Raw genomic sequence first — 57,671 nt, forward strand, 5'->3', positions numbered from 1 at the left:
AATGAAGTAAGGCAAGATAGCGCATACGTTTACGTGCGCTTTTCTCTGATTTAACTAGGGCTAGGATATTGGGCTTGTTCATACTTTGTAAGGTTAGAAAGTGACGACTTATTAGATCATATAATTAAAGTAATTGGTATTACGTCATACCGCTGGCTGGTCTTCGCCATCAAAAAAGCCCTGAAGCAATGTACTTCAGGGCTTTTGATATTTTCTATCTGCATATGCAGACGATAGTGTTAAGCGCGCACTTGGCCAGTTCCTGAGACTAAATACTTTTCAGCGGTTAGGGACTCGAGCCCCATTGGGCCGTAGGCATGTAACTTAGTGGTGGCGATACCAATTTCGGCGCCAAGGCCGAGTTCGCTGCCGTCAGAGAAGCGCGATGAGGCATTCACCATGACGACAGACGCATCAACACTACGCTGAAAGCGGGCGGCCGTGACTTCGTTTTCGGTGCAAATCACTTCAGTATGCTGACTACCAAAACGGGCAATGTGCTGTATCGCATGGTCAAAGCTATCGACTTGGCGAATCGCAATTTCGAGATCTAAATACTCTTGGCCGAAGTCGTTTTCTTCCATATGAGTACAGTGTTCAAAGTAGCCACCAGCCTGAGTACAAGCGTTGATTTTAACCTTATACTCTGCCAGCGCTTTGGCGACTTTAGGCAAAAATTGCGCCGCGATATCTTGATGTACTAATAGGGCTTCGAGGGCATTACATACGCCTGTGCGCTGCGTTTTACCGTTGAGCAATAAGGCTAGTGCGTTATCTAAATCGGCATCCTTATCAACGTATAAATGGCACACACCTTTAAAATGCTGGATCACAGGGATTCTACTGTTATCAGTGACAAAGTTAATTAAGCCTTCGCCGCCACGGGGGATGATCACATCGATATAGTCACGCTGCTGCATCAACTCTAGTAATAGCGCGCGATCAGGATCAGGCACCACAGTGATTAACGCGGTTGGTAAAGCGTATTGTGTTAATACGTTTTGCAAAATAGTGGCGATAACTTTGCTGCTAGTCAGTGCTTCTTTCCCACCGCGCAGGATCACCGCATTACCAGATTTAAAGCACAGGGCGCCCGCATCGGCGGTAACATTGGGGCGCGCTTCATAAATCATGCAAACCACACCTAAAGGCACACGCATTTTACTGATGGATAAACCGTTAGGTCGCTTGCCAATATAGCGCTCGTTGCCAATGGGATCGGGCAGGGCGGCAATGGTTTCAATGCCTACCGCCATGGCTTCAATGCGTTCAGGTGTTAGCGTTAAGCGGTCTAGCATCGCTGGGGCAACGTTATCGGCTGTTGCTCTGTTCAAGTCGATTAGATTAGCGCTTTGGATTTCATAGGCTTTTTCGCGTATTGAGCGCGCCATATCGAGGAGTACGGTATTTTTAAGGTGTTCGTCGAGTTGGGCGAGTATCAGTGCTGCCTTGGCAGCATCTTCAGATAAATTTTTAATTAAGCTCATATTTACTCCGCTCATTTTGATTCAAGAATAGCGATATTTTTCTCAGAAATGATCGGGCCAGTTTTTTGTTGAAATTCACTGGCAAACTCGCGATCGTCTTGGTCCGTGATAAAGCTAAGCAAGCAACTGCTGTAATTAGATTTGGCTTTTGCCAATTTAGTCCCATCGCCTTTGCGTACTAAAATAGTGTCACCCACCGAAAAATCGCCATTAATGGCGACCACATCGTCACTGGTCAATTGCTCGCTATGGGTATCAAGGTCAATATTAAAATCATTTTCGACAATGACTTCGCCCTGAGCCTGCGAGGTATGGGTCATCCAATGCAAATGTTCCTGCATGGGTTTTTCATTGGAGGTGAACAGTGTACCGGGATTTTGGCCCTTCAATAATTGGTTGAAGGAGTCAGCATCAAAGCCATTGATAATAAAGGTTTCAATCCCGTGGGATATTGCCTTTTTGGCGGCTTGGATCTTAGTCCGCATACCACCGGTACCGACGGCACTACTAGCACCGCCTGCCATAGCGTAAATCTCGGCAGTAATTTCGGTGACTTGTTTTATCAACTTTGCATCGGGATTTTCATGGGGGTTTTGCGTGTAAAGCCCATTCACATCCGAACAGATAATCAATGTATCGGCATCGGCCGCCGCGGCGACCATGGCCGAGAGATTATCATTATCGCCGACTTTGAGCTTGTCGGCAGTCACGGCATCGTTCTCGTTGATAATAGGCAGTAGCCCGTGTTCGAGTAGGCTAAAAATCGTATCTTTAATGCTGATGTAACGATCACGATTACGTAAATCGCCGTGGGTCAGCAATAACTGTGCGGTTGGGAAATCAAATAACTTGTTCCATGTGGCCATCATATCGGCCTGACCCGCTGCTGCCATGGCTTTTTTCACTGTGACGCTGGGTTTATCAACCTCGCCAAAGTGATGCCATCCCGCGGCGACTGAGCCCGAAGAGACCAAGACAACTTGGATCCCTTGGGCACGACAATAAGTAATAAATTGGGCAATGCCGAGTAAGTAGTGGCTGCTGCAACCTTGTTTTTGGGGAGCAATCAGGGCACTACCTACCTTAACGACAATGCGTTTCCAGGGTAAGTCAGTCATACCTTAATGCCTTATCTGTCTTCGGCTAAAACACGGCCAGCCTTGTGGAATAATTTAGTGGTTTTGGCACAAGGGTCGGCATCGAGTAACGACACTACCCAAATCACCATACTGCTCACGGCAAAGCCGGGGATCATTTCATACACCACTGTGGTTAAGGCTTGCCCGTCTGCCAATACCGGTGCATAAATCCAAAACAGGACAGTGAATGCGCCTGACACTATGCCGGCTATCGCGGCTTTGTGGGTTAGGTTAGCTTTATATAAGCTAAACAAAACTAACGGACCAAAAGCGGCACCAAATCCTGCCCAGGCATTACTCACTAGTGATAACACACTGCTAGAGCGGTCGAGCGCCAGTAGACTCGCAACAATGGCCACGCCTGCTACGCCAAAGCGCCCCATTTTCACCATGTCTTTTTCAGTCGATTTTTTCTTCGAGATCACTTGGTAGATATCTTCCGTTAGCGAGCTTGACGACACTAATAGTTGCGATGAAATGGTGCTCATAATCGCCGCTAGAATCGCGGCCAGTAAGAAGCCACTAATGATCGGATGGAATAACAACTCTGAGAACACGATAAAGATGGTTTCAGGATCGGTCAGCTTCATACCAAATTTATTGGCGTAAGCGATACCAACCAGCCCCGTTGCCAGCGCACCAATAATGGTTACTGTCATCCAGCCCATACCTATGCGTCTTGCTATTTTAATGTCGGCTACTGAACGAATCGCCATAAAGCGCACGATAATATGCGGTTGACCAAAATAACCCAGTCCCCAAGATAAACTCGAGATAAGCCCTAACATAGTGACGTTTTGCATGGCATCAGAGAAATGTGGAATCGATTGATACGCAAAGTTCATCATCTTATCGGCACTGTTAAACTCTTGATAAGCCACTACAGGCACTAAGACTAAGGCGACAAACATAATACAACCTTGGACGAAGTCTGTGAGACTTACGGCTAAAAAGCCACCTAACAAGGTGTAAGAAACCACGACGCTAAGCGTGACGATTAAGCCAATGTTATAGTTCAAACCAAATGCCGACTCAAACAGCTTACCGCCTGCCACTAAACCCGCAGAGGTATACAAGGTAAAAAAGATAACAATAATTACTGCCGCGATAATGCGGATGCTGTTGTTGGCATTACCAAAGCGTTTAGCAAAAAACTCTGGAATGGTTAGTGAGTTGTCGGCCACTTCGGTATACACACGCAGTTTAGGAGCGACAATCAAATAATTGATTAGAGCACCAATCAATAAGCCAAGCGCAATGTAAATAGTTTCAAATCCAACCAAAAACATGGCGCCAGGTAGGCCCATCAGCATCCAACCACTCATGTCTGATGCACCCGCTGAGAGTGCCGTGACCTGTGGGCTGACTTTACGCCCGCCAAGAATATAGCCAGACACATCGCTGGTGGAATTTTTATAGGCAAATAAGCCAATGGCAAGCATAGCGATAAAATAGATCGCTAAAGAAACGTAAGCGAGATAGTTCATGGGTTATTTATCTCCTAACGCTTTGTTATTTTGAATAATACTCGGTTTCAAAATGACAAAGAGATAGGTGCTTAATACGGCGAGCAAACACATAAACTGCATTGATTCTTTGGCGTGTACTAGGGTAAAACGTGTTGCCTGTGAGATGAGATTTTCCTCTGATGGGTTCCCCGATGACATAGTCTCTCCTTGGTTGATAATTGAATTAATATCACCAATATAGTTAGTGATCTAATTATATTAAGCCATTTTATTGGCTAAACTTCAAGCTTTCATTGGATTTTAATAGGGTTGGTGACTGTAACGTGGTGGGATTTTTAGAGGGAAAATAGTTTGATGTATGATTATTTTTCAGTGGCTTCTTTCTGCTCAGCGATGGTGTGGGCGGTGCGTTCAAAGGTTAAATTGATGCGTTCAAACATCCCTTCGATCATCGTAAGTTCTTCTGGTGGGAGTGGCGATTTGGAGAGTTCTTGCAGTAACGTCTCGCAGCTAAGTGCAAACTCTTTGGCGACTTTGCCTTGAGCGCAAGTAATAAAAGCTTTACCTAAACTGAGTTGCCAAAGGTGTAATGCGGACTCTAAATGGACTGCAGGTATTCCCTGCAAAATACGCCTTAGGCGAATAGACACATTGCCGAGATTGAACGCCGTAAACGCTAAATCGGTAAAGACTCGAGAGCTATGACCCGAGCCTTTTTCGTAAGTCGCAATCCGTAGTAATCGATCGCCCATACGAGCATTAAACCAAGAGGTAGGATCGGGGCGTTGAGCCAGATTAACCAGATCTTTTTGGATGGATTGCAGCAATCGATATTGCATTAAGCGTTCGCTGGGTTGAGTTATTAGCTTGAATAACCAATACAGTACAGTAACGCCTACAAAAATAGCCAGTGCGTTGCTGATGGTGTTTTCTATCGCGAATGAAATATTATTGCTGGGCTGCACGAGTACCGCAAACGGTACGCAAATGCCTAAACCATAGGGTAAGGTGGGTCGATTTGCTAAGGCTAATAAGCCGATAAAAAACGGACCGGCAAGCACTAGGATGAGGATCTCAAAATCGCCGCTACTTTGTGCCAATAGAGGCAAGGCATAAAATATGGTAACTGGCACTATGATAATAATGCCGACAAGAATATGGCGTAACCCCGTTGTTAACATCGGCAGTGGTTGGCGTGCCATCATGATAGAAAAGACCACAGGTAAAAGGATCATCATCAGCACCGCATTAGAACCTGTACCTATCCACAGCGAAGCCCCAATCACAAATACCGCCATACTGCGCAGGCCTGTCGTTAGACCAATAAGCGGATCACGGTGAAATTCCATTGGCGGCGCATTGAGGTTAGCAACGCTATTACTCGTCAGCACGTTATAGCTTTTGAGCACCATAATCAGATCGGCACTTAATTCCATCGTGGCCTTAATTAAGCGGGTTTCTAAGGGTGTTTTGCTCTGATATTGCATCAGATTTTGCTGCAATTGATGGCGAAGGCTGCGCGCCATTTTATAGCATTCTTGGTAATCACTTGATTGCGCCATTAGGGTAAAACGACTGCGCATATTCTCTAATATTTTCGCTAGCGGCTCGCTAACCAGTTGAGGATGATTACGTTGTAGACGGCCGAATATTTGGATCACAGCCAGTAATGAAAGGGTTTTATTACAGAGAAAATTTACTGCATGGTTTTGTCCACGCCCTTCTGGTCCTTCATAAATCACCGCGCTGGCGTCATCACTGAGGGTAGATATGGACTCTAGAATAGTATCAATATGCTCATGGCGACTGGCGTGTGATCCTGTGGGATCGAGTTCTAATGCAAGATAACTCAGTGTTTGATTAATGGTATTTTTAGCCCGTAGCTGCAAGCTATGTTTGACCTTTACTGGCCACAGCAGTTGGCTGACTAATACGGCACAAATGGCTCCAACAATAATTTCGCTGATCCTCGCCTGTGCCACTTCAAATATTTTTGCACTGTCGGCCGTGTTCGGGCTTGCCATGACAATTAATACCACCAAACAGGCGGTCATACCGGCCATGGCGAAGGCGTATACAAAGTTTTGTTGGCGCATCATGGCCGATAGCCCTGAATTGAGCCCTATCCAGCAGGCGAGTAGCCCTAAGGCGAGTGTAGGATATGGAGCAAATCCGTTGAGTATCATGATCCCAACCAGTGCGCCAACTAAATTGCCGCCGATCTGGCATAAGCCCTTTTCGATAACTAAGCCACTTTCTGGGCGAACTTGCAGAAAAATGGCTGATACCAGTGCCCAATAGGGTCGCTCTAAATTCAAGAACATCGCCACATATAAGGCGAGCGTCATCGATATTACGCCTTTAACCGCGAATATAATGGTGCGTCTATCTGGGAAAAATAAGCTCTGTAATAACAGCATCTTAATTTTATTTATCAGTATGTAACTGGATAGATGCTGTCATGCCCACGCTTAATTCAACGTCAGGTGGAATAGCCTCTAGCTGAATATCGACAGGAATACGCTGCGCGAGTCTTACCCAGTTAAAGGTCTGATTTATCTGTGGTAACAGCTGTCCGTTGGTGGTGACATTAGTGTTAGCAATGGCTTTACCAATGCTGATGACTTTGCCATGCAATACATGGCCACCGTTCATTAGATTGATATCGGCACCTTGACCTAAGTGAATTAAGGGGATTTTAGTCTCTTCAAAATAGCCGGTAACATAGAGGGAGTTTTTTTGGACAAGTGAAAATACCGCATTACCTTTGCTGACGTAGTTGCCATACCTAAGGTTTAAATTGATCAGAGTGCCGTCTTCAGGGGCGAGAATTTGAGTTCGTTCTAAGTCAATTTTGGCAGTATTTAATTGTGCCAGCGCGAGTTCATAACTGGTCCTTGCCAGTTCAGTATCAATATGAGCTTCGTCGATAGTTTCTTTGCTGACCAAGTTGCCATTGGTCAACGCGATACGACGTTTGTACTTATGCTTGGCAAGCTCCCAGGTTAATTTTTGGCTTTCTGTTTTAGCATTTAATTCGGCTATCGTGGCCTTGTAGCGGGTATCGTCCACAGTGAATAGCACATCTCCCTTATTGACGACTTGATTGTCTTTTACATTCAGTTGGTTCACCCAGCCTGATACATCGGGCGTGATGGTAATGATATCGCCGCGTACTCTACCGTCACGGGTCCAAGGAGAATAAAGATAATGTGACCATACCCAGTGCCCTGCGATACCAGCAACCGCGACCACTATCAAAGTCAGCATGATACGTAAGATTTTACCCATGAAAAATCAACTCCCAAGCAAGTAAATAACGAAAGCCAGATAGCAGATAAATAGCCCAACCTCAAACCAAGCCGAGCGCCAAAGCTGGTGATAGAGCCCTGTTTGATACAGTACCAAACGAGTAATACAGGAAAGCAGAAAGGCCAAGGGAATAAAGATAATTAATGGGCTGAATAACAAACCATCGAACGCGAGCTCTTTAAGCATAACTCTCTTATCCCGATTACAGCGGTGCCACAATAACAGCGCAGTAAAGTTTAAATGCACAGTACTCTGTTGAGATTATAGGAAAGCCGCGTAAGAGTTAATGCTTTTATCATACTGCAGATCAATTAGGGCCAGCATAAGCTGACCCTAATTATCATAAAATCAAAGCGTAAGTTGCTTTTACCTCATAGTAACAAACTCTTCAGCGCCCGTTGGGTGAATAGCAACCACGGCATCGAAATCAGCTTTAGTCGCGCCCATTTTCATTGCCACGCCAAAACCTTGAAGGATTTCGTCCATACCAAAACCAATACCATGAATACCGACGACTTTTTCGTCTTTACCCGCGCAGACTAATTTCATTTTACAGGCTTGGCGATGGGCCGTGACGGCGGTGTACATTGAGGTAAAAGTTGACGTATACACTTTGACGTTATCATCGCCATATTGGGTACGTGCTTCTGGCTCTGTTAGACCCATAGTGCCAATCGGCGGATGGCTGAACACGACGGTTGGGATCAGGTTGTAATCCATTTTGGCATCTGTCATGCCGTTAAATAAACGCTCGGATAACAAACGACCTGCCTTAACTGCAACTGGGGTTAACTCTACGCCGCCCGCCATAATGTCGCCGACACAGTAAATCCCTTTGTGAGTGGTATTTTGCTGTTCGTCAGTGATGACATAGCCTTTGTTATCTAATTCGACTTTAGTGTTTTCTAAGCCAATATTGCCGGTTGCGGGTGAGCGGCCAATCGCCCAAATTAGGCAATCAACCGTTACGCTTTCACCGTTTTCTAAGCTTAAGGTTAGGCTGTTATCGGCATTTTTAATGACCGCTTTTGGCACGCTATGCGTATGCAATGTTGGGCCTTCACTCGCCATGGCATCGACGAGGGCATCGACTAAAATGGGATCAAAATTACGCAGCGGTGCATGTTTACGCACTAATAAATGTGTTTCACTGCCAAGTGCATGTAAAACGCCAGCGACTTCAACGGCGATATAACCCGCGCCAACAACCGCAACGCGTTTAGGTTGCTCACGTAGCGCAAAGAAACCATCAGAGTCGATACCGTACTCAGCGCCAGGAATATTCGGAATAGTCGGCGCGCCGCCAGTGGCGATAAGAATATGATCGGCGGTGTAATGCTCGCCGTTTACTTCAATAGTGTTGCCATCAACAAAGCGGCCATAACCATTTAACAGAGTGACTTTGTTACTGGCAAAACCGCGGCCATAGGCATCATGAATGCGGCCAATATAGGCTTCGCGATTTTCAACTAAGGTGTTCCAATCGAATTTATTAACCGTGATGTCAAAACCATAATCTTTAGCGTAAAGGTTCATCGCTTCGGCAACATGGGCGCCATACCACATGACTTTTTTCGGTACGCAACCTACGTTTACACAGGTGCCACCCACATGCTTAGCTTCGATGAGCAGCACTTTTGCGCCACGCATTGCCGCTCGGTTTGCTGAGGCGATACCGCCGCTGCCAGCGCCTAGGCAGATATAGTCAAAATGTTGAGCCATGAGTTTCTCCGTCTTACTTCAAGGATGAGATGCTTTACAGCAGAAGGTCATTGTAGGGATGTTTGTGATAACAGACCAGCCTATTAGTTTAGTTATGCACCCGATCGGGGTGTAGATATAAAAGTCTCACTATTAATATGAGCGATCACTTTGTATTGGTTTCGCGGCGATATTGGCAATTGGAATGATCATTTTGGTCAGGCCCTTCGGCACCACATTTAAGGCATTGCCATTCTTTGTTGCGGATGTTGATTTCATCACTGACGTGCTGCAAGTGATTATTTTGTATGCCGTTGATTTGTGCTTCAAGTTGACCAATACGTTTATCGAGCCAGCGACAGTTGGGATCGTTCGCTACGTGGTTACGACTGGCAAGCTGCTGCTTACGGTTAAGTTTTTTTACTTTAGTGGTTTTAGCTGGCTGATTGGATTTGGTTTTGGATGTATTGAGCGGTTTTATCTCGGCAGATGAATACTCTAATGCGCTCTGTGTTTGGTGGGGAATGTTAATCGGCTGACCATGACTGTCGAGCAAGGTATCTAAAGGTAAAGGTTCGTTTTTTTTGGGTTTAGATAAAGAGGTTACACTGGGTTCAGGCTCGGATGTCAGTTGTGCACTCGCTGGGATTATGGCCTGCATTAATAGCGAGATTACTGCTACAAACATGATACGAATGGGATAACATTGATGCGCTAACATTCCCTGTTCCTCAGCATAATTTGGTATAAACGGTAAAGTCGCTCCGTCGACATATTGAGTTTAGTGAGTGGAATGTATTCTTGCCAAATTTAGCGTCTAAATTAACTAAAGCGTCATTGTAAAGTGGATGCCTGCATAAGTTTGATCCTGCGAGCTCGTATCGCCATTGGCCGCGGCTTCTTGTTCAATATCCCCTTGGGCAATGCTATGGCTAATATGGCCGCTGACACTCATGTTGGGTGATAATTGATAATTGCTCTCGAGGCCAAACTGCAGGTTGTTCTTACCATTGTGCTCAGCTGTTCGGTATTTAAAATCAAACCCTTGGGTGATGTAGGGCGTGAGGCTAAAGTGGTCAGTAATATTCCAAAAACTGTGTAGACTCATTTCCACAAAATAGCCGTTAGCTTCAGTCGAATAAACGTAATTTATTGATGGTATTAACCAAGGTGTGGCGGTGTAGGCGAGTTCAGCGAATAGCTCATTATCTTGGCAGCGACTACTGCCGTAGCCTTCAATACGTTGATATCCCAGATTAGCATCAAAGTTTTCGACCAAGTTAAATCCATATTCAAGACCAAGATTCCACTCGGTATAGGCTTGGCTATCGCCGCGACCAACTAAGGCGTAGGTGGTCCAGTTGCCATATTGAACTGAAGTATTCAGCCAATAAATACCGCCATCTTGTAAGTTATTGCGCCCCTGTGAAATATATTTACTGTCCCAACCTAAATCGAGTGTTACCGCCAAAGATTCAATCTTCTCGCTAGGTAACAGGCTATGTGAGCTACTATCGATGTGTTCTAGGCTTTCATTGGCGAATGCGCCGTAGCTAAGGCCATTGATGCCTAAAAGACAGAGGATGCTCGCCATCATTTTTGCTGAATGTATTGCCATATTTTTACTTATTTAGGAAGAGTGTGTTTATTAAGTAGAGAATACCTCGCCCAGCACTAAACGTTAATGCGAATCAGTTTTATTTGCGATCTGGTTGGCAACAATGATCAAGCAAATAAAACGTAAATGTAAAATGCGAACAGGTTCGCATTTTTTCAGGTAAAAACTCGCTAAGGAGGGATAATCGAAGTGGGCAATCGGTTTTCTTGCCTTGATAAATAGGACATTAGCCCTTATTTATACCCTATACAGATTGTTGAGGAATCATTATGAGTAACCCTTTGCTTAGCGGCGCAAAATTACCGCTTTTTTCACAGATTAAACCGGAACATATTCAAGTCGCTGTTGAGCATGCTATTGCTCAATCTCGCGCTAAGATTGATGAGGTATTGCAACATCAAGGGCCTTTTACTTGGGACAACTTAGTTGCGCCACTCGAACAGGTTGACGATGAACTGAGCCAAATTTGGTCGCCGGTTTCTCACATGAATTCAGTCACTAGCACTGATGAATGGCGTGCAGCCCATGATGCTTGCTTGCCATTACTATCAGAGTACGGTACTTACGTTGGTCAACATCAAGGTTTGTATGAGGCCTATAAGGCTCTGCGCGCATCGGATGAATTTGCACAATTGAACCAAGCACAACAGAAGGTCATTGAACACAGCCTGCGTGATTTTAAACTCTCAGGTATTGGTTTAGATGACGGGCAAAAAGTGCGTTATGGCGAAATTGTAAAGCGTTTGTCTGAGCTCACCAGTGGCTTTTCAAATCAATTATTGGATGCGACGCAAGCTTGGACTAAGTTAGTTACTGATGAAACCGAACTAGCGGGTCTGCCCGATTCAGCTAAAGCGGCTGCTAAGGCAATGGCGCAGGCACGTGAGTTAGAAGGTTGGTTATTTACCTTAGATTTCCCCTCTTATTTACCGGTTATGACCTACAGCGAAAACCGCAGCCTTCGAGAAGAGTGCTACCGCGCTTTTGTCACCCGTGCCTCCGATCAAGGCCCGAATGCTGGTAAGTTCGATAACAGCCCGCTAATGGACGAAATCCTTGCGTTGCGCCATGAGCTCGCACAGTTACTGGGTTTTGATAGTTTTGCTGACAAATCTCTGGCAACTAAAATGGCCGAAACGCCGGCGCAGGTGATGGCATTTTTAAATGAGTTAGCGCTGCGCTCAAAGGATCAAGCTAAGGCTGAACTGGCTGAGTTAAGAGCTTTTGCCGAGGCAGAATATGGTGTGACTGAGATGGCATCTTGGGACTTAAGTTTCTACGCCGAGAAGTTACAGCAGCATAAGTATGAGATTTCACAGGAAATCCTGCGCCCCTATTTCCCAGAAGATAAAGTGTTGTCTGGTCTTTTCTATACAGTATCGCGTTTGTTTGGCCTTAAAATAGTTGAGCAAAAGGATATTGACCGTTGGCACAAAGACGTTCGTTTCTTCGATATTTTTGATGAAACGGGTGAGCACAGAGGCAGTTTCTACCTCGACTTATATGCTCGCACCGGTAAACGTGGCGGCGCTTGGATGGATGATTGCCGTGTGCGCCGTCAAACTGCCCATGGTTTACAAAAGCCAGTGGCTTATTTGACCTGTAACTTTAATGGTCCGATCGATGGTAAACCTGCGTTGTTTACCCACGATGAAGTGACGACCCTGTTCCACGAATTTGGCCACGGTATCCACCATATGCTGACTAAAATCGATGTTGCTGGCGTGTCGGGTATCAACGGCGTGCCTTGGGATGCGGTCGAGTTACCGAGTCAATTTATGGAAAACTGGTGTTGGCAGGAAGAAGCGTTAGCTGAAATATCTGGCCACTTCGAAACGGGTGAGCCATTACCTAAGGCCTTGTTAGATAAAATGCTGGCGGCGAAAAACTTCCAATCAGGCATGACAATGCTGCGCCAACTCGAGTTCTCGTTGTTTGATTTTAGAATGCATCACGAATATGACCCAGCCCAAGGTGCGCGCATTCAAGAAACCTTAGACGAAGTGCGCCGTCAGGTGGCCGTATTAACGCCACCAGACTTTAACCGTTTCCAACATGGTTTTGCCCATATTTTTGCGGGTGGTTATGCCGCGGGATATTACAGCTATAAATGGGCCGAAGTGCTGTCGGCGGATGCGTTTTCGCGCTTTGAGGCCGAAGGTATTTTTAACCCTGAAACCGGTCGTCGTTTCTTGCACAATATCCTCGAAATGGGTGGTTCAGCCGAGCCTATGGACTTATTCAAGCAGTTTATGGGGCGTGAGCCAAATATCGATGCCTTGTTAAGGCATTCAGGCATTGCTGCATAAGCAGGCTAGATAAGTCATTGTTAGTCAACATATCAACATATTTAATCCGTTAATTATGTTGATGTGATGAGCTCAAAATAATCTGAGTTACACAGTAAGAAGGCGCCTGAGAGCGCCTTTTTTGTGACCTAGATCTCGCTTGCCCTGTGGTATGACCTCTGTTAGCCTGTGGCTCTTATTTCAAGGGCGACTGATTATGAATCTGTATTTTCGTTTGTTTTGGTTATTATTTTGGCGTACGCGTCACTGCCGTGAGATCGATTTTCTCGGTACCAGTCGCATCACTTACCGTGCTTTGCCGAGCGATTGTGATATCAATTTTCATCTGACTAACTCCCGTTATCCCGCCTTTATGGATCTCGCGCGGACTTATATGTTGGCTGAGATGGGTTTGCTAAAACGCTTTATAAAGTTGAAGTGGATGCCAATCGTTAATGCCGCCGAATTTACCTATATTCGTGATATTAAGCCTTTTCAACAGTTTGAGATTGAAACCAAGGTTGTCGGTTGGGATGAGAAATATTTCTATATTGAACAACGCTTCGTAAGTGAGCGTGGCCTGCATTGTATCGTGCATGTGCGCGGGGTGTTTGTGTGTAAGCGTAAACAAATACCGCTGGATGTACTTGTGAAAGAGGCGGGCTATAACGACCCTGCGCCTGAATTGCCACCCGAAGTGATTAAGTGGAAAGCATTTTTACAGCTCAAGAAAGAACGAAATATCTGATTTTACTGAGGCATGCTCGCTAAGGTATGCCTCTTTTTCCTATATTATCTTCCATTTCAGCCAGTAATATTTCCTCCTGTACTAGCATCCAAGCCCCGCGTAGTTGTGCTTGTTGCCAATAGCGCCACACTTGGTCAAAATCCAATAAATTCAAATGCCTAAAGCTATAATTTAAGCATGGGATTAAAGCACAGTCAGCGAGTGTAAAGCTGTCGCCACAGATCCAATGATGCTGCGCGAGTTGTGTATCTAAATGTTGAAATTGTAATAGCAATTGCTTCTCTAGCTTCTTGATTTCAAACTCGCTACTTTTGTCAGAATCGTGCAGTTTTTCTAATTGAAATAATGAGTTGCTAATATCATTGTCGATAAGGCGATCAAAGAGTCTGACCTGTAAATTATGCATCGGCTCTGTAGGCAGCAGTTGGGTGCTGCTATTAAAATGCCTGTCTAAGTATTCAATGATAATACTGGACTCGGGGATCAGCTGTTCATCTTGGGTTTTAAGCAAAGGCAGTCTTGCGTGCGGATACAGTTGATGGAATTTTTGCCGTGAGAAAGGATCGCGTAAATCAACAATTCGGGGATAAAAGTTGGCCTGCTTTTCATAAAGAGCGATCAGCACCTTTTGTGAATAGCGTGACAAGGGGTGATAAAAAAGCTCCATAGATATAGGCTCCAAACCCAGTTTTATTGATTTTACGTCTTAACTTTAGTCGTAATTGAGATGCTTGTTGTAAGAGTTCATTTAAAAATGCTTAGGCTAAATATCATTTGTGGTGGCAAGGCAAAATGATCCATCGGGGATAAAAATCGGTATTATTAAAGCAACATCGAAAACGTCAGAATTTAATCAGTTTAAAGGTAGTAATATGAATAAGTTAGAGCGTTTCTCATCCATTTATGCCAGAGCCAGTGAGCGCAAAGGTGGTTCCGCTGGGCTCGAAGCTCTGCTGTCAGGTTGTTTAACCGATGATGAGATCCGCCAGTATCGCGATGCTGAGTTATTGTCTGCCATGAGTCGGCAGGTATTTCAAAGTGGCTTTGTGTGGCGTGTGGTTGTGAATAAATGGCCTGAGTATGAGAAGTCTTTTTTTGGGTTTGAACCACGCAAGGTATTGATGTTATCTCCTGAACAAATTCAAGCACGGGCGAGTGATACAACCTTAATTCGTCATCTAAAAAAGACTCAAGCTATTTATGATAACGCGTTAATGATCCACGATATTGCCCGTGAGCATGGCAGTTTAGCGCAGTTGATTGCCGATTGGCCAACGCAAGATATTATCGGTTTATGGGCATTATTAAAAAAACGCGGAACTCGATTAGGTGGTAATACGGGGCCATATTTTTTGCGCGGCATTGGTAAAGACACTTTCTTGTTAACCGATGATGTACAAGGTTATTTTAAAGCGCATAAGCTCGTCGATGCGGGATTTACATCGCAGACGGCGCTTAAACAAGTACAAGCGGTGTTTAATCAGTGGCAACAGCAATCGGGTCGTTGCTTGGCTGATATCAGCCGCATATTGGCTTGCAGCGTGGGTGATAATCGGATTTAGTGTAATAGGTTTAACGTTAATAGAAAAAGACCAGCCGATGGCTGGTCAAAGCTTTGTGTATCAAGCGATTGGACTATTGCGGAGAAGCTGCCCCATGTGCGGATCAATAGCCTATCTTTAAAAGCTTTTGCTTATGCCAACCACAAAGCGGTCATCGAAGATTTCAGTTTGAGTACCATAGACTTTATGGTCGCTATCAACTGTGCTGCCGTGATAACGGACATCAAAATTTAGCCCGTAGAACACTTTGCTAAGACCTAGGTTCCAGTGTCCCCAGCCCTCGGCACCTTCACCACTTAAGTCTTGATAACCGACAGAGCCTGATACTTTTATACCATTAGCGAAGTGATAACTTGGGTGTAGCGCGTAGTTTACGCCTTGCCAACCATCGACACCAAACCAGTCATCAACGGTGGGTGTAACTTCTAATTGCAAATTGGCGCTGCCAAACTGTCTGCCCACTTTGAGCCAGAGTTCGGTGTAGTTTGAATAAGATGCACCTGGGTAAAGGTATGAAAACAACATGACATCATAGGTGAAACCAGAGTCGCCAAACTCACCCGTTTTACCGACAAAGGGAGCGGTGACGATTTCTAAATTGGGATCGGCAAATTTAATGTTGGAACTAAATACCCCTGCATACCAACCTTCAGTGTGGTTCCAGCTCAAGGTGCCTTGCACTACGGGAATGTCACCATCTAAGGTTTCAGATTCACCGCGAAACACATAGTCGGAGGCAAAATTGAGGTTACCATTAATCGTGCCACCCAAGAGTTGATTTTCATCAGATGCTTGAGCGTTTATGGCAAGGATAAGTAATGCTCCGCTGAGCAGGAGTGTTGTGCGAGTTGTCATGGTCATCATCTCAACGTTATGTTTAATCATAGGGAGTTGTTAGCGCCCGTTTATCATAGAAATAAGTTGTGAATAGCGGTGTTACTGAGGATGAACCAATCACGAAAAAATATGAACAAATATGAAAATCAGTTTTAGCCTTAGAGTTAATAGGTTTGTAAACAATTGCCGGCATTATAGAAGCCTTATTTGTGGGAGTCTTAGTTTCATTTTATGGGGCACTAATTTGGCTTTGGCATTTGCTCCGCTTTGGATGAATCACTAAGATAGCCCGCTCAGTAATATTTGTACTGATTCGATTGTTGCAGGTCGATGATGCAAAGTTGTCATTAAACTCAGGAAAGTACTTGATATGATGCACAGCACTCGTTCGCGGTCTATTTATAATTAAGCTATAAACGGTATGAGCTTTTTCTGCTAATATCTTATGTAAATCTGTTGTTTTTAACGGTTTGGCCTATTAGAAATAGATTATAAAGATAATTTATAGGGCTGTTTTGTCGTCTAAATAAATGATTACGAGAAATGTGCTCAAATTATGTCGAAGAGAGTCCGCTTGATTCACTGTGAAGTCGGTCGTCACAGCTTTACAGTGTATGTATGAGCTGTAAATTCAGCATGTAGAGTCGGTCGATTGAGTTTTTTACAGCGTATCCCGCTAAAAAGGTGACTCATCCTTAATAGATTTTTTAATCGAATAATAATTCGTTGATATGAGTCATGCCAGAATAGTAAAAGTTTTTATTAGTTTATAATTTGGTTTCGTTATCCTCCTTGTTGGTCCCTATAGGCCATGAGATAAATAACGGATTTAGTTTTAGTTACCATTACCGCTCGTGTCAGCGCAATAAGTGTACTGGTATGTGGGCAGTGAATATTTGAAGGAGTTCTCATGCGGCAGACAATTAAACTTGCCTCAGTTATAAGCGTGGCGTTATTGATGGCAGCTTGCAGCCCTCTGGAAGAGAAAGCTCCAGCGAGTGCGGGTCCACAGAGTACGGAAGTTGGAATCCTTAATGTTGTTGCCCAGACTCAAGCGATTCAGGTGGAATTACCTGGCCGTAGTAAGGCTTTTCTTGAGGCGGAAGTTCGCCCACAGGTTAGCGGTATTATCACTAAGCGTAGCTTTATCGAAGGTAGCAATGTGAAACAAGGTGAGTCGCTTTATCAAATTGACTCAGCAACCTATAAAGCGGCTCTTGTGAGCGCAAATGCGGATTTAGCCAGAGCAAACGCGAGTTTAGCCTCAGCAAAAGCAAAAGCGTCGCGTTATAAGCAGTTAGTCAAAACAAATGCCATCAGTCAGCAAGATTTTGACGACGCAGAAGCGGCGTATAAAGAAGCCTTAGCGGGTGTGACGGTTGCAGAGGCTGCCATCAACACGGCAAAAATCAATCTGCAATATACCGAAGTGCTAGCGCCTATCTCTGGGCGTATTGGTAAGTCGAGTGTTACTGCTGGGGCGTTAGTTACCGCCAATCAAAGCCAAACCTTGGCCACAATTCAACAGCTTGATCCTATCAATGTTGATATCGCGCAATCGAGCGCGCAGTTACTACGCCTTAAAGCTAAATTGAAGCAAGGTAAGCTGCAAGCATCTGATAATGCTGATGTGCAATTAATACTCGAAGATGGTACTCAATATGGCCACCCAGGCAAACTGCAGTTTGCTGAAGTGAGCGTTGATCAAAGCACGGGCTCGGTGATTTTACGTGCCGAGTTTCCTAATCCTGAAGGTATTTTATTACCTGGTATGTATGTGCGCGCTATGTTGAATGCGGGCACCGATCCACAAGCCATTTTAGTGCCACAAAAAGCAATTTCTCGTAACTCTAAGGGTGATGCTGTGGCTATGGTGGTTAACGATCAAGGTATAGTTGAAGCGATAACTGTGACTACTGCGGAAGTGATCGATAATCAGTGGCGCGTGACTTCGGGTTTAGTGGTTGGTGACAAGCTGATTGTGGAAGGATTACAAAAAATTCGTCCCGGAGCACCAGTAACTACCAAAGTTATTTCTGAAACGAAAGCACAATAGGGCATAGCTATGGCACGTTTTTTTATTGATCGCCCCATTTTCGCATGGGTGATCGCTTTGATAATTATGCTGGCGGGGATCCTCTCGATCCGCTCGTTACCAGTATCCCAATATCCAAGTATTGCCCCCCCAACCGTGGTGATTACTGCTAACTATCCCGGTGCGTCTGCAAAAATTGTAGAAGATTCTGTGACTCAGGTAATTGAGCAACGGATGAAAGGGATTGACCACCTGCGTTATATTGCCTCAACCAGTGATAGTTTTGGTAATGCAGAGATTAAGCTAACGTTTAATGCGGAGGCGGATCCTGATATTGCACAGGTTCAAGTGCAAAATAAGTTACAGGGTGCTATGACCCTGTTACCTCAGGAAGTGCAGTCTCAAGGCGTTAACGTTAACAAATCGAGTTCAGGCTTCCTAATGGTTTTGGCCTTTGTATCGTCTGATGGTTCCTTAGACAAAGGCGATATTGCTGACTACGTTGGTGCGAACATTCAAGACCCTATGAGCCGTGTTGCGGGTGTAGGTGAAATTCAGTTGTTTGGTGCCCAGTACGCGATGCGTATATGGCTAGATCCGCTGAAATTAACCCAATACAGCTTAACCAGCTTAGATGTCATGTCGGCGATTCGTTCGCAGAATGCTCAGGTATCAGCGGGACAATTAGGTGGTTCGCCATCATTGCCTGGTCAAGAGTTAAACGCGACCGTATCGGCTCAAAGCCGTTTACAAACACCTGAACAGTTTCGCAAGATTATCCTTAAATCAGATACCTCAGGCGCAAACGTCTATTTAAGTGATGTAGCACGTGTTGAGTTAGGTTCTGAAAGTTATGCCGTAGTATCATTGTATAACGGCAAACCTGCAGCAGGATTAGCAATTAAGCTCGCAACGGGGGCTAACGCGTTAGACACGGCTGCTGCGGTACGTGAAAAAGTTGCCGAGTTGAAGCCGTTCTTCCCGCAGGGGCTAGATGTTGTTTATCCATATGATACAACGCCTTTCGTTGAGCAATCGATTGAAGGTGTGGTGCATACTCTGCTTGAAGCGATTGTACTGGTGTTTATCATCATGTACCTGTTCCTGCAAAATTTCCGCGCAACGCTGATCCCGACCATTGCAGTACCTGTTGTACTCTTAGGTACCTTTGCGATTCTGTCGATAACTGGTTTTTCGATTAATACCTTAACCATGTTTGCTATGGTGCTTGCTATCGGTCTGTTGGTGGATGATGCGATTGTGGTGGTGGAAAACGTCGAACGGGTGATGGCAGAAGAAGGCTTGAGTCCGCTTGAGGCCACCCGTAAATCGATGGATCAAATCACCGGAGCTCTAGTGGGTATTGGTCTGACGTTGTCGGCCGTATTTGTCCCTATGGCATTTATGTCGGGTTCAACGGGTGTGATTTATCGTCAATTCTCGATCACGATCGTGTCAGCAATGGCGCTTTCGGTACTGGTCGCAGTGGTGTTAACACCGGCACTGTGTGCGACTATGCTTAAACCGGTTAAAAAGGGCCATGGTCATATTGAAACTGGGTTCTTCGGTTGGTTTAACCGCACATTTGACAACTTAACTAACCGTTATGAATCTAGCGTTGCAAGTATCATCAAGCGCGGCTTTAGAGTAATGGCGATTTATGTGGTGCTAGTTATTGCCGTAGGTTGGATTTTTATCCGCATGCCTACCGCATTCTTGCCCGATGAAGACCAAGGTATTTTGTTTACTCAAGCGATTTTGCCAACGAACTCTACGCAAGAAAGCACGTTAAAAGTATTAGAAAAAGTCTCTGATCATTTTATGGCTGAAGAGGGCGTAAACTCAGTGTTTAGCGTGGCGGGCTTTAGTTTTGCCGGTCAAGGGCAAAACATGGGCTTAGCTTTCGTTGGTCTTAAAGATTGGTCTGAGCGTTCAGAGCCTGGTATGGATGTTCAGTCTATCGCTGGTCGCGCCATGGGTGCATTTAGCCAGATGAAAGATGCGTTAGTCTTCGCTTTCGTGCCGCCAGCAGTAATCGAATTAGGTACTGCTAACGGTTTCGATATGTACCTGCAGGATAAGAACGGCCAAGGTCACGATAAGTTACTGGCGGCACGTAATCAGCTGCTCGGTATGGCGGCGCAGAATCCTAATTTGGTTGGCGTACGTCCTAACGGCCAAGAAGATGCACCAATTTATCAGTTACACGTTGATCACGCTAAGCTGAGTGCATTAAGTATTGAAATTGCCAGTGTAAACAGTGTTCTTGCTACGGCTTGGGGTGGTTCTTATGTGAACGACTTTATTGACCGTGGTCGTGTGAAAAAAGTGTATGTGCAAGGTGATGCGCAATATCGGATGCAACCTGGCGACTTAGATAAGTGGTACGTACGCAATAATAGCGGTGATATGGTTCCTTTCTCTGCCTTCGCAACTGGGGCATGGGAATACGGTTCTCCACGTTTAGAGCGCTTCGATGGTTTGCCAGCGATGAACATTCAAGGGGCAACAGCAGCAGGGTTTAGTACGGGTGCTGCAATGACCATTATGGAAGATCTGGTAAAGCAGTTACCGCCAGGCTTTGGTATTGAGTGGAATGGCTTATCGTACGAAGAACGTCTGTCGGGTAACCAAGCGCCTGCTCTATATGCGTTGTCCATCTTAGTGGTTTTCTTAGTATTGGCAGCACTTTATGAGAGTTGGTCAGTCCCATTTGCCGTTGTGCTCGTGGTTCCGCTCGGAATTATCGGTGCACTGATAGCGATGAATGGTCGCGGCTTACCCAATGACGTGTTCTTCCAAGTAGGGCTATTAACTACGGTGGGCTTAGCAACCAAGAACGCCATATTAATTGTTGAATTTGCTAAAGAATTCTACGAGAAAGGCTCTGGCTTGGTCGAGGCAACGTTACACGCGGTTCGTGTGCGTCTACGTCCTATCTTAATGACGTCTCTCGCCTTTGGTCTTGGTGTTGTGCCATTAGCCATTAGCTCTGGCGTGGGTTCTGGTAGCCAAAATGCCATCGGTACTGCGGTACTTGGTGGTATGTTGAGCTCGACTTTCTTAGGTATTTTCTTCGTACCATTATTCTTTGTAATAGTGGAGCGCCTTTTCAGTAAGCGCGAGAAGAAAGGTCAAGAAGAGAAACCAAACTCAGCTGAATAAGCTCAGTCGTTTCTAGACTAAAGCCCTGCAATAGCAGGGCTTTTTTTTATTCAAATAAAAGAATATCAGGTTAAATAATAATATTGATAGTCAGTAAGTTGTGGCATATTAGGTTTATGTCATCATCACTCGCAGGGAAGATATGTATAATTCTACGTTGGAATTACAAGAATTAGATACGCGAATCGCCAAGGGTAAGTTGCACAGTATTTTAGTTGTCGGTGTACTTTATTGGGGCCTGCTGACATCGCTTATCGTCGCTTTGATAAATTATTTTATATGGGACGATTCATTTGGGGTAGAACTGCAAAAAGCACTCTATATTTATCCCATTGGCGGTATTTTATTTGGTTGGTATGCGTGGGTGCAGATTAATCACAGACGAGATAAACTGCGCGCGAATATCATCAATCGTTAGCGTAAAAGCGAGTATAGGAGTGATATGGTATTTTCGTGGGGTAATCTTGCAACTAAGCAGCTTATCGTAGGAATGGTATGCCATATCATAGCACTGGCTATTTTGGCTTATGGTGTTTATACGTTTTATTGGCTGGAGCTTATTCTGCCTGAGTTAACCCGTTGCGTCGGTGCCGCGGTATTATTTGTGGCGATGGGGTTAGCGCCTAAGCTGTTTTTTATGCCTGTGAGTCAGATAGTGTCACAAGCCGAGGACACGACAGAAAAGTCTACACTGCAGACCTATGTGTTTAATCTAGGTATATTTTTGATGATTTGCAGTCTGTTGATGGAATGGTTATACGACTAGAATTTACCCGATAAAGTAAGGGCGTAGAGGTCATCTTCGGCGCCCTTTTTATTGCGTTTTTTTATGTGTATTTAAGGCGTGTAGTAAGTCGCCGCGCCAGGTCCAACTAGTAGCCCAAAGCCAAATACCCACAGGAAGAAGAACGCTGTCCAGCCTACAAAAAAGACTAAAGTGTACGGTAGCATAGTCGCAATCAGTGTGCCGATACCTAAGTTTTTTTGGTAACGGCAAGCCACCGCTAAAATTAAACCGAAGTAACTCATCATAGGTGTGATTAAGTTTGTCACTGAATCTCCAATACGGTATGCCGCTTGAATTGTTTCGGGCGCATAACCCACCAGCATCAGCATAGGTACAAAAATCGGTGCCGTAATAGCCCATTGAGCCGAGGCGCTGCCCAGCATTAGGTTGATAAAGCCGCAGAGCACAATAAAAAATAGAAATACGATTGGGCCAGTAAGTCCAATAGATTGCAGGCCATCAGCGCCTAATACGGCTAATACCGCGCCTAAATTACTCCAGTTGAAGAAGGCGACAAACTGCGCCGCAAAGAACACCAGCACAATATACATTCCCATAGTGCTCATGCTGTGGGACATGGCATTGATGACATCTTTATCATTCTTAATACTGCCAACGACTTTGCCGTAAATAAAACCCGGAATAGCAAAGCAGATAAAGATAAAGGCGACTATCCCCTTAAGGAATGGTGAGCCTGATATGAGTCCTGTTTCTGGATGGCGCAGTGGCGCACCTTCTGGTACGACCGAAAGTGCTAAGATGACAGTGAGCACCAACATAGATAATCCTGCCCATTTTAGGCCGCGTATTTCAATGGCACTGACATTTTCCATTGATTGCAGTACGGTTTCGTCCGCATCATCATCTTGGTATTTACCTAACTTAGGTTCGACAATTTTCTCGGTGACAAAGGCGCCAAGGAAAGTGATCACAAAGGTGGAGACAAACATAAAGTACCAGTTCACCTCTGGGCCAACGTTATACTGAGGGTCTATCATGCGCGCCGCAGCTTCGGTAATACCCGATAACAAGGGATCGACAGTACCCAGTAACAAGTTGGCACTATAGCCGCCAGAAACCCCAGCAAATGCGGCAGCTAAACCCGCGAGAGGATGACGACCAAGAGAATGAAAAATCATTGCCGCCATAGGGATCAATACGACATACCCAAGCTCAGCAGCGGTGTTAGACAAAATGCCGGCAAAGACTATTGTCACAGTCACTAATCGCCTTGAGGCACCCATCACCAAGGCGCGCATGGCAGCGGATAATAAGCCTGAACGCTCAGCAATTCCAACGCCCAGTAGTGCCACAAGCACAGTACCGAGCGGTGTAAAACCGGTAAAATTAGTCACTAGATTTGAGACGATCATTCGCAAGCCTTCGGCATTCATCAGGCTTACTACATGAATAAAACCGTCAGCACTGCGACCGTGGGAGCCCATCGGTCTAGGATCGACAACGGTTAACTCAAAGTAGCCTGCGATACCTGAAATAATGATTACAGCGACACAAAAAAGTGCAAATAGGGTGATAGGGTGCGGCAGTAGATTGCCTAAGCGTTCGACAACATTGAGAAAGCGCACAAACCAACCATTGGCGCCGATATCACTATGTTGTGGACCCGAAGCTTTTTTATTGGTGATATCACCGGAGTTAACACTCATCATCTTTCCTTTATATTGACCCTGGCGCAACGCTATTTCCTTGACTCTAGTATTGACTCGAGACATCGCCGTTAGCCAATTAGGCCGCAGAGAGAGATGATTCCGGATATAGAATGCTGGATAAACGCTAAGGTAAAAGTTAAAAAATTAGCCAGAAAGTATGATTGCGAAGTTTTAATTGAAACTTAAATGTTGCAGATTGGCTTTGTTGAAGTGATGAGGCAAAAATAGCATAAAAAAATGGACTCTCGAGGAGTCCAGTATTCACGAGCAAAATTGGATGCTCTAATGTTGTGCCATATCACTATAGTCGTTATTTGCTGTATCGGAGCTGAATATCGTTAAATTTATATTTTGATTACGCTTTTTTAATCGTCAGGATCACTATTTATTGTCGTCCCAGTTACGACATTTAGTGGGGGTATTGGATGTTAAATAGCCGTAATCCCCTCATCAGCTCTGACCAGCACAGCATTTCATCGTCTTAATCTGTACTGTAGGTGAAATTTCCACTCATTTATGATTAGCTGTATTCTGCTAATAAGAATAAGAAACCTAAGGATGGAAGATGGAAAAATTATTATTGGGATTAACGCTGATTTTTATCGTGGCCTATCTTTGGTACGTCAGCCTAGTCAAAAAGCGTAATACCGCGCTCGAAGCTCTATCGGGTATTGATGTGCAGTTAGCCAAGCGTGCTGATCTTGTGCCTAACATTCTAAAAATAGCCAAACGATTTATGGATCATGAAAAATCGCTGCTAACTGAAATCACCGAATTACGAACTCAACTGAGCAACAGCTATACCAAGACCGATCCTAAGGCGGTTAAAGAGCACTTAGCTCAGGCTGAACGGTTGAATGATAAAATGGGCACCTTGATGGTCAATGTAGAAAACTATCCTGAGCTCAAGTCCGACAACACTATGCTGCAGGCGATGCAAACCTATAACGAGGTCGAAGCCCATATTTCCGCTGCGAGGCGTTTTTATAATTCAGCGGTTTCTGAGCTAAATACCGCCGTTGAAATTTTCCCCGGTTCTATCATCGCTTCTATGGCGAATATTAAAGTGATGCCATTTTATGAAGTCAGTGAGTCGGCAAAAGCGCCCGTTGATGCAGCCGAATACTTGTAACTTGATCGCGACGGGTGAGTGACCACCCTGCAATACGATGACATCAATATGAATATATTAACTTTTATTTTAGGTGTCCCGATTCGCGCTGTTCGCGGCCCGGTAAGTTTGTCAGCAGATTTAGAGGCTTTGCCTCAGCTACAAGTGTATTACGATAAAAATATCGCCCCCATCAGTCGCAAATATGAAACTCAACGCGTGGCCTGCCTTAAGGCTGCGCGCAAACGCTTGTATTTGAGTTTTATAATAGTGCTTGGGCTCACCTTGCTCACTGTTATTGGCTATCGCAGCGGAGCGGCTTATTTTCCTCCTTTACCATTGCTTGCGTTACTTGGATTGGGCTGGTGGAGTTTTGCCCCAGTTCGCGATTTTAAACAGTCTGTGCAACAACATGTTTATCCACTGATGTTTAAATATTTTGGTGAGGATTTTGTTTATAGCCGCGAAATGCGTCTCGACATGAATCGGTTAGTTGCGGCTAAGGTATTGCCACATTACGATAAAGTACGCTTTGGCGACTATATTCAAGGCTGCTATAAAGGCGTTGACTTGATGATTAATGAGCTTACCTTGACCAAAAAAGTGACAGTTGAAACGCAGGATATCAATAGCAATAGACGAAGAACCGTTACGCGTACTCATACCCTATTTTACGGTTTAGTGGTTGAGCTGAATAGTCATAAGGCGTTTACTGGCCATACAGTAGTGCTGCGGGACCGTGGTGGGTTAGTTAACTTTGTGTCCGATAGTTATGCAGGGCTGACACGAGTAAAGCTTGAAGATCCGCAATTTGAAAAAGAGTTTGATGTGTTTTCAACGGATCAAGTGGAGTCGCGTTACTTGCTGAACACGGCATTTATGGAACGCTTACAGCAACTTGCTAAACATTTTGGTGGGGATGTCCAATGTGCTTTTTTTCGTAATAAGCTAATGATGTTTTTACCGAATCGCAGTATCCATTTTAATATGCAGTCTATTTTCAATGGGGCGACTTTTTCCGCTGAATTTAGTCAGATAAACCGCGAGATGAAGCAACTCTTTGCTATTATTGAAATACTTAAACTGAACCAGCATACGGGACTCTGATGTTGCCTACTCGCTCACCGCTTACCTGTAGATGGACTGCCACATCGTATTTATCACTTCGTGACCTGACCGTATTGAGCTTGAGTTTATTATTATTCTCGAGCGCTTATGCGCAAGATGCTAGCGAAAAATCAAAACCACGTATCGTTGCGCGTTACTCCGATAACGGCATAGTGAGCCGTGAAGGCCTAGAAAAACTTAAGATTTACCAATATCAACAAGCTAATGGTGTCACAGTCTTTACCGACAAAGCTCCCGTGAGTAACTCGTATCAAATCTTACTCTATGACTGTTTTGCCTGCCGCCCCGACTCAACCATTGATTGGAATGGTATCCGTCTATTTACGGCTAACTATGATGCGGTTATCACCCATGCAGCGCATAAACATCAGCTCGACCCTGCCTTAATCCGCGCAGTGATCCATGCTGAGTCTGCTTTTAATGCGCGCGCAGTTTCGCGTACCGGTGCGATGGGCTTAATGCAATTGATGCCAAACACAGCCAAAGAGATGGGCGTGGCCAACGCTTTTTTGCCTGAAGAAAATATTTTAGGGGGCAGTCGATATTTGGCACAAATGCTAAAACAGTTTAACGGTGATGTGGCGCTGGCTTGTGCCGCCTACAATGCGGGGCCGACAACGGTAGTGCAGTACAATGGCATTCCGCCTTATCCTGAAACTCAAGCCTATGTTGAGCGAGTAAAGATTTTATTGAAACGTTATCGTGAGCAGGCGGGGGCTTAACGGCTGGATATTAGATCCTAAATAGCAGGTTAATGGCAGCGAAAATTTAAATTTTTGCTGCCATTAAAATAGAGCGTTATTCGCCGACTTCCCATTTCACAGTAATGTTACCGTCAGCTTGTCCGAGTGTCTTACCTAAATAATCCATTAATTCAGTCGCAATTTCATCTAACTGCCAAGGTGGGTTGATGACCCATAAGCCAGCTGCTGTCATACCAAATTCATCTGAATCGGGCTTGATTGCTTGTTCTATGCGTAGTTGGCGTTTAATACCACTGTTAGCAAGGCGCGATAACATGCCCTCGGTTTGAGCACGATTCACGACTGGATACCATAATAGAAAAACCCCAGTGGCAAAGCGTTTATGCGCTTTTATCAGTGTTTCGGCCACATCTTGATAGTCGGTTTTCATCTCATAACTTGGGTCAACCAGTACCAAAGCGCGGCGCTCTAGTGGCGGCACTGCGGCGATAAGACCTTGTAAGCCATCACCATTAAGTACTTTAACTTGTCTATCTTCGCAAAAGTAATCGTCCAGTAACACATAATCAGTGCTGTGCAGCTCGTGTAGCACCATGCGATCTTTAGGCCCTAATTCCATGTCTATAATGGCGGGCGAACCCGGGTAGAAGTTGAGTTCATCAGGGTTTTCTTCATTAAAATGACGCACTGCGGCGACATAGTCCTGCAGCGATTGCGGCAAATCCGTTTTATCCCAAAGCTTAGCTACGCCTTCGAGGTATTCACCGGTTTTTTGTGCAAATTCATCGCTTAAAGCATAACCACCTGCACCCGCATGGGTATCGATATACACAAGTGGTTTGTCTTTCTTGTGCATCAGCTGCAAGGTTTGAAGCAAGATGGTGTGTTTCAACACATCGGCATAATTGCCTGCGTGATAACCATGGCGGTAACTTAACATGGAATCTTCCAAGGTGAGTGGTGCAGGTGGAATACCCGCATTCATGAGGGCAATTATAGGGATAATAGTCCTTAGGGTAAATTGGCCAAGCCAAGACAGTATTCAGCTAAGATTGCTTTTGGCATAATGACCGAAGTTTTTAATTGTATAAACAGTGGTCCCTTTGCCTATTCCAGTCTTTTTCAATCAGCAATACCCGACACTTGTGGAGATTTGTGCGCGTTGGCAACTTGTCTACGATGCGAATGCTCCTTTCGAATTGCGTTTTGAATCAAATACCTTATCACTGTATAAACGTGATGAACCTAAGCTAGATGGCATAGTGGTCGATTTTGTCACTGGTGCTGTGGCGCATCGGCGTAAATTTGGTGGTGGTCGTGGGCAATCTATCGCTAAAGCGGTGGGATTAAAGCAAGGCGTCACGCCGAGTGTGGTTGATGGTACTGCAGGTTTAGGGCGCGATGCCTTCGTGCTTGCGAGCCTAGGTTGTACAGTCACTATGGTTGAACGTCATCCTGTGGTTGCCGCATTACTTGAGGACGGTTTACGCCGCGCCTATCAAGATGCCGAAATTGGTGATTGGATGCGTGAGCGGATGCGTTTGTTCCCTGGTTCTAGCTTAGAGGCACTCGCAAAACTGGAGCAAGATGTTGACGTGGTTTATCTTGATCCTATGTATCCACACCGTGATAAATCGGCCTTAGTGAAAAAGGAAATGCGTGTATTTCAATCCTTAGTTGGCGCCGATTTAGATGCTGATGGCCTGCTTGCGCCAGCGCTCGCTTTGGCAACTAAGCGTGTGGTGGTTAAGCGTCCCGATTATGCTGAATATTTAGACGGTGTGAAGCCGCATTCCGTCATCGAAACTAAAAAAAATCGCTTCGACCTATACATTAAATCTGCAATGAAATAGCGATGAATCGCTTGCTAAAATTTATAACGCTATAAATTTAAAGCATATTTTACAAGTCATCCCAGTGCGTCTACCATACTTACAGTGCAGGGCGGGATTCTACTTTATTAGCATTTTAACCAAAGAGCGCTGAGCGAAATGTAGACTCCTAACCCCCCGCAAGGCGATATTTTTACCCCAATGCTCCCGAATAAACCTAGCCGCACCTTATATATTGATAGCTAAGGAGCTGACTACTCGCGTGAACAACATGATGTTCTTATCGATTGTCAGCTCACCAGCAATTCCAAATATCGCGATAACACTATGATTATTTTAATATAAAAATAGAGTTTATGGTGGTGCGAATGTATTTATGCATACAAATTTAATCTAAAGCTTTTAAACCCGCTTTCGCAATACGAACATCTTGGCTGCCGTGCGCCCCTCCGACCCCTATGCCACCCACAACGATACCGTTAATAAAGATAGGAACACCGCCATCCATAATCAGTATATTTTCATCCAAATACCGAATGTCGGCAGGAATAGATCCATCCGCAACTCCCTTAGCGATGACCGCAGTTTCTCTTTTTTGTGAGTTCGCAGTGTAAGCTTTTTTGTAGCTGGCACGGATGGTATGTACGCCTGCTTGATGATCCCTTAACACGGCTAAAGTTTGTCCGGAAGCATCAACGACCGTAATGGACACCATTAACTGCTCTTTTTTAGCTTCTAATGCCGCCGCATTTACGATGTTTTGTGCCATCTCACCCGTTAATACAGGAACTGTCATCATATGTGATCCACCATTCGCTTCATTATTTTTAATTTGATTACTTTGTAAGGTGTTTGCGCCCGCCGCAATCGACAATATAGAGGTTGCCAGCGCCGCATAAAAAAATAATTTGTTCATTATAAATCCTTAATATTATTATATTAACAGTCAATTGCCTTTGCGTAACTTTCAGGTGAAAACTTTATTGTGACCATCAGCATGCCAATAAGCATGACCAGAAGCATTAACCAAACACTCAGAAAGCTCCCAGTCCATTCACGCAATAATCCTGCAATATAAGGCATTATCGCGGTAATGATAAAACCAATACCTTGTACAAATGCAGTTAGTGCTCCAGCGATTCTTGGTATCGCTACATGATCAAGTGCGACGGTCAGAGTCAAAGAAAAGCAGGCTCCCATACCACAACCGATTAACGATACACAAAGCATTAGAAATGAAGCTGGCATCAGTATTAATCCTGTAAAACCAATAGCCTGAATACCAACGGCAAAAAATAACCACAGCCGTCGATCTAAACGATTAGATGAAAGTACAGGTATTATGAGTGCACCTGCTACCTGAAACACAGTCATGATACCAATCAACATACCGCTACTTTGGGCGCTCCAACCTAAACTACGCGCATAGGTGGGAAGCCAAGCGATCATACAAGCATAACTGGCATTCGCGAGTCCAAAATAACAAGCTAATAACCACGCTCGGCGATTACTAAAAAAATTGAATTTTACGCTACTATTTTTAGTTTCTGTTGCTTCATGCGGTTTGAACCACCACAGTAAAAGTGCAATAACAGGTAGTATTAGCCATATGGCTAATCCTATTTGCCAGCTCCCGTAATGCTGAGCGACTAAAGGGCTTAGCATTGCGGCAATACCGCCTCCCGCCATGAGTGAGGCTGAATAAACCCCCATTGCCAGCGGTACATGTTTGGGATACCAACGTTTAACAACTCCTGGCGCGAACGCTTGTACAATGGCAATACCTGCGCCACCGATTAAAGCGCTAGTAATTAATGTCCAGCCAGTATCCAAAAAAAAACGCCAGAGGCCAGTGAAAGCAATCGCAAGCAACCCACTAATTATCCATGTACTTTCACTGAGTTTTTTGCCAATTGAAGGTAACAATAAAGGCAGTATCCCCATACATAACATAGGTAACACAACTAGTAATGACGCGACCTGCAGCCCGATATCAGTAGTAAGGCGGATTTCCTCTAGTAGAGGGCCGGTGGATGTAATCAAGGGACGTAATGTCAGGGATAATCCAGAAATCACCACCATAGGCCACAATTTCTTCAGCAATGATTGCTGCTTTTTGGCTGAAATATAAACAGTGTGCATCAGTAAATAAATATCCTAGGTAGCCAAAAGTCGACGTGTTGCGCCGACTTTTACTATGCTAAATCTATTTTTAGCGTGGCAAACTTTTCAATAAGTTGCGACTGCTAAACTAGACCATTAAAAAGGTTTGAAGGGTAAAAACTTACCATCAAGCGTAATGACTGCGCGATCGCCACCTTCTGGATCTGCCACTTTTTTGATATCCATCTTAAAGTTGATTGCACTGATGATGCCATCGCCAAACTGTTCATGGACGAGTGCTTTAAGGGTCGTGCCATAAACCTGCATCATCTCATAAAAACGATAGATAGTAGGATCTGTTGGCATGCTCGCTCCGACACTGCCGCGTAGCGGAATCGCTTGTAGTAATGAGATAGCATTCTCATCAAGACCTAAGGTTTCACCCACTTTTTTCGCTGCATCAGCAGGGAGAGGATGTTGGCCTAACAAAGCGGCCGTTACATAGACATCGCTTAAACCGGTTCCTTCTGCTATTTGCTCGAATGATAATTTTTTTTCAGCTTTTAAGGCAATAATAGTATCTGTTAATGCTTGACGTGCAGCGTTGCTAATTTGAGATTGAATCATGGTAATACCTTTTAGTGATGATTATTTATAGTTAACAATAATGTAAATATTATTGGATTAAACTGCTTCAGGCAGCTGTACAGGGTAAGCGTGAACCTTAGTGTGCTGCGTAAGAGAAACAAAACTGTTCGTTACGCCGTCTAAGGCATCAATGTTACCCGTCTCGATATCGTAAACCCAACCGTGTAAAGCCAAGCGGCCTTCCCTAATAGCCAGTCGAACTGAAGGATGCGTTTTAATGTTTTCAATCTGAGCGATCACATTCTCTCGTACCATAGATTCAATACGATCATGCTCGCTTAGATGGTTGAGCGATTCGTTGACGATGCGAGCAGAGTCCGCGTAACGGAGCCAACTGCCAACGGCTGGCATGTGATCCATGCATTGACAGGTTGCAATAGCAGACATTGCGCCGCAGTCTGAGTGACCACATATCACCACATCTGTTACCTGTAATGCGGTCACCGCATACTCTACCGATGCAGAGACGCCTCCAGGCTCAGGTCCATAGGACGGTACTATGTTGCCCGCATTGCGAATCACAAATAGGCCACCAGGTTCACGCTGGGTGACGAGTTCAGGTACTAAGCGGCTATCTGAACAAGAAATAAATAAGGTATTCGGGCTCTGCTTGGTCGCCAAATTCTTGAACAGATCAGCGCGTTCAGGAAATGCATCGCTATGGAACTTTAAAAAACCTTTAATAACGTCTTGCATAACGGTTGTCTCTGTTGTTTCGATAGGGAGAATACTACGCGGCTATTGAAATAAGGTAAAAGACGGGTATATTATTATGTCCATAATAAATACTTATAGATAAAGTCTGGCTCCTGTAGAGAACGATGATACTTAGACACATAAATTATTTTCTGGCTGTTGCAAAACACCAAAGCTTTACGCGGGCGGCTGCATCTTTGTATGTTTCGCAGCCAGCCTTATCTCAACAAATAAAGCAACTCGAAGAGACGCTGGGTGCGCCTCTGTTTGATCGTTCTGGTCGCAGTGTTAATCTAACTGATGCTGGTGAAGTGTATGCACGTTATGCACATAAAGCCTTGCAAGATTTAGATGAGGGGCGACGAGCGATTCACGATGTACAAAACCTCAGTCGTGGTGCTTTGCGCATTGCCATGACTCCCACCTTTACTACCTACTTAATTGGTCCGTTAGTAAAAGCATTCCATAATCGCCATCCCAATATCACGGTTAGCGTGCAAGAGATGTCACAAGAGCATATGGAAAAACAATTGCTTGATGATAAGTTTGATGTCGGTATTGCCTTTGCTGAGGTGCACTCTAGCGAGATAGAATCGCAAATTCTTATGGTTGAAACGCTGGCATTGGTGGTTAATAAAAATCATCCACTTGCAAAGTACCAGGCGATTGATTTGCAAACATTGAACGCGCAGTCATTGGTATTGCTCAGTCATGAGTTTGTAACCCGTGAGCAAATTCAACGTTATTGCCATCAACACAATATCCAACCAACAGTATTGATGGAGGCTAACTCGTTAAGTGCCGTCATTGAAATTGTCCGCCATACTCAATTGACGACATTATTACCTTCTAACATTGCTAGTGAGCGCGATGAGCTGATAGCGATTGCTCTGACGCCAACTTTACTCAAGCGTACTGCGGTATTGCTGCAACGAAAAGATGCTTATCAGACTGCGGCAGCCGAGGCATTTATAGGCTTAGCGCATCAGGTTTGTAAACACTCAGGCTCTTTTTAGGCGATGCTGCAGGATACAATCTTAGCGCTATTAAAATAATACTTAAGTAAAAGCAAACGAGCCAACTAGCTTAGGGGCAAAATCAAATAGTTTGCTTGCCGATGAACTATTGTTACAATCCTCCGGTCTTATACTCCACGAACGTTTAGTACCAAGCCGTTTGTATTTTTTCTAACAAAGAAGATCAGAGAAATTCATATTATTAAGTTATTTACTAAGCAAACAGGCAATTTATGGGGTGTAATGGTTTTTACCATACTGACCTTGTTTTGTTTGACTCAAAATAGTGGAATGCTTAAATTGCTACTCAATTCATCGAGTACGCAAGCGATTGCTGGCCCCTCTTTTTCAAGCGATATTGTTAAAGGCGTGAGTCTTAGCAACCTTTCTAGCGAGGGTGATTTAGCTAAAACTGAGCCTAAAAAATGTGAATTGTCTGAAAAGTCGATCCGCACCTGTATTGATGTACCGAGTTCTATCCCTTTTCTAACGTTATTGTTCCTACTGCCATTACTCCCCCGCGCCTCCCGCGTGATAACACTGTTGCCTATACAGCGTTATCAAGCCAAACCTCGGCGAATACATCTCACCCATTGCCGCTTTCAAGAATGAAAATAATTTACTTATCAATTTGATAGGTGATTTTTTCAGCGTGAACTTTGTCTGTGGATCGTTAATTATCTCATCAGCTTATTGCTGATAAACAGAACTAAGTCGCGGCTGAACATCAGCTTTATACCTTTATCTCCCTATCAAATTTTTTGAACTACACCTTTTAGCGTATCGCTCCTATTAAGTCGTGAGGACTTAAATAACGAGATCATAGCGTTAGCCTGCACTTCGATGGCTAAAAGATGAGCTAAGGCATAACGTAAATGCACTTTGGAAGTACACTCAACGGCGATTCACGCTTAAGTATTACCTCGGTAGTTATGCTGACGAAATATCAAAGAGATTAATATGCAATTGAATAACTTACAGTTAATGCATACTTTGGGGATAAAATGCACATTCTAAAATTCATCTCAATCCGATTGTGGATGCTGGTTTTGCTCGTGGCGAGTCCGGCGTTATCGGCAGCATCAACCCCATGGTTAGTGAATGAACATCATTTGCCCGTCAAGGTGCGATTTATGCTGACTGGCGCAGTCGATCCAGTATCGAATACTTTGCCTGCGGTACTCGAGGTTCAACTTGAGGGCGATTGGAAAACCTATTGGCGTAGTCCAGGGGAAGGCGGTATTGCCCCGGCGATTAAATGGGATGAGTCCCGTAATCTACAACATGTTGATTGGGCATGGCCTGCACCTGCAGAGTTTTCGTTATTAGGGCTGCAAACCTTTGGCTATAAAGGTAATACGACCTTTCCATTACTCCTAACTGTTGATGATATTAGCGCGCCAACTCAGCTGCGCGGTAAGGTGACGTTATCGACTTGCACCACCATCTGTGTACTGACTGATTATCAAATTAATCTTGATTTCACCCCTAATGCACTGCAAGCAAATACTGATGCCATGTTGGCTTACAACAAGGCTATATCGCGGGAGCCCCAAAAGGTAGTGGCAGCAGAGGGCGCGCCGCCTGTGATGACATTAGGTTGGGATGCCGCTAAAAGTCAGCTTGAAGTCAGGCTGAATGATACCAACTGGCAGCAGCCCAGCATTATTATTGATGGCGAGCCCGATACTACATTTAAACGAGTGAGCTTAACTAAGAGCGAAACGGCTCTAGAGGGCCAGCAATTAGTGGCTATTTTTAATGGCACTAGTTGGCTAGGTGAACCAGAAGTATTAGGTAAACCACTCAATGTTACGGTTATTGATGGTGAGCGAGCACTCGAATATAGCGCCAAGGTTGAACCTAAGGTGATTACGCAGGAAAACATCTCGATATTTAGCATTATATTGTTGGCGCTTCTCGGTGGGTTGATTTTAAATGTGATGCCCTGCGTATTACCGGTACTCGGGATGAAGTTGAGCTCAGTAGTCGCTGCGCCTCATTTACAACGCAATCAAATCCGCCAACAGTTTATCGCCTCAGCGCTGGGTATTTTAGTCTCATTTTGGCTACTGGCTGGCTTCATCTTAATACTCAAACTCACTGGACAAGCGATTGGCTGGGGCGTGCAGTTCCAAAATCCGTGGTTTATCGGCTTTATGGCGCTTGTGACTACAGTGTTTGCTTTCAATATGTTAGGTGTTTTTGAGATTAACTTACCTTCTAACGTACAAACCAAGCTGGCGACAACCGGCGGCAATAATAACCGTGGCCACTTTTTACAGGGCATGTTTGCGACTTTACTGGCAACGCCGTGCAGCGCACCTTTCTTGGGCACCGCAGTGGCATTCGCTTTGGGCGCCGATGTGCTAAGCCTGTTGGTTATCTTTACTGCTTTAGCTGTGGGGATGTCGCTGCCTTGGTTAATGGTGGCGGCATTTCCACAAGTGGCGGGTTATTTCCCTAAACCCGGCCGCTGGATGAACATAGTAAAAGTATTTTTCTCCGCCATGTTGTTACTCACCAGTTTGTGGTTAATCAGCCTATTAGCGAGTTTTGTTAATGTGATTTATCTGTGGCCACTTGGTGCTGCCATTGCGCTGATTTTTATGTTTTTTATGGCTAAAAAATACGGCGCTATTGCCATTGTCAGCAGTTTGGGCGTGGGTATTTTATTATCGGCTGTCATCGCGTTTAGCACGTCAAATCAATGGGCAAAACCCTTACCAACAGACCTTACTTGGACGCCACTGGATCAAGCGTTAATTGACCAGCAGGTTGCCCAAGGAAAGACTGTATTTGTTGATGTAACCGCAGATTGGTGTATTACCTGTAAGGCCAATAAAGTGGGCGTGATCTTACAAGAACCCGTCTACAGCTTGTTGCAACAGGCACATGTATTACCCATGAAAGGCGATTGGACCACAGCATCGCAGCCCATTACTGATTACCTCCAAAGTCACAATCGTTTCGGCGTGCCCTTTAATATCGTCTATGGCCCTAATGCGCCGCAAGGTATTGCATTACCTGAAATTCTATCTAGCCAGCGGGTAATTGATGCGCTTAAACAAGCCTCATCTATGTCTAAAGAGGCGACAACTGAACACTAACGCTATTAACACTCGATCTTTTGGTGAATTAACTGAGAGATAGTTAACGACTGGAACGACGCGAGCTCTGGTCCATGACATTGGAAAACCTATGATGAAATCAACGATTCACGTCAAAAATGTAGTTCAAACTGATAAATTAACGCACGAAAATGGAGTCACAAACATGTCGAAATTAAGCACGATTTTTAAACACCGTAAGCTGCAAATGTTTGCGGTATCGGGTGTAGCAATGGCGATGTTCGTCGTGTCATTACCCTCAATCAGCACTTTTGCCCATGCAGATGCTAGTAGCCTAACCGCTACACAGCAGCAAGAAGTACGCGCCATGATTAAGGATGCTTTGATCAATGATCCTGAGTTATTGAAAGAAGCCATTATTGCGTTGCAATCACGAGAGCAACAGGGTGCTGATGCCGCGATGCAGACGAGCTTAGTGATGAATCATGAGGCCATGTATGAAACGAAAAGCGATCCATGGAAGGGCTCTGCGACACCTGAGATTGAGATGGTGTACTTCACCGATTTTAACTGCCCATACTGCAAGAAAATCGAGCCTTCGCTGAACCAGCTGATTGAAGAATTCCCGCAGTTAAAAATTATTATCAAAATGGTGCCTCTGCAGGGTGAGGCATCAAAGCTAGCTGTCGACTTTGCTCAAACCGTATGGTTAAACGAGCCTGAAAAGTATCTCAAAGTGAAGGACATGTTGATGTCGAGCCCGCGTGGACTGGATGCTGCCGCTATTGCCAAAGTCGCTAAACTGACAAAAACGGAGCGTTGGGCTGGTAATACAGACCCACGAGTTGCTCAAATGGTAGATGATAATGTTAACCTAATGAATGAGTTAGGCATAGGCGGCACGCCAAGTATGATAATTGCCGATACGGTTATTCCTGGCTTAGTTCCCTATGAGGTTCTAAAAGAGCAACTAGAAGCCGCGATAGCAGCGCAAGATAAGACTCAGAAGAGTAGTTAAGATGAAGCCAAAGCAAACCGAACAGATGAGCGCCGCACAGGTTTCAGTCTCATTGCCTAAGCGCATATGGGATTTTGCCAAACAGTTGCTGTTGTGGCTGATCATTGCCCTTGTGGTGACGAGTGTGATGGACCTTTGGCGTGGTAAAGACATCCCGCGGGATAATTTACCCCCACTACGAGGTATAACCTTAGCGGGCGCCGAAGTCGATATTACCACTCTTAGCCAAGACCAAGCGGTACTGGTGTATTTTTGGGGGACATGGTGCCCAGTGTGTAATTTTGTCAGTCCGGCGGTTAATCAACTGTCTGAACATTATCCCGTGGTAACGGTAGCGATGGGATCGGGTGAAGACGAAAAGCTAAAGAAATATCTTCAGCATCAAGGCTATGATTTTGAAACGATTAACGATAGCGATAATACTATTGCTCGTGATTGGTCATTACAGGCGACGCCAACGATAATGGTCTTTAAAGCGGGAGAACTCCAATACTACACTACAGGCTTTACTAGCTTGCCAGGCATGTGGTGGCGAATGTTGTTTGCCTAAAATGCACTTTTTATCGGTGCTAAATTAATCAATAAAAAAGCGCTAACCTAAGTTAGCGCTTTTTTTAGCAGAATAAACTGAGCCTTTACTGAGTTAACGTCAATAATGGTGTTTGGCTGACCACTTGAAAATCTAGCGCCATAGTCACACTGAGCGCTGTAATAGTGATGATTGAAAAACCAAACACTTGGCGAGCCCAGCGGTGCATATCAATACCGTGACGATAACCTTTTAATGCCATAGCAAGCCACCACAGGCTGGTCGCGCAGGTGACCGCCATGAAGGCGATACCCGTGTAACCCGCCAGTGGCAACATGGTGCTGACCAAAGCGAACACCGCAATATAAAGTACGATATGCAGTTTTGCCTTAGTCATGCCTTCAGCAACCGGTAATACCGGAATATTTGCAGCGGCATAGTCATTAAAGCGGAAAATCGCGATGGCATAAGAGTGTGGCATTTGCCATAGACTGAACATCAACAGCAAAATAGCTGCGCCCATGTCCATTTGCCCTGTCACACTGCAATAGCCAACCACGGGCGGTACTGCACCCGAGAAGCTGCCAACCAAAGTGCCATACACTGAGTTACGTTTCATGTAGAGGCTATAAACGCCCACATAAACAAGGTAACCAATAACAGCAAATAGCAGGGCTAATGCATTGGTAAATATCGCTAAAATACCAAAGCCAATAACGCCTAATATCACACCGAAAATAAACACATTCACCAGTGCAATTTCACCCGTGACGGTCACGCGTTTACAGGTGCGTTGCATTTTGGCGTCAATATCGCGATCAATACAGTTGTTGATAGCGCAGCCAGATGCCACGACCAAAGACAATCCCACTAAGCTTGCTAGCATCAAGACTAGATTTACATCGCCTTTGGCGGCCAATAAAAAACCGCCAGCAACGGAAATCAAATTCCCGAAAATGATGCCAGGTTTAGTAACCTGTACATACCCTTTGAAGCGTGCTTTCCATTGCGGTGACATAAATCTGTCTTGTGTATTCATTGGTGGCCTCTCGTTACATCATCAAAGCGTTAGCTTCGAGGATGATCCACACTGACAAGCCTACAACCATGACAATAATCAAGGCGGTAAACAGGAAGGAGAAGGTATTGATTTTTCCTTCCTTCGAGAAATCTAAGTGTAAGAAGTACTTAAGGTGTACCACTATTTGCACTATTGCCATCACGAGCACTAAGCTCAGCGTGGTTGTTTTCTCGAAATGGTGGGTCATGACCGCCCAAAATGGAATGGCGGTTAATATCACTGACAGCGCAAAGCCCATTAAATAAGACTTAATGCTTGCGGCCAGATCGTCTGCCTTATGGCTATCAAGATGTGCGCTCATTACAGTGCTCCCAATAAATACACGACAGTGAATACACAAATCCACACGATATCGAGGAAGTGCCAGAACAAACTTAGGCAACTCAAGCGGGTGATGCTGCGAGGGCCTAAACCGGTTTTCGCCACTTCAACCATCATGATGACCATCCAAATTAAACCCGCAGTTACATGCAAACCGTGCATGCCGACAAGGGCGAAAAAGGATGATAGGAAAGCACTGCGCTGTGGGCCATTACCGTGTTCAATCAGGTGATGGAATTCATACACTTCCATTCCAATAAACACACAACCAAGGGCGAAGGTGACGAGTAACCAAGCCAAGGTAGCGGCTTTGTTATGGCGCTTAGCAAAAATCAGCGCTAGGCCGTAGGTAATACTACTGACTAACAGAGCGGCAGTTTCGATCAACACAAAATCGAGTTCGAAAATGTCTTTACCTGAAACGCCACCATCGGTGTTCATGTAGAGCACCGCATAGGTTGCGAAAACCGAGGCAAACAAAATGCAGTCGGTCATTAAGTAAAGCCAGAAACCAAATAGAGTGTTGCCACTGGTATCGTGGTGTTCATGGTGCTCGTCACTGTGAGCAACATTTAAATCTGCTGGGATTGTAATACTCATATCAGCCCCTTACTACATGGTTTAAGTGAGCATCTTCAATGCGAGCCACTTCATCGGGTTGAACGTAATAGTCGACGTCATTGTTATAAGCACGGAAGAGGAACACGATGAACGCGCCGACTAAGCCCACAATGGCTAACCACAAGATGTGCCAAATAGCAGCAAAGCCCACAGCCGTAATGCCCAGAGCCATTAAGATACCGCTTGGGGTATTTTTAGGCATATGGATAGCTTGGTAATGCTTTGGACGTTGATACGCGGTGCCTTTTTCTTTGGCATCGGTAAAGGCATCGATATCAGCAACCTGTGGCAGCGTAGCGAAATTATAAAATTGTGGTGGTGATGCGGTTGACCATTCTAGGGTGTGGCCATTCCATGGATCGCCCGTAGTATCACGGTTTTGGTCACGATCACGAATACTCACATACAGTTGTACAAACTGTAGAATAATACCCACTAAAATAATGGCAGCGCCCACAGCGGCTAAGTAAATCCAAATGTTCCATGCTGGGTTATCAATGTGGTTGATACGACGTGTCATACCCATAAAGCCCAGTACGTACAACGGCATAAATGCCACATAGAAACCAATTTGCCAGCACCAGAATGACGCTTTACCTAAACGTTCATTTAAGTGGAAACCTGTCGCTTTAGGGAACCAGAAAGCAAAACCGGCTAAGTAACCAAATACAGCACCACCAATAATCGTGTTATGGAAATGCGCGATTAAGAACAAGCTGTTGTGCAAGACATAATCGGCACCCGGTAAGGCCAATAGCACTCCAGTCATCCCGCCTATGGTAAAGGTCACCATAAAACCTAACGTCCACAATACGGGTACCGTGATACGCAAACGGCCACGGTAGATAGTGAACAACCAGTTAAATAGTTTTACCCCTGTCGGCACAGCAATAACCATAGTCATCACCCCGAAAAAGGCGTTAACGTTGGCGCTTGAGCCCATGGTAAAGAAGTGGTGTAGCCAAACAATAAAACCAAGTACAGAAATAACCCCACTTGCCCACACCATTGAGGTGTAACCAAAGAGTCGTTTTGAGGTAAAGGTTGAAATCACTTCAGAAAAAATACCAAATGCAGGCAGAACCAAAATGTAAACTTCAGGATGTCCCCACGCCCAAAATAGGTTGATATACATCATGGCGTTACCGCCACCTTCATTGGTGAAAAAGTGGAAATCCATGTAACGGTCAAGAGTCAGTAAGCCAAGTACCGCGGTCAAAATAGGGAACGAAGCAACAATGAGTATGTTTGCCCAAGTACAAGTCCAAGTGAAAATTGGCATTTGCATTAGCTTCATACCTGGAGCGCGCATTTTGAGTACCGTGGCGATAAAGTTCACCCCAGTTAAGGTCGTCCCTATACCCGATATTTGCAGTGCCCAAATATAATAATCGACCCCAACTCCCGGACTATAAGCCAGCTCAGAGAGTGGTGGATAAGCAACCCAACCAGTTTTAGCGAATTCGCCTAATCCTAATGAAATATTGATCAGCACAGCACCCGAAGCGGTAAGCCAGAAACTGAGATTATTCAAGAAAGGGAAAGCAACGTCGCGGGCACCAATTTGTAGCGGTACCACTAAGTTCATTAGACCGATCATAAATGGCATAGCCATAAAGATAATCATAATCACGCCGTGGGCAGTGAAGATTTGGTCGTAATGTTCAGGCGGCAGATAACCAGCGGCGCCGTTGGTTGCGAGTGCTTGCTGGGTACGCATCATAATGGCATCGGAGAAGCCACGGATAAGCATCACCATCGCAAGTATGATGTACATGATACCAAGGCGTTTATGGTCAACTGAAGTTAACCAGTCGTTCCAAAGTACGCTCCATTTCTTATATTTAGTGATCAAGGCTGCGATGAACAGGCCTGCGATCGCGACGACCGCGAGGGTCACCATGATGATTGGCTCGTGATACGGGATCGCATCTAAGCTTAATTTACCTAAAAATGACATGATTACTCCGCCTCCACTTTTTGGGTGGATGAGTGCTCTAATGATAAAGGTTCTGTGGATGAATCTTTTGTTAATGACGGCGCAGAATGTGTTGAGCTATCCATGTCGGCCATGTTCTGTGTATTTTCCATCGCGTGCTCGCCAGCCATATGCGCCATATCGTGCATACCTTTCATGTCTGCCATGTCGGGTGCGTGCTCAGTGTCCATATGTTCCATGTTTTCATGTGAGTCCATGTGCATGTACTGCATCACGATTTGATTGAACATCCCTTTACTCACAGCTCCAAAGTATTCAACAGGGTTGTATTCGCTCGGTTTAGCCAATGCTGCATACGCCGCAGAGTCTAATGTGTGCTTCTGTTGTTTTACTTTCGCAATCCACGCATCGAAGTCGGCAGGGGTTTGAGTGGCAATTGCTTTAAACTTCATGCCCGCAAAACCTGCGCCGCTGTAGTTCGCTGAAATACCGTCAAATATGCCGGGTTCGTTGGCGATGAGGTGCAGCTTAGTGGTCATGCCCGCCATAGAGTAAATCTGGCTGCCTAACTGCGGAATAAAGAACGAGTTCATTGCTGTGTCTGAGGTAATCTTAAAATTCACTGGTACATTGGCGGGGAACGCTAGTTCGTTAACCGATGCAACACCTTGTTCTGGATAAATAAATAGCCATTTCCAGTCCATTGAAACGACCTCAACCGTGATGGGTTTGGCCTCGTGGACGAGTGGTTTATAGGGGTCAAGATCATGGGTAGAGCGCCACGTGATCACGCCGAGTATAATCACGATCACAATTGGTACTATCCACACCACGGTTTCAATTGCCGTTGAATGTGCCCATTTAGGCGCATAAATCTCTTGGTCGCGGCCGTCGCGGTATTTCCACGCGAAGTACAAGGTCATGAAAATGACAGGGATAACCACAATTAACATGAGTAGGGTGGCGACGACGATCAGATGTTTTTCATCTATACCGATTTGGCCCTTAGGGTCCAATACTCCGCCATCACAACCCGCGAGCATGAGCACGAATGCTGCAGATGCTGCTTTACTTAATTTTCGAATTAACAAAGGATGATTCCTCTAACCCTAAGGTTTACCACTCTGCCAAAAAAGCACTGGCAGGGGCATTGAGTGGTGTTATCTAAAAGAAGAGCCGAAAGATCCACAGGCAAAATACAGTAGTGTCTTGCCGCCTCGATCAAAGCGAGGGTCTACTTTTAGCACTTAATGCTTAATTTGATTTTATAAACAAAGGATTAAAGCGGAGGAGCGCGGCAACCGTGGGCTGTCTGTTCGAGGTATTTTAGCCTTGGGGGTGCTAAAAAAAGTGAAGCGTGAGTTAAATCTATATTGTGGATAAATTTGCAGTTGCTATCGATCAAATGCCATAACTGCTGAACAATAAGCGGATTGAGTAGTAATAAACTGAGCAGGCTAGCACCAACAAAATCGGCAAAAAGACCATCGCTTAGACAAATTAGTTCGCCAATATCTATGTTGCCACCCATTAATATGGATAAAACGTCAGCGACAGGCAACACAAACAATAACCCGAATAATAGGGTTAAGTTTGTCACGCTAAAATACGAGAACCTAGTTATCAGGCTCAATCTTTCAGCAATGAATTGGCTTATAGCTAATTTCAATGAGTGGGTCCGGCTGAACAGAAAAGGGAGTGAGTTAGCTGAGCGAAAAATATTCAGCATGCAACTTTTTTATGCGACGGGAGGATACCAATAAGCGGCTATTGAATGAAAGCAGTTCCCCTGTGTAAAATGGCTTAAGCATTAAAAAAACCTTAATAAAAACATTTTTAGATCTTAATTTTAACCAATTTAACCATAAATCAACTGGCTGGTGTCTCATAAATTAAAGATGTGTGATTGCTGGCATATATCTATTTTGGCTAAAGTTAGTCTGTTGTGCACGCTGATTGATCAGTTATTGCGTCCCCGCGGGGGTCGGTTGAATCATAGCCCACTCAGATTTTTTTGGTAAATAGGGACTGTACCGAACCTAAAATATGCTGTGACACAAAAATATAATGTTAGTGGCTTTATCCATATACATTAGATAATGCGACTATTGTTTCAGTGTTCTTATTTCAACTCTAATACGGGGTTGAGATTGATCCTGTGAGTAGTGCATGATGCTCTATCCTATTAAGCTTACTAATGTGAAGGGAGCACCTATAAAGTCATTTATCCCATACGTTAAGATTAACTTTTTTATCGCCGTCGCTTATTTCGCGGTCGGAAAGTTGGGCTTGATGATTGCCTTGCCGCCTGGGTATTCTGCTGCTATTTGGCCTGCAGCAGGTATTGCCATTGCTGCTTGCCTCCTTTGGAAACAATATGCCCCTTGGGTAGGTGTATTGATCGGTTCCTTGTTGATTAATATCAATATGGGCGGATATCTACATTGGAGCTGGTTGGCATTTGTTATCTCCATGGGCTCATGTATACAGGCTGTGCTCTCTGCCCATGTTCTTGGGCGAATAGACCCCTTATTCACCTTAGATAATCCTCGTACCGTTATTAAATCCAGCTTGAGTTTAGCGTTAACGTGTTTAGTGGCGACGGTTATTGGTAACTGTGTATTGCTTGTTAATGGCACTATTCAGCACTCAGATTTATGGGGTAATGTCGTTAACTGGTGGATGGGAGACTTGCTGGGTGCCGTAATTTTTATTCCGTTAACCATGCTGTTGTTTGATCAGCGTGCCATTTGGCGCTCACGCCGTATGCAAACGGGAATTTCTCTGTTCGTCGGTTTTTTATTTTGCGTCGGAATTTATTACTATGCCAATCTAAGTCAGCGGCAGCAGTTGCAGGATAAGTTTCAGATCCAATCCAATGCAGTCATCACGAATATTAAAAATTTCCAAACAGCTAGTTTTCAGCAAGTTGTTGCATTAGCAAGCTTATTTGATAATAGCGAGCAAGTATCGTTAACTGAGTTTATGCAGTTTGGTAAGCGCAACATGGCGCAAAAGGATGAATTTAGTATTTGGTCTTGGTTGCCGTTAGTGGCTGCATCCGAGCGGGAAAGTTTTGAGGCATCAACGAGCGCGGCCATTGGTAGACCTTACAAAGTGATCCGCCCTGAAGGCTGGCAGATTAGTGCCGATGGTTGGTTAGTGCCAACCATGTATATTCAGCCATTGATTGGCAATGAGGCAGAATTAGGGCTCGATCTTAATAGCGAGCCGATACGCGCAGCGGCCATTGCGAAAGCACGCTCGACCTTAGCTCCAGTGATGACGGCTAAAATTCAATTAATGCAAGAACCCAAGGGGCCAGGCGGTGCGTTAATCCTAGTGCCCACATTCGATAAATCAGGCGGGATTTCAGGTTTTTGTTCTGCTGTCATTGATTTGCAAACAGTGATTAACGATGTTGAAACGGTCAAAGGATTTGATTGGAAGCTGACTGATATGAGTGACGGTGGCAGGTTACTTTATCGTAGCACTCAAATGACTTTCCCCGAGTTTACTGGACAGTTGTTCAGCGATAAAGCGGGGCAATATTTTCAAGCTGATCTTATGCTCGCCGATCGCCATTGGCATATTGTGATTTATCAATCTTATGCTGCTCTCATAGGTGATAGTCTTAGCTTGCCTATCCTTATGTTATTTCTTGCTTTTATTGCATGTGCAGTGGTGGGCGGTATGACGCTAGTCTCTTCTGGTGAACGCCAGCGTATCGCCGATACCGTGACCGAAAAGACCATGGCATTGTCGAAGGAAATTGCCCGCAGTCAGGCATTTCAAAGCACGCTAGTTGAAAGTGAGCAAAGGTATCGTAGCCTATTTGATAAAGCTCCCGTAGGGCATGCACTCAAGCGTGTCGACGATGGCCAATTTGTGGCGATTAACCAAGCTTTTGCTGATATCACTGGCTACACCCTTGCTGAGTTAAATCAGCTCGAGCCTTGGGAGTTAACACCGTTGCGCTATCAATTGAGCGAAAACGAGCAACTAACACGTTTAAAGCAAACTCACCGTTACGGCCCCTACCAGAAACATTATCGCCACAAAAATGGCCAACTTGTTGCCGTGCGACTCAATGGCGCGTTAGTAACGGTAGCAAATGGTGAGCAACAGATTCTCTTTATTGTGGAGGATATTACTGAGCAAGAACGTACTGCCGCACGATTACATCTGCTGGCACAGGTATTTCAACAAAGCGGTGAAGGCATTAGCATCATAGATGCCAACGATATTATCGTCGACGTAAACACTTCTTTTACTCAAATTACCGGTTACACGCGTGAGGAGATTATTGGTAAAAATTGTCGTGATTTAGAGGCACAACGCACTGATAAAACGATTGATGCCCAGGTACGTGCCGCCCTTGAACAAACGGGTTTTTGGCAGGGCGAGGTGTGGGATAGGCATAAACAAGGTTATGATTTTCCTAAATGGTTGATGATATCTGTGGTGCGGGATGAATCGGGTGCAGTCAGCCACTATATTGGCTGCTTTACCGATATTAGTGCGCGAAAAATCACTGAGGAACAGATCCATTTTCTGGCCCATCATGACTCGTTAACTTTGTTGCCTAATCGGCTCAGTTTACAGTTGCGTCTCGAAGATGTGTTTCGGAATGCATTAACATCACAGAGGCAAATCGCGGTGATGTTTATCGACATGGACCATTTTAAGAATATTAATGACACCTTAGGCCATCATATGGGCGATCAGCTGTTATTAGAGGTTGCTCGGCGTTTAAAAAGTATTGTTGGTGAACATGATATTGTGGCGCGTTTTGGCGGTGATGAGTTTGTGGTGGTGTTATCAGGTACACATCATGATGAGGTTGCTAATCTAGCTGAAGCGTTACGTGGTGGTTTGAGCCAAACCTATGTTATTGATAATCAGGCATTACATTCATCACCGAGTATTGGGATAAGCTTGTTTCCAACGGATGGTGATAGTGTTGAAGCCTTAATGAAAAATGCCGATATGGCCATGTACCGTGCTAAGGCGGCTGGCCGCAACAACTATCAATTTTTTACAGCAGCAATGAATACCTCTGTCACTGAGCGCCAACATATTGAAACTGGTTTGAGGCAGGCATTAGCTAAGAATGAATTGCTACTGCATTATCAGCCGCAAATGGATATTCATAGCGGCCAAGTGGTGAGTGTTGAAGCGCTGATACGTTGGCAACATCCTGAGCTTGGTTTAGTGGCACCAGACCGTTTTATCCCTATTGCCGAAGAAATTGACATGATCATTCCTATTGGGCAATGGGTGTTAGAAACCGCGCTGGCACAGCTTGCGGCTTGGCGCGCGGCAGGCGCCACTGAATTGCGCATGGCAGTTAATTTATCAGCACATCAATTACGAAAAGATACCATTGTTAGTGATATCACCAATGTATTGCTGAAACATAATTTGGGTAAAGGGGCATTGGAGCTCGAAATTACTGAAAGTGTGGCAATGCAATGTCCGGAACAAAATGCACGTTTATTAGCGCAATTGCGCCAGTATGGTATTGAGCTTGCTATCGATGATTTTGGTACCGGTTATTCGTCGCTATCCTATTTGAAGCTCTTACCCTTAGACAGGCTGAAACTTGATCGCTCTTTTGTGAAGGATATAGAACACGATCCTAACGATGCTGCGATCAGCGCGGCCACAATTTCTATGTCCCATGAACTTGGCTTGACGGTCGTCGCTGAGGGGGTTGAGAACGAGGTGCAGCTGATATTGTTATCGGGTATGGGATGCGATTTAGCGCAGGGGTTTTATTTCTCTAAACCCTTAGTAGCAGAGGAATGTTTCCATTTTATTCAGCGCTATTTATAACGGCCATGAGTTCAAGTTAGTTAAGGTATCAACTTAATAACTTATCCACCTAACTAAACGAAGAACGCCATTTATGGCGTTCTTCATTTTTTAGTATTGATAATGCAAGCCTATTCTCTGTGACGTCGCTCTTGGCTTTGAGCTGTGCGACCTTGGTTATGCTCTACTGAGCGAGCCGCTTGTGCATTTTGGCGTGGCTCACTTGATCTTACCCTCACTTCTTCACGTTGTTTTGGCGCCGACTGCCTTGGCTGTTCGATGCGCTGTGGTTCATTACGTTGCTGTGGTTGACTGCGTTGTGGTTCTGCACGTCTTACCTCTGGGCGCGGAGTTTCAACTTTGGGCGTCACAGTTCGTAAGTTCTCTTGTCTTTGTGGCTGCGCCCTTTGTTGATCAGTATTGCGTGATTGGGGTTCCCGAGTTTGATATTGCCTTTGCTGCGGCTCTTTTACTGGTGTTGGCTTTGACTGCACGGGTCTTGATTGGGCGTCATTACGATCCTTGTGAGTGGGCGTTTGCACCATAGGCGCAGAGCGGCGTTCCTTTAACTCGGCCTGTGTTTTTTGGTAATTAGGTGCGCGCTTATCATGCTCACGACCGCCATTGTTATGCTGGTTATCTTTATAGTCACGACTCTTATCATATTGATTTTGTCGTTCATTAGACTTTGAATATTGGCTGTTGAAGTGCTTGTTACTGCCACTGGATTGCGAGTCACGGCTACGATATTTGTTATCGTTGTAATAGCGTTGCTTGACGACGGGGTTGTGATAATTCACGCCACGTCGATGCTCTGGTTTATGCTGCCAAGGCTGCGCGCCATGGCTAACGCTATATCTTTCCCGTGGGCGATAGCGGTGCGAGTGACGATAATCGAGTACGACCACTTTGTGGCTATGCCAGTGGAAAGAGCTGAAGAAGTAGTTGAAGGAGATGTGGATCCCCGGTGACCAATAAACATGGTTATGACGCGGGCGATAGGGATAACCCGCATAGCCGTTAAATTCCCAATAGACCGGTGGATAGGCCGCGCCCCAGCGCCATGAACCAAACACGACACGGGGATCATAGTAGGGCACATAGACTATTTCGCGCCTAGCCGGCTCAATAATAATTTGGTTATTGGTACGAGTGATTGCCATGTTATCCATATTGGCCAAGCTGTTAGCGTTATCAGCCTGTTGCCTTAAGGATTGAATGCCGTTCATCACTTGGCCTTCATCTTCTAAGAAGGCTTCACCTAATCTTTGAGTCCAGTCGAGATCTTCAGCCATTTTTTGTAATAGCGTGGGGAAAGCCAGCAGTGCTTTTACACTCGGGTCCCAATCTTGATCGTCGGCCTGCGACATGATTTGGTCGACCGATAAGTTAGGGCGCTGTGTTAACCAACGTTGTGCTTGCACGATTTCCAGTGGATAAGTCGAAGCGATCAGGATGTGAGTCAAAAGACTGTCCGGATATAGGGCAATGGGTGCCAGCATTTGTTCGAGTGCTGCTTGGTTTGAGCTTGAGCCTTGGCTCACCGATACGCCCGCCGCCTGTGCAGTGGTAGTGAAAGGCAAGGCCACTAATGCCGCCGTTAACACTAGCCAATTCCATCGAGATGATCTGTTCATAATTCGCTCCAATAATCCTATTCGAGGATGTTATAGGCATAATAGATGTTTGAATATGAACATAAGCTGAAAGTGTTTTGCGGTATCAAATGTATTTTTAATAGACAGGTAAGTGGGGTGGTAGCTTTATCATATTGAAATTAAATAATTAAACCGAATGCACAAAGCTGATACTGAATTTAGCGCCGCCTAAAGCTTCTGAACGAGACACGGTGATCCTGCCATTATAGCTATCGACTAAATCGCGCACGATCGCAAGCCCAATCCCATTACCCTGCAGATAAGAGTCTGCGCGGATACCGCGTTCAAAGATTTGATTCTTTAATGCTTCAGTGATCCCTGGGCCATCATCTTCGATGCAAATCAGTAGCTGATAGGCGTCACCGGTTATCGTTAACTTGACGGTGGATTTTGCCGCTTTACAGGCGTTGTCGAGCAGGTTGCCTAATATCTCGGTTAAATCCGCCTCATCCCCCTTAAATACCGCTGGTGCTGAGACCTCGCTGCTAAGGCTTATTTGTGGCTCTCGATAGATTTTAGCTAATGTACGCAACAGTTTAGCTGCGACTTCACTCGTGCTAATCCCTAAATGCCACGAAGCGGCTGCCGCGGTTTGGGCGCGCTTCAGCTGGTGGCCAATGATTCGGTTGATTAACGACACTTGCTCACTGGAAGCTTCGCTCAAATCGGCTTGGCTCTTAATTACCGCCAGTGGCGTTTTAAGGCTGTGAGCAAGATCGGCTAAAGCATTACGGTAGCGTAAGCGCTGGGTTTGTTCGGTATTGAGTAAAATATTGAGTTGCCGCGCTACGGCTTGCAATTCGGTGGGATATTGGCTGCTGAGCTGCATCGATTTGCCTTGCTCAACATAATGTAATTCTTGAGTAAAGCGTGCCAGTGGTCGCAGTGTCCACCACAACCAACTGAGTTGAAACACTAACATGACTAACATTAAAATCAGCAGCCAAGTCCAAAGTTGTTGATTAAATTGGTCAATTTGCTGCTGAAATGCTAGTTCATCTTTAATGATGTGGATTGTTACTGGTACGTTTTGATCTTGACTGGCAAAACTCACGCTAAAGCTATAAACCAAATGGGGTTTATCGGCGAGTGTGATTTGCTCAAATGCGCTTTGACCTGTTGCTGGAATAGTAAAATGGGGCGGTGGCGTAATGCCCATAAAAGATTGCGAGTGCCATACAATCGCTTGTGTGCCGCTGGTATCTTCAGTAGTGGCAATGGCATAAAGCCCTGATTGAACGAGATTAAAACGATTCTCTAGTACTAACTCTGGAATAGAGATTCGTTGATTGTCTACCTCAGTGACCGCGAGAATTGAATAAACATAGGCGCTGAGTTCATTTTTGGTCGCACTTTTAACTTGTTCAGTAAAGGCATCGTTTAAGGCAACACCAATCAAGGGCAATAACACTAAAATAAACAATAACGCGCTGGTCACTAAACGCGCTTTAAGAGAATTTAATACCTGCCACGCCATGGCGCGTTTACTCATCGCCGCTTTGCTCGGGCGTTAAAGCTTTTAGGCGATAGCCTTGGCCGCGCAGGGTTTCAATAAGATTATATTGATTATCTGGATCGAGTTTTTTACGTAGACGGCGGATAAAAACCTCAATAACGTTAGAGTCTAAATCAAAGTCTTGATCGTAAATATGCTCAGTCAGTACCGTTTTAGACTTCACTTCGCCTTGATGCAGCATAAAAAATTCGAATAGCTTGTATTCTGAGCTACTGAGACTCACTAAGGCTTCGCTTTTACGCACTTCTAAGCTGCTGGTATTAAGGCTAAAAGGACCGTTATAAATCAATGGACTGGATTTACCTGCGGAGCGGCGAATTAACGCTTTTAAGCGTGCGATGAGTTCTTGGGGGTGAAACGGCTTTGTGAGGTAGTCGTCGGCGCCGGCGTCAAGCCCTTCAACCTTGTCTTGCCAACTGTCTCTGGCGGTTAAAATTAGGATCGGAAAACCGCGTTCCTGTTCGCGTACGCGGCGGATCAGGGCGATACCATCGAGTTTGGGTAAACCCACATCAATAATCGCCGCATCATAGTTAACTTCGAGCGCTTGAAATAAACCTTCTTCACCATCGCTGGCAATATCGACACTGTAATGAGCATCAAGCAAATGTTGCTTTAAGTTCGCTTGTAATTCTAAATCATCTTCCACTAATAACAATCGCATCGTTAGTTCCTCGATACTCGGCCCGTTGCGGCGTCTACTGAGACTGAAAATACTTGGCCATCATTATTGAGGATTTTAACGCGATAACCCGCGCCGCTAGATTGCACGCTCAGTACTTTACCTTTAAATTGGCGCTGTGCCATCGCTACAGCTTGATCTGGGCTATTGACGGCAAGGCGGCGCTGCTCGTTCTTTGCCCCTTGATTGCGATCATCACGTTTATCATTGCCAGCCGCGCTGCCAAAAGAGGCAAATAAGCAAGCGATTAGGGCCAATGTTAAACCAAGTTTCATATCGGGTACCCGCAGTGTTCGGCGATCTTGAGTTAATGGGTGAGATGGATAAGTTATCGAGCCGATTAAGAATACCTCATCACCTTAACAAACATATAGAGATCAGCCAATTGGTTAGCAAAATTCCTTTAAAAATAACTCTGCAGCGGCTCAAATCATCCCGTTTACGGCTATTTAACTGCGATAGCTGAACTGAAGCTGTGGTCGCGAGTCATATTTTTAGCCTTATCTTAGGGCATGTCCTAGTGTCGTCTAATGTAGATGAATTGAGACTGAACGTATTGATTAAGTCATAAACTTGGATGTTCAGCTTATGTTCACCTTCATTGCACTTTAATAGCTCCAATTTGAACGGATTATCCATGGGGTATTCAAGATGAACACAGGCAATAACCTAGGTATGGCAACGATAATGAATACCTTATTAGTGAAAGGCGCAGCCATTGGCACGTTATTATTAGTTTCTTCAGCGGTGAGTGCCGAGCCTAGACAATTAGAATCGTCACAAAACTTAACACCATTTGCTGCTGCCAGTGTGGGTATTGCCAAAAAAGCGGAAGAAAGCAGTGAACAAGTTGCCGAACGGGAGCAGCAAGCGCTTGCTTTGTTACAGCAAGCAGCCCCCGCTAAAAATATTACTGAAGCGGCGGCAACAGTGGTTAAATCCTTAGCGCCGGCTTTATCGGCTAAAGTACCCGCTGTGAAACGAGTCGAGTTGATGGGCGCTTCACCGATGACGCGTGAACAAGTGACGGCTAAGCATGCGAGCCAAGGCATGCCTAGTTCGAGCGCGGCCAGTGAAGATCTCAATCGTGCGCCTGTGTATCATAGTTTTTCGATTTATGATGCCAGCAGCCGTTTGTTCGAAGACTTTGACTATGATGGTTTTTATCAAACCTTTAGTGTAACTTTTGACGTAGATGTTTATGGTAATTATCTTAATGAAAGAGCGGACTTATTTGCCGAACTGTATCTAAGTCGTAATGGTGGCCCTTGGGTGCATTACTACACCACAGAGGTGTTTAGTATTTATGGTGACTCGCAGCAGGATGATTATGAAGTACTAACCACGCTTTATACGGGTTATGTAACAGATCACTATGATGTACTGATTGATGTATATGAAGTGGGCTATAGCGATGTTGTGGCGACGATCAATGCCGACCAGATCGATGGCTTATATGCACTGCCACTCGAAAGCAGCGATAGAGATAGAGAGCGTGAGCCCGATGTGATCATCGTGGAAGAAAGCGGTGGTAGCTTATCTGTGCTGGGCTTGTTACTCCTTGGTTTATTCGCAGGGCTGCGTTTAAATCGAACTCGAACATAAACCCTTATTTCTCTCTGTGTTTATCTGCGGTAAATAGGGCTAGTATGGATAGGTTAATTTAACTAAAGGGAGAAAGACATGATTGCTCAAGGTCAAAAATTACCTGCTGCGACACTAAGCCAACTGACTAAAGATGGCATGGTGAATCACCAAGTTTCAGAATTATTCGCGGGCAAGAAAGTCGTATTGTTTGCCGTGCCTGGCGCGTTTACGCCAACGTGTTCTGAAGCACATTTGCCTGGATATGTCGTGCTTGCTGACGAATTTAAAGCCAAAGGCGTTGATTTAATTGCCTGTGTGGCCGTGAATGATGCCTTCGTCATGAAAGCATGGGGTGAAGCGCAAAATGCCTCTGAGTTAATGATGCTTGCCGATGGCGATGCCAGTTTTACTAAAGCATTAGGCTTAGAAATGGATACAGCTGGTTTTGGCGGTATACGTTCACAACGTTATGCGATGGTCATCGATGACGGTGTCGTTACAATGCTGAATGTAGAAGCGCCAAAGGCGTTTGAAGCCAGTAAAGCTGAAGTGGTTTTAGCTGCACTGTAATGATTAAGGTCCGAACTTAATCGGACATCAATAAAAATGGGAGCTTAGGCTCCCATTTTTATTGGTATTTTAATGGGTTAAGCGGCCCGCGACTGTGGCGGTAAGTTACCAGCATCGGCAATACCTAAACTGGTCTCAATATCTTCGACGCTTTGCTGTACTTCTTGGGCGATGACTTCACTCTGTTGCGAACTGGTTTGTGCCTGCTCTTTTAAGCTATCCATAGTGCGCATAAATTGATCGAGATAATCGACTTGCTCCTTGGCATTGAGCGAGCCTTGTTTAGCGGTATTGACCATGTCGCTCGCTTGGTTTTGCACTGTTTGTGCCACTTGCCATAGGCTTTGAGCGCGCAGTTTTTGACTGCTGGTGGCCTGTGCTATGCCATCGACACTCTCACTGAGGGCATGATTCGATTGGGTCAGTTGCTGCAGAATCTTCACTATTTCGTTTAAGGACACTTGGGTGCGCTGACTTAAATTACGCACTTCATCGGCGACCACGGCAAAGCCGCGACCTTGCTCACCCGCCCGCGCAGCTTCGATGGCAGCATTAAGGGCGAGTAAGTTAGTTTGCTCGGCAATATTGCCAATCACATCAATGATTTTCGACACATCCGTCACTGAGTTATTCAGGCTTTCGAGGGAAGTATGGCAAAGACCTACGGCGGTTTGCGTCTTCTCAGTTGCACTCAATACCGCCTCAGCTTGTGTTTGGCTCGACTGCATTTGGCGCATAGTTTCGGCGGCGCTGCCTTCCACGAGTGCCGAAGTATGGCTCACCTCATTGGCGAGGCTGCGGATATGTTCGGTCTGTGTTTGCGTATCGGCCACAATCGTTTGGGTGTGCTCTGTGTGTTGTGATAGCTGAGTAATGCGCGCCACCAGTTGGCTTAATGATTGAGAAACCTTAGTGATTTGCTGGCGCTGTGCTTCGTCTTCTTGTTCAAATCTTTGTAGCAATTGGTTGAAATAGCCGGCTATTTGGCCAGTTTCACAGCGACGATTAATGTCTAAACGCTCGCGGCTATTCGATTCGCTTAACTTCATAAAAGCTTGATTAAGCCGTTTCAGCGGTTTGACAACGCGATTTTGCTGCAGAATTAAATAACCAATGGCAAACAAGGCCATGATGGAAACCATAGTGTAGAGGATTAGTTGTAGCTCATATTTCAGCTGCTGGTTCTTTGCAGCTTGAGCCTCACCTAAGCCAATAAGCTGTTGTTCCACATTGCTAATCGCTTGAATGAGTTGATCTTGCATCTCTTGGTTGGTTTGTAGCAATTGGTGCGTATTGGCGACTTCTTTGTTGTATCGATTGGCGAGACTCAGCAGTTCACTACGGTTACTTTCGCCGACTTCAATTTGTTCTGGTTTGCTGGCACCGAGTGCAAACTCATCGGCTTCTTGCTGCTCATATACACCGATTAACGGCAGTGCGCTGAGGACGTCGTGCCACGTATTGAGCTCTTTGCTGGTGTTGTCTAAAATGCTCTTGAGTTGCTGATTTTTGCCGATTAGATAGCCATCGGTCAGCTGGGAAAGTTGGTAGACGATAGAAGGTAAATCGCGGCTCAATTGCAGATATTGTTCGGCGACCACCGCATTTGTGGCTAAGCCTTTATCGACATAACTGCCCAAACGACGGTTGTAGTCGAGCATTTCAGATTCGGCATGGGCCAGCAGTTGCCTAGGGTTGCCAGCGAGTTTACCCGCAGCGCGGTACTTGGTATCTAAATCTTGAATGAAGCTACTTAGGCTGGCTTGCAAGTCATTATCAGTAGCGCCCATGGTGGCGAAATTAATCTCTGTAAGCTGGTTCTTAATGGCGCTGAGTTTAGTTTTAGCTTGCTCAAGTTGGCTAGCGTTGCCGCTGGCGAGATAGCCGTCGAGATCGCGGCGTACGCCAACGAGGAAGTCTTCTTGTATGCTTTGCAGTGTGAGTGTTTGCTGTTCTATATTTTGTCGCTGATCACTGCTCCATAGCACTACGGCCGCTAATAATCCCGCGAGCAATAACAACAGGGCAGAAGCAGAGAGCGACAGTGTTGAAATTTTCATTTTGCAATCTTCATAATTGTCAGAGCCAGTTAACTGTTCTGAGTTTATGAATTTAAGGTGACATAAATATGACAAGTACCCACTTGAATATCAGCGTTATTATTTGATTTGCAGATATGTGATCTCGCGTTACTCTAACGGTAGCCACACTTGCGCTTTTAACCCACCTTCAGCACGGTTTGATAGAGTAATTTGCCCTTGGTGTCTATCGATAATCCGTTTGATGATAGCGAGACCGAGGCCTGAGCCAACGCTACCACGGGCGCTATCCCCTTGAGTAAAAGGTTGAAAGAGTTTACTGACCTGTGACTCATCAATGCCGGGGCCGTTATCTTCGACGCAAAAGCCAATCTGTTTACCATCAAACTGCGAGCTTATACGTATCCAGCCTGAACCATAGCGAAAGGCATTTTCGACTAAGTTACTCAGTACCCGTTTAATGGCAATCGTTTGGAACAGTGCTTCAGGGCAATCAGTGAGGACAAGGTCAATTTCACCGGCACGATTGGCTTCTGCTTGCGCGATATCTTGGATCAGTTTATTGATTTGCCCTAACTCACGGCTGGTGTCTTGATCTTGGCGTATGTAGGCAATAAATTGGCTGATGATGGCGTCCATATCTTCAATATCGTTCACTATGCCATCTTTAAGATATTGATCTTCCTCAACCATCATCTCAGAGGCGAGACGAATACGGGTCAGTGGTGTACGCAAATCATGGGAAATCCCCGCCATTAATAGCGCTCTGTCTTGTTCAAGTTGTTTCATGCTGTGCGCCATCTGATTGAAAGCATTGGTTACTTCAACAATTTCACTCGAACCTTTCAGCGGCAAGGATTCTGGGAATTCACCACGGGAGACCGAGATAGCCGCTTTTTGTAGTCGTCTAAGTGGACGATTTTGCTGGCGTGCAAACCACCAACCGCCCGCTACGCTTAGCGCACCAATCACCAGTAAATAAAGAGTGAGCGGCGAAAGATCGGATACATTCTGGCCGATAAGTGGCACTTTTATCCAAATTGAAGGTGCTTGCGGTGGGCGGATCCAAATCTGTAGCACATTGCCGTGGGTAACGCGAACTTCGGCATCACCACCCAAATATTCCGACATCTGTGACGACCAAAAACCATAATAAGTGGCTTGATCAATGCCCGCTTCGCGCGCCTGCTGTTGATTATAAATTTTCATGCCATCGTCACGTACTTTGGCATTGAGGGCATCGACTATGGTTAAGTGCTCGCGGCCAATATCGATACCGTCGACAAACAGCAGTTTGACTTGACGAGCGATAAGCTGATTGATTTGCTGGTAGCTAGGCTTGAGCACATAAACAGCCACCGTGATGTAAGACACCAACTGATTGATCAATAGTAAACAACCAATCAACATCACGGTTTGACTAAAAGCGCTGCGAGGTAAAAACCGCCACCAAAACTTAGCTTTCATGGCGGGCTTAATCACGACAAATTAAAGATAAAATACGGCTCATCGACGGGCAGCGCCATCGGGCACAAACACATAACCCAATCCCCAAACCGTTTGGATATAGCGCGGATTTGCGGGGTCCTTTTCTATTAAGCGACGCAGACGTGACACTTGTACGTCGATGGAACGCTCTAATGCTGAATAATCACGGCCGCGGGCAAGGTTCATCAGTTTATCCCGTGATAATGGTTCGCGCGGATGAGTAACTAGCACTTTTAGTACAGCAAATTCGCCGCTGGTGAGTGCGATAGATTCATCACCGTGGTACATCTCGCGGGTAGCTAAATCTAAGGAAAATTCACCAAAGTTGATTTGTGCTTCTTGCTGCGCCGGTGCACCGGGCACATCTTGGGTTTGACGACGCATTACCGCTTTAATTCGTGCAAGTAATTCCCGTGGATTAAACGGTTTAGGCAAATAATCATCTGCGCCGAGTTCTAGACCAATAATACGGTCAACTTCATCGCCTTTGGCTGTCAGCATTACGATAGGGATCCGGTTTTCTTGCTGGCGCAGACGGCGGCAAATAGACAGGCCATCTTCACCGGGTAACATCAGGTCGAGCACCAGTAGATGAAAGTTTTCGCGCTCTAATAAGCGGTCCATCTGCTCGGCATTGGCTGCGCTGCGTACCTGATAACCTTGCTCCATCAGGTAACG

The 57,671-nt window shown here is 45.1% G+C and carries 50 protein-coding genes (1 of these 50 running past the window's edge); 19 read left to right on the forward strand and 31 right to left on the reverse strand.

Annotated features, from left to right (window positions below):
- Window positions 1-239 precede the first annotated feature (239 nt).
- The 10 genes from L2717_RS04415 to L2717_RS04460 form a co-directional block, all read right to left on the reverse strand.
- The gene (locus L2717_RS04415; protein ID WP_220771998.1) at window positions 240-1,487 is read right to left on the reverse strand and encodes a glutamate-5-semialdehyde dehydrogenase; all 1,248 of its coding nucleotides are present in this window, start codon (window positions 1,485-1,487) and stop codon (window positions 240-242) included.
- An 11-nt stretch (window positions 1,488-1,498) separates the two neighbouring features.
- Window positions 1,499-2,605 carry a glutamate 5-kinase gene (proB, locus tag L2717_RS04420; RefSeq protein ID WP_220771999.1) on the reverse strand — a complete coding sequence of 369 codons (1,107 nt, stop codon included), beginning with the start codon at window positions 2,603-2,605 and terminating at the stop codon, window positions 1,499-1,501.
- 11 nt (window positions 2,606-2,616) lie between these two features.
- On the reverse strand, window positions 2,617-4,113 hold the full coding sequence (gene putP / locus L2717_RS04425) for a sodium/proline symporter PutP (protein WP_220772001.1): 1,497 nt from the start codon (window positions 4,111-4,113) through the stop codon (window positions 2,617-2,619).
- Between the two features lie 3 nt (window positions 4,114-4,116).
- Complete coding sequence (locus L2717_RS04430; RefSeq protein WP_167368902.1) at window positions 4,117-4,293, reverse strand: hypothetical protein; 177 nt, start codon at window positions 4,291-4,293, stop codon at window positions 4,117-4,119.
- A gap of 164 nt (window positions 4,294-4,457) precedes the next feature.
- A complete protein-coding gene (locus L2717_RS04435; RefSeq protein ID WP_220772003.1) occupies window positions 4,458-6,515 on the reverse strand; it encodes an FUSC family protein in 2,058 nt (685 codons plus the stop codon).
- A gap of 7 nt (window positions 6,516-6,522) precedes the next feature.
- Window positions 6,523-7,386: an efflux RND transporter periplasmic adaptor subunit gene (locus L2717_RS04440; protein ID WP_220772005.1), complete on the reverse strand. Its 864-nt coding sequence runs from the start codon at window positions 7,384-7,386 to the stop codon at window positions 6,523-6,525.
- A 6-nt stretch (window positions 7,387-7,392) separates the two neighbouring features.
- Entirely contained in the window at window positions 7,393-7,593 is a 201-nt protein-coding gene (locus tag L2717_RS04445; protein ID WP_220772007.1) for a DUF1656 domain-containing protein, read from the reverse strand.
- 180 nt (window positions 7,594-7,773) lie between these two features.
- Window positions 7,774-9,129, reverse strand: coding sequence for a glutathione-disulfide reductase (gene gorA, locus L2717_RS04450; RefSeq protein WP_220772008.1), 1,356 nt, complete (start codon window positions 9,127-9,129; stop codon window positions 7,774-7,776).
- Between the two features lie 145 nt (window positions 9,130-9,274).
- Window positions 9,275-9,829, reverse strand: coding sequence for a hypothetical protein (locus L2717_RS04455; RefSeq protein WP_220772009.1), 555 nt, complete (start codon window positions 9,827-9,829; stop codon window positions 9,275-9,277).
- 105 nt (window positions 9,830-9,934) lie between these two features.
- Window positions 9,935-10,726, reverse strand: a complete 792-nt coding sequence (locus L2717_RS04460; RefSeq protein WP_220772011.1) for a hypothetical protein — start codon at window positions 10,724-10,726, stop codon at window positions 9,935-9,937.
- 269 nt (window positions 10,727-10,995) lie between these two features.
- Between L2717_RS04460 and prlC the strand changes: the two genes are divergently transcribed.
- Together prlC and L2717_RS04470 are read left to right on the forward strand one after the other, a co-directional pair.
- On the forward strand, window positions 10,996-13,035 hold the full coding sequence (prlC, locus tag L2717_RS04465; RefSeq protein WP_220772014.1) for an oligopeptidase A: 2,040 nt from the start codon (window positions 10,996-10,998) through the stop codon (window positions 13,033-13,035).
- Window positions 13,036-13,231: 196 nt separating this feature from the next.
- Entirely contained in the window at window positions 13,232-13,762 is a 531-nt protein-coding gene (locus L2717_RS04470) for a thioesterase family protein (RefSeq protein WP_220772016.1), read from the forward strand.
- Between the two features lie 19 nt (window positions 13,763-13,781).
- Here the strand turns inward: L2717_RS04470 and L2717_RS04475 are convergent, their stop codons facing one another.
- Window positions 13,782-14,429 carry a glutathione S-transferase family protein gene (locus L2717_RS04475; protein ID WP_220772018.1) on the reverse strand — a complete coding sequence of 216 codons (648 nt, stop codon included), beginning with the start codon at window positions 14,427-14,429 and terminating at the stop codon, window positions 13,782-13,784.
- 205 nt (window positions 14,430-14,634) lie between these two features.
- Between L2717_RS04475 and L2717_RS04480 the strand changes: the two genes are divergently transcribed.
- Window positions 14,635-15,324, forward strand: a complete 690-nt coding sequence (locus tag L2717_RS04480) for a DNA-3-methyladenine glycosylase I (protein WP_220772020.1) — start codon at window positions 14,635-14,637, stop codon at window positions 15,322-15,324.
- Window positions 15,325-15,441: 117 nt separating this feature from the next.
- Here L2717_RS04480 and L2717_RS04485 read toward each other — a convergent pair whose 3' ends face one another.
- Window positions 15,442-16,188 (reverse strand): TorF family putative porin, encoded by a 747-nt coding sequence (locus tag L2717_RS04485; RefSeq protein ID WP_220772115.1) that lies wholly within the window; start codon window positions 16,186-16,188, stop codon window positions 15,442-15,444.
- Window positions 16,189-17,071: 883 nt separating this feature from the next.
- Between L2717_RS04485 and L2717_RS04490 the strand changes: the two genes are divergently transcribed.
- From L2717_RS04490 to L2717_RS04505, 4 genes are all read left to right on the forward strand, one after another.
- Window positions 17,072-18,217, forward strand: a complete 1,146-nt coding sequence (locus L2717_RS04490; RefSeq protein WP_220772022.1) for an efflux RND transporter periplasmic adaptor subunit — start codon at window positions 17,072-17,074, stop codon at window positions 18,215-18,217.
- A 9-nt stretch (window positions 18,218-18,226) separates the two neighbouring features.
- Complete coding sequence (locus tag L2717_RS04495) at window positions 18,227-21,361, forward strand: efflux RND transporter permease subunit (RefSeq protein WP_220772023.1); 3,135 nt, start codon at window positions 18,227-18,229, stop codon at window positions 21,359-21,361.
- Window positions 21,362-21,503: 142 nt separating this feature from the next.
- On the forward strand, window positions 21,504-21,779 hold the full coding sequence (locus tag L2717_RS04500; RefSeq protein ID WP_220772025.1) for a hypothetical protein: 276 nt from the start codon (window positions 21,504-21,506) through the stop codon (window positions 21,777-21,779).
- A 24-nt stretch (window positions 21,780-21,803) separates the two neighbouring features.
- The gene (locus L2717_RS04505; protein ID WP_220772026.1) at window positions 21,804-22,127 is read left to right on the forward strand and encodes a hypothetical protein; all 324 of its coding nucleotides are present in this window, start codon (window positions 21,804-21,806) and stop codon (window positions 22,125-22,127) included.
- A gap of 71 nt (window positions 22,128-22,198) precedes the next feature.
- Here the strand turns inward: L2717_RS04505 and L2717_RS04510 are convergent, their stop codons facing one another.
- Complete coding sequence (locus tag L2717_RS04510) at window positions 22,199-23,815, reverse strand: AbgT family transporter (protein ID WP_246611712.1); 1,617 nt, start codon at window positions 23,813-23,815, stop codon at window positions 22,199-22,201.
- Between the two features lie 568 nt (window positions 23,816-24,383).
- On the opposite strand from L2717_RS04510, the gene L2717_RS04515 reads away from it, so the two are divergent.
- From L2717_RS04515 to L2717_RS04525, 3 genes are read left to right on the forward strand one after another with little or no spacing between them, the layout of a single operon-like run.
- On the forward strand, window positions 24,384-24,950 hold the full coding sequence (locus tag L2717_RS04515) for a LemA family protein (RefSeq protein ID WP_220772027.1): 567 nt from the start codon (window positions 24,384-24,386) through the stop codon (window positions 24,948-24,950).
- A 48-nt stretch (window positions 24,951-24,998) separates the two neighbouring features.
- Entirely contained in the window at window positions 24,999-26,036 is a 1,038-nt protein-coding gene (locus L2717_RS04520) for a DUF3137 domain-containing protein (protein WP_220772029.1), read from the forward strand.
- Window positions 26,036-26,779 carry a lytic transglycosylase domain-containing protein gene (locus L2717_RS04525; RefSeq protein ID WP_220772031.1) on the forward strand — a complete coding sequence of 248 codons (744 nt, stop codon included), beginning with the start codon at window positions 26,036-26,038 and terminating at the stop codon, window positions 26,777-26,779. The genes L2717_RS04520 and L2717_RS04525 overlap by 1 nt, the downstream gene beginning before the upstream one ends.
- Window positions 26,780-26,855: 76 nt before the next feature.
- On the opposite strand, the gene L2717_RS04530 is transcribed toward L2717_RS04525, so the two are convergent.
- Window positions 26,856-27,701, reverse strand: coding sequence for a 23S rRNA (adenine(2030)-N(6))-methyltransferase RlmJ (locus L2717_RS04530; RefSeq protein ID WP_220772033.1), 846 nt, complete (start codon window positions 27,699-27,701; stop codon window positions 26,856-26,858).
- 163 nt (window positions 27,702-27,864) lie between these two features.
- On the opposite strand from L2717_RS04530, the gene L2717_RS04535 reads away from it, so the two are divergent.
- Entirely contained in the window at window positions 27,865-28,614 is a 750-nt protein-coding gene (locus L2717_RS04535) for a class I SAM-dependent methyltransferase (RefSeq protein WP_220772035.1), read from the forward strand.
- 367 nt (window positions 28,615-28,981) lie between these two features.
- Here L2717_RS04535 and L2717_RS04540 read toward each other — a convergent pair whose 3' ends face one another.
- The 4 genes from L2717_RS04540 to L2717_RS04555 all read right to left on the reverse strand — a co-directional run bounded on the left by L2717_RS04540 (window position 28,982) and on the right by L2717_RS04555 (window position 32,040).
- On the reverse strand, window positions 28,982-29,509 hold the full coding sequence (locus tag L2717_RS04540) for a GlcG/HbpS family heme-binding protein (RefSeq protein WP_220772037.1): 528 nt from the start codon (window positions 29,507-29,509) through the stop codon (window positions 28,982-28,984).
- A gap of 23 nt (window positions 29,510-29,532) precedes the next feature.
- Entirely contained in the window at window positions 29,533-30,735 is a 1,203-nt protein-coding gene (locus L2717_RS04545) for a CynX/NimT family MFS transporter (RefSeq protein WP_220772039.1), read from the reverse strand.
- Window positions 30,736-30,852: 117 nt separating this feature from the next.
- Window positions 30,853-31,323 carry a cyanase gene (cynS, locus tag L2717_RS04550; RefSeq protein WP_220772040.1) on the reverse strand — a complete coding sequence of 157 codons (471 nt, stop codon included), beginning with the start codon at window positions 31,321-31,323 and terminating at the stop codon, window positions 30,853-30,855.
- A gap of 57 nt (window positions 31,324-31,380) precedes the next feature.
- Complete coding sequence (locus L2717_RS04555; RefSeq protein WP_220772042.1) at window positions 31,381-32,040, reverse strand: carbonic anhydrase; 660 nt, start codon at window positions 32,038-32,040, stop codon at window positions 31,381-31,383.
- Between the two features lie 125 nt (window positions 32,041-32,165).
- On the opposite strand from L2717_RS04555, the gene cynR reads away from it, so the two are divergent.
- From cynR to L2717_RS04580, 5 genes are all read left to right on the forward strand, one after another.
- Window positions 32,166-33,056, forward strand: coding sequence for a transcriptional regulator CynR (gene cynR, locus L2717_RS04560; protein WP_220772044.1), 891 nt, complete (start codon window positions 32,166-32,168; stop codon window positions 33,054-33,056).
- A gap of 243 nt (window positions 33,057-33,299) precedes the next feature.
- Complete coding sequence (locus L2717_RS04565) at window positions 33,300-33,668, forward strand: hypothetical protein (RefSeq protein ID WP_220772046.1); 369 nt, start codon at window positions 33,300-33,302, stop codon at window positions 33,666-33,668.
- A 392-nt stretch (window positions 33,669-34,060) separates the two neighbouring features.
- The gene (locus L2717_RS04570) at window positions 34,061-36,166 is read left to right on the forward strand and encodes a protein-disulfide reductase DsbD family protein (protein WP_220772048.1); all 2,106 of its coding nucleotides are present in this window, start codon (window positions 34,061-34,063) and stop codon (window positions 36,164-36,166) included.
- A 94-nt stretch (window positions 36,167-36,260) separates the two neighbouring features.
- Complete coding sequence (locus tag L2717_RS04575; RefSeq protein ID WP_220772117.1) at window positions 36,261-37,145, forward strand: DsbA family protein; 885 nt, start codon at window positions 36,261-36,263, stop codon at window positions 37,143-37,145.
- 25 nt (window positions 37,146-37,170) lie between these two features.
- A complete protein-coding gene (locus L2717_RS04580) occupies window positions 37,171-37,695 on the forward strand; it encodes a protein disulfide oxidoreductase (RefSeq protein ID WP_076497506.1) in 525 nt (174 codons plus the stop codon).
- A gap of 85 nt (window positions 37,696-37,780) precedes the next feature.
- On the opposite strand, the gene cyoE is transcribed toward L2717_RS04580, so the two are convergent.
- From cyoE to L2717_RS04610, 6 genes are all read right to left on the reverse strand, one after another.
- Window positions 37,781-38,713: a heme o synthase gene (gene cyoE / locus L2717_RS04585; protein ID WP_220772050.1), complete on the reverse strand. Its 933-nt coding sequence runs from the start codon at window positions 38,711-38,713 to the stop codon at window positions 37,781-37,783.
- 13 nt (window positions 38,714-38,726) lie between these two features.
- Window positions 38,727-39,056 carry a cytochrome o ubiquinol oxidase subunit IV gene (cyoD, locus tag L2717_RS04590; protein ID WP_220772052.1) on the reverse strand — a complete coding sequence of 110 codons (330 nt, stop codon included), beginning with the start codon at window positions 39,054-39,056 and terminating at the stop codon, window positions 38,727-38,729.
- Complete coding sequence (cyoC, locus tag L2717_RS04595; RefSeq protein WP_220772054.1) at window positions 39,056-39,676, reverse strand: cytochrome o ubiquinol oxidase subunit III; 621 nt, start codon at window positions 39,674-39,676, stop codon at window positions 39,056-39,058. The genes cyoD and cyoC overlap by 1 nt, the downstream gene beginning before the upstream one ends.
- Window position 39,677: 1 nt before the next feature.
- Entirely contained in the window at window positions 39,678-41,657 is a 1,980-nt protein-coding gene (cyoB, locus tag L2717_RS04600) for a cytochrome o ubiquinol oxidase subunit I (protein ID WP_076497302.1), read from the reverse strand.
- A gap of 2 nt (window positions 41,658-41,659) precedes the next feature.
- Window positions 41,660-42,727 (reverse strand): ubiquinol oxidase subunit II, encoded by a 1,068-nt coding sequence (gene cyoA, locus L2717_RS04605; RefSeq protein ID WP_220772056.1) that lies wholly within the window; start codon window positions 42,725-42,727, stop codon window positions 41,660-41,662.
- Window positions 42,728-42,915: 188 nt separating this feature from the next.
- The gene (locus tag L2717_RS04610; protein ID WP_220772118.1) at window positions 42,916-43,305 is read right to left on the reverse strand and encodes a hypothetical protein; all 390 of its coding nucleotides are present in this window, start codon (window positions 43,303-43,305) and stop codon (window positions 42,916-42,918) included.
- Window positions 43,306-43,808: 503 nt separating this feature from the next.
- Here L2717_RS04610 and L2717_RS04615 point away from each other — a divergent pair.
- The gene (locus L2717_RS04615; protein ID WP_220772119.1) at window positions 43,809-47,474 is read left to right on the forward strand and encodes an EAL domain-containing protein; all 3,666 of its coding nucleotides are present in this window, start codon (window positions 43,809-43,811) and stop codon (window positions 47,472-47,474) included.
- 110 nt (window positions 47,475-47,584) lie between these two features.
- On the opposite strand, the gene L2717_RS04620 is transcribed toward L2717_RS04615, so the two are convergent.
- From L2717_RS04620 to L2717_RS04635, 4 genes are all read right to left on the reverse strand, one after another.
- Window positions 47,585-49,090 carry a DUF3300 domain-containing protein gene (locus L2717_RS04620; RefSeq protein WP_220772057.1) on the reverse strand — a complete coding sequence of 502 codons (1,506 nt, stop codon included), beginning with the start codon at window positions 49,088-49,090 and terminating at the stop codon, window positions 47,585-47,587.
- A gap of 148 nt (window positions 49,091-49,238) precedes the next feature.
- On the reverse strand, window positions 49,239-50,603 hold the full coding sequence (locus L2717_RS04625; protein ID WP_220772058.1) for an ATP-binding protein: 1,365 nt from the start codon (window positions 50,601-50,603) through the stop codon (window positions 49,239-49,241).
- Window positions 50,596-51,291: a response regulator transcription factor gene (locus L2717_RS04630; RefSeq protein ID WP_220772059.1), complete on the reverse strand. Its 696-nt coding sequence runs from the start codon at window positions 51,289-51,291 to the stop codon at window positions 50,596-50,598. The genes L2717_RS04625 and L2717_RS04630 overlap by 8 nt, the downstream gene beginning before the upstream one ends.
- A 2-nt stretch (window positions 51,292-51,293) precedes the next feature.
- Window positions 51,294-51,584, reverse strand: coding sequence for a PepSY domain-containing protein (locus tag L2717_RS04635; RefSeq protein WP_220772060.1), 291 nt, complete (start codon window positions 51,582-51,584; stop codon window positions 51,294-51,296).
- Between the two features lie 376 nt (window positions 51,585-51,960).
- Between L2717_RS04635 and L2717_RS04640 the strand changes: the two genes are divergently transcribed.
- Window positions 51,961-52,914 (forward strand): choice-of-anchor H family protein, encoded by a 954-nt coding sequence (locus tag L2717_RS04640; RefSeq protein WP_220772061.1) that lies wholly within the window; start codon window positions 51,961-51,963, stop codon window positions 52,912-52,914.
- Between the two features lie 78 nt (window positions 52,915-52,992).
- Window positions 52,993-53,466: a peroxiredoxin gene (locus L2717_RS04645; protein ID WP_220772062.1), complete on the forward strand. Its 474-nt coding sequence runs from the start codon at window positions 52,993-52,995 to the stop codon at window positions 53,464-53,466.
- Window positions 53,467-53,543: 77 nt separating this feature from the next.
- On the opposite strand, the gene L2717_RS04650 is transcribed toward L2717_RS04645, so the two are convergent.
- From L2717_RS04650 to ompR, 3 genes are all read right to left on the reverse strand, one after another.
- On the reverse strand, window positions 53,544-55,526 hold the full coding sequence (locus L2717_RS04650; RefSeq protein ID WP_220772064.1) for a methyl-accepting chemotaxis protein: 1,983 nt from the start codon (window positions 55,524-55,526) through the stop codon (window positions 53,544-53,546).
- Between the two features lie 129 nt (window positions 55,527-55,655).
- Entirely contained in the window at window positions 55,656-56,972 is a 1,317-nt protein-coding gene (gene envZ, locus L2717_RS04655; protein ID WP_107885203.1) for a two-component system sensor histidine kinase EnvZ, read from the reverse strand.
- Window positions 56,973-57,011: 39 nt separating this feature from the next.
- Window positions 57,012-57,671: the 3' portion of an osmolarity response regulator transcription factor OmpR gene (gene ompR / locus L2717_RS04660; protein WP_076497291.1), read on the reverse strand. Its footprint extends 66 nt past the window's final position; the window shows 660 of its 726 coding nt (coding positions 67-726); the start codon falls outside the window, past its right edge; its stop codon occupies window positions 57,012-57,014.

The sequence above is a fragment of the Shewanella glacialipiscicola genome, assembly GCF_023283485.1.
In the GTDB taxonomy this organism is placed as follows: domain Bacteria; phylum Pseudomonadota; class Gammaproteobacteria; order Enterobacterales; family Shewanellaceae; genus Shewanella; species Shewanella glacialipiscicola.

Excerpts from the sequence above, each read along its gene's own strand:
- L2717_RS04415 (WP_220771998.1), bottom strand. The coding sequence starts at position 1,487 with ATGAGCTTAATTAAAAATTTATCTGAAGATGCTGCCAAGGCAGCACTG.
- proB (WP_220771999.1), bottom strand. The coding sequence starts at position 2,605 with ATGACTGACTTACCCTGGAAACGCATTGTCGTTAAGGTAGGTAGTGCC.
- putP (WP_220772001.1), bottom strand. The coding sequence starts at position 4,113 with ATGAACTATCTCGCTTACGTTTCTTTAGCGATCTATTTTATCGCTATG.
- L2717_RS04430 (WP_167368902.1), bottom strand. The coding sequence starts at position 4,293 with ATGTCATCGGGGAACCCATCAGAGGAAAATCTCATCTCACAGGCAACA.
- L2717_RS04435 (WP_220772003.1), bottom strand. The coding sequence starts at position 6,515 with ATGCTGTTATTACAGAGCTTATTTTTCCCAGATAGACGCACCATTATA.
- L2717_RS04440 (WP_220772005.1), bottom strand. The coding sequence starts at position 7,386 with ATGGGTAAAATCTTACGTATCATGCTGACTTTGATAGTGGTCGCGGTT.
- L2717_RS04445 (WP_220772007.1), bottom strand. The coding sequence starts at position 7,593 with ATGCTTAAAGAGCTCGCGTTCGATGGTTTGTTATTCAGCCCATTAATT.
- gorA (WP_220772008.1), bottom strand. The coding sequence starts at position 9,129 with ATGGCTCAACATTTTGACTATATCTGCCTAGGCGCTGGCAGCGGCGGT.
- L2717_RS04455 (WP_220772009.1), bottom strand. The coding sequence starts at position 9,829 with ATGTTAGCGCATCAATGTTATCCCATTCGTATCATGTTTGTAGCAGTA.
- L2717_RS04460 (WP_220772011.1), bottom strand. The coding sequence starts at position 10,726 with ATGGCAATACATTCAGCAAAAATGATGGCGAGCATCCTCTGTCTTTTA.
- prlC (WP_220772014.1), top strand. The coding sequence starts at position 10,996 with ATGAGTAACCCTTTGCTTAGCGGCGCAAAATTACCGCTTTTTTCACAG.
- L2717_RS04470 (WP_220772016.1), top strand. The coding sequence starts at position 13,232 with ATGAATCTGTATTTTCGTTTGTTTTGGTTATTATTTTGGCGTACGCGT.
- L2717_RS04475 (WP_220772018.1), bottom strand. The coding sequence starts at position 14,429 with ATGGAGCTTTTTTATCACCCCTTGTCACGCTATTCACAAAAGGTGCTG.
- L2717_RS04480 (WP_220772020.1), top strand. The coding sequence starts at position 14,635 with ATGAATAAGTTAGAGCGTTTCTCATCCATTTATGCCAGAGCCAGTGAG.
- L2717_RS04485 (WP_220772115.1), bottom strand. The coding sequence starts at position 16,188 with ATGATGACCATGACAACTCGCACAACACTCCTGCTCAGCGGAGCATTA.
- L2717_RS04490 (WP_220772022.1), top strand. The coding sequence starts at position 17,072 with ATGCGGCAGACAATTAAACTTGCCTCAGTTATAAGCGTGGCGTTATTG.
- L2717_RS04495 (WP_220772023.1), top strand. The coding sequence starts at position 18,227 with ATGGCACGTTTTTTTATTGATCGCCCCATTTTCGCATGGGTGATCGCT.
- L2717_RS04500 (WP_220772025.1), top strand. The coding sequence starts at position 21,504 with ATGTATAATTCTACGTTGGAATTACAAGAATTAGATACGCGAATCGCC.
- L2717_RS04505 (WP_220772026.1), top strand. The coding sequence starts at position 21,804 with ATGGTATTTTCGTGGGGTAATCTTGCAACTAAGCAGCTTATCGTAGGA.
- L2717_RS04510 (WP_246611712.1), bottom strand. The coding sequence starts at position 23,815 with ATGAGTGTTAACTCCGGTGATATCACCAATAAAAAAGCTTCGGGTCCA.
- L2717_RS04515 (WP_220772027.1), top strand. The coding sequence starts at position 24,384 with ATGGAAAAATTATTATTGGGATTAACGCTGATTTTTATCGTGGCCTAT.
- L2717_RS04520 (WP_220772029.1), top strand. The coding sequence starts at position 24,999 with ATGAATATATTAACTTTTATTTTAGGTGTCCCGATTCGCGCTGTTCGC.
- L2717_RS04525 (WP_220772031.1), top strand. The coding sequence starts at position 26,036 with ATGTTGCCTACTCGCTCACCGCTTACCTGTAGATGGACTGCCACATCG.
- L2717_RS04530 (WP_220772033.1), bottom strand. The coding sequence starts at position 27,701 with ATGTTAAGTTACCGCCATGGTTATCACGCAGGCAATTATGCCGATGTG.
- L2717_RS04540 (WP_220772037.1), bottom strand. The coding sequence starts at position 29,509 with ATGAACAAATTATTTTTTTATGCGGCGCTGGCAACCTCTATATTGTCG.
- L2717_RS04545 (WP_220772039.1), bottom strand. The coding sequence starts at position 30,735 with ATGCACACTGTTTATATTTCAGCCAAAAAGCAGCAATCATTGCTGAAG.
- cynS (WP_220772040.1), bottom strand. The coding sequence starts at position 31,323 with ATGATTCAATCTCAAATTAGCAACGCTGCACGTCAAGCATTAACAGAT.
- L2717_RS04555 (WP_220772042.1), bottom strand. The coding sequence starts at position 32,040 with ATGCAAGACGTTATTAAAGGTTTTTTAAAGTTCCATAGCGATGCATTT.
- cynR (WP_220772044.1), top strand. The coding sequence starts at position 32,166 with ATGATACTTAGACACATAAATTATTTTCTGGCTGTTGCAAAACACCAA.
- L2717_RS04565 (WP_220772046.1), top strand. The coding sequence starts at position 33,300 with ATGGTTTTTACCATACTGACCTTGTTTTGTTTGACTCAAAATAGTGGA.
- L2717_RS04570 (WP_220772048.1), top strand. The coding sequence starts at position 34,061 with ATGCACATTCTAAAATTCATCTCAATCCGATTGTGGATGCTGGTTTTG.
- L2717_RS04575 (WP_220772117.1), top strand. The coding sequence starts at position 36,261 with ATGAAATCAACGATTCACGTCAAAAATGTAGTTCAAACTGATAAATTA.
- L2717_RS04580 (WP_076497506.1), top strand. The coding sequence starts at position 37,171 with ATGAGCGCCGCACAGGTTTCAGTCTCATTGCCTAAGCGCATATGGGAT.
- cyoE (WP_220772050.1), bottom strand. The coding sequence starts at position 38,713 with ATGAATACACAAGACAGATTTATGTCACCGCAATGGAAAGCACGCTTC.
- cyoD (WP_220772052.1), bottom strand. The coding sequence starts at position 39,056 with ATGAGCGCACATCTTGATAGCCATAAGGCAGACGATCTGGCCGCAAGC.
- cyoC (WP_220772054.1), bottom strand. The coding sequence starts at position 39,676 with ATGAGTATTACAATCCCAGCAGATTTAAATGTTGCTCACAGTGACGAG.
- cyoB (WP_076497302.1), bottom strand. The coding sequence starts at position 41,657 with ATGTCATTTTTAGGTAAATTAAGCTTAGATGCGATCCCGTATCACGAG.
- L2717_RS04615 (WP_220772119.1), top strand. The coding sequence starts at position 43,809 with ATGCTCTATCCTATTAAGCTTACTAATGTGAAGGGAGCACCTATAAAG.
- L2717_RS04620 (WP_220772057.1), bottom strand. The coding sequence starts at position 49,090 with ATGAACAGATCATCTCGATGGAATTGGCTAGTGTTAACGGCGGCATTA.
- L2717_RS04625 (WP_220772058.1), bottom strand. The coding sequence starts at position 50,603 with ATGAGTAAACGCGCCATGGCGTGGCAGGTATTAAATTCTCTTAAAGCG.
- L2717_RS04630 (WP_220772059.1), bottom strand. The coding sequence starts at position 51,291 with ATGCGATTGTTATTAGTGGAAGATGATTTAGAATTACAAGCGAACTTA.
- L2717_RS04635 (WP_220772060.1), bottom strand. The coding sequence starts at position 51,584 with ATGAAACTTGGTTTAACATTGGCCCTAATCGCTTGCTTATTTGCCTCT.
- L2717_RS04640 (WP_220772061.1), top strand. The coding sequence starts at position 51,961 with ATGAACACAGGCAATAACCTAGGTATGGCAACGATAATGAATACCTTA.
- L2717_RS04645 (WP_220772062.1), top strand. The coding sequence starts at position 52,993 with ATGATTGCTCAAGGTCAAAAATTACCTGCTGCGACACTAAGCCAACTG.
- L2717_RS04650 (WP_220772064.1), bottom strand. The coding sequence starts at position 55,526 with ATGAAAATTTCAACACTGTCGCTCTCTGCTTCTGCCCTGTTGTTATTG.
- envZ (WP_107885203.1), bottom strand. The coding sequence starts at position 56,972 with ATGAAAGCTAAGTTTTGGTGGCGGTTTTTACCTCGCAGCGCTTTTAGT.